Source organism: Thioalkalivibrio sp. K90mix, assembly GCF_000025545.1.
GTDB lineage: Bacteria > Pseudomonadota > Gammaproteobacteria > Ectothiorhodospirales > Ectothiorhodospiraceae > Thioalkalivibrio.
The window spans coordinates 482,638-539,046 of record NC_013889.1 but is presented as its reverse complement, the minus strand read 5'-3'; the positions used below and the strand labels follow the sequence as shown (position 1 = coordinate 539,046).

General features: G+C 67.7%; 54 protein-coding genes and 1 pseudogene (2 of these 55 cut by a window edge). 29 read left to right on the top strand and 26 right to left on the bottom strand.

Annotation, left to right across the window (positions count from 1 at the left end; translation table 11 throughout):
- A protein-coding gene (locus TK90_RS02555) for a DUF3524 domain-containing protein (RefSeq protein WP_012981929.1) crosses the window boundary here: on the top strand, positions 1-1,071 show its 3' portion. Its footprint begins 12 nt before the window's first position; 1,071 of the gene's 1,083 nt are visible here — the last part of the coding sequence; the start codon falls outside the window, past its left edge; the stop codon is at positions 1,069-1,071.
- 22 nt (positions 1,072-1,093) lie between these two features.
- Here TK90_RS02555 and TK90_RS02550 read toward each other — a convergent pair whose 3' ends face one another.
- From TK90_RS02550 to TK90_RS02535, 4 genes are all read right to left on the bottom strand, one after another.
- Positions 1,094-1,723 carry a triacylglycerol lipase gene (locus TK90_RS02550; protein WP_012981928.1) on the bottom strand — a complete coding sequence of 210 codons (630 nt, stop codon included), beginning with the start codon at positions 1,721-1,723 and terminating at the stop codon, positions 1,094-1,096.
- A gap of 21 nt (positions 1,724-1,744) precedes the next feature.
- Entirely contained in the window at positions 1,745-3,529 is a 1,785-nt protein-coding gene (gene aspS, locus TK90_RS02545) for an aspartate--tRNA ligase (protein WP_012981927.1), read from the bottom strand.
- 101 nt (positions 3,530-3,630) lie between these two features.
- A complete protein-coding gene (locus tag TK90_RS02540; RefSeq protein ID WP_012981926.1) occupies positions 3,631-4,281 on the bottom strand; it encodes a DUF502 domain-containing protein in 651 nt (216 codons plus the stop codon).
- 3 nt (positions 4,282-4,284) lie between these two features.
- Positions 4,285-4,569, bottom strand: coding sequence for an FmdB family zinc ribbon protein (locus TK90_RS02535; RefSeq protein ID WP_012981925.1), 285 nt, complete (start codon positions 4,567-4,569; stop codon positions 4,285-4,287).
- A gap of 180 nt (positions 4,570-4,749) precedes the next feature.
- Here TK90_RS02535 and TK90_RS02530 point away from each other — a divergent pair, with 180 nt between their 5' ends.
- Genes TK90_RS02530 through TK90_RS02520 form a run of 3 tightly spaced genes read left to right on the top strand, consistent with a single transcriptional unit; the run spans position 4,750 to position 7,391 of the window.
- Complete coding sequence (locus TK90_RS02530) at positions 4,750-5,127, top strand: DsrE family protein (protein WP_012981924.1); 378 nt, start codon at positions 4,750-4,752, stop codon at positions 5,125-5,127.
- 10 nt (positions 5,128-5,137) lie between these two features.
- Entirely contained in the window at positions 5,138-5,995 is an 858-nt protein-coding gene (locus TK90_RS02525) for an SDR family NAD(P)-dependent oxidoreductase (RefSeq protein ID WP_012981923.1), read from the top strand.
- Positions 5,996-6,011: 16 nt separating this feature from the next.
- Complete coding sequence (locus TK90_RS02520; protein ID WP_012981922.1) at positions 6,012-7,391, top strand: nucleoside recognition domain-containing protein; 1,380 nt, start codon at positions 6,012-6,014, stop codon at positions 7,389-7,391.
- Between the two features lie 21 nt (positions 7,392-7,412).
- On the opposite strand, the gene TK90_RS02515 is transcribed toward TK90_RS02520, so the two are convergent.
- The 4 genes from TK90_RS02515 to TK90_RS02500 form a co-directional block, all read right to left on the bottom strand.
- Complete coding sequence (locus tag TK90_RS02515; RefSeq protein WP_012981921.1) at positions 7,413-7,619, bottom strand: hypothetical protein; 207 nt, start codon at positions 7,617-7,619, stop codon at positions 7,413-7,415.
- Positions 7,620-7,649: 30 nt separating this feature from the next.
- Complete coding sequence (locus TK90_RS02510; protein WP_012981920.1) at positions 7,650-7,868, bottom strand: hypothetical protein; 219 nt, start codon at positions 7,866-7,868, stop codon at positions 7,650-7,652.
- Between the two features lie 113 nt (positions 7,869-7,981).
- Positions 7,982-11,290 carry an efflux RND transporter permease subunit gene (locus TK90_RS02505; RefSeq protein WP_012981919.1) on the bottom strand — a complete coding sequence of 1,103 codons (3,309 nt, stop codon included), beginning with the start codon at positions 11,288-11,290 and terminating at the stop codon, positions 7,982-7,984.
- On the bottom strand, positions 11,283-12,332 hold the full coding sequence (locus TK90_RS02500; RefSeq protein WP_012981918.1) for an efflux RND transporter periplasmic adaptor subunit: 1,050 nt from the start codon (positions 12,330-12,332) through the stop codon (positions 11,283-11,285). Before TK90_RS02500 ends, TK90_RS02505 begins: the two co-directional genes overlap by 8 nt.
- Positions 12,333-12,566: 234 nt before the next feature.
- On the opposite strand from TK90_RS02500, the gene TK90_RS02495 reads away from it, so the two are divergent.
- The 3 genes from TK90_RS02495 to TK90_RS02485 are packed head-to-tail and all read left to right on the top strand — an operon-like array spanning position 12,567 to position 16,558.
- Entirely contained in the window at positions 12,567-12,908 is a 342-nt protein-coding gene (locus TK90_RS02495; protein ID WP_012981917.1) for a phenylpyruvate tautomerase MIF-related protein, read from the top strand.
- Between the two features lie 58 nt (positions 12,909-12,966).
- Positions 12,967-14,679: a proline--tRNA ligase gene (locus tag TK90_RS02490; protein ID WP_012981916.1), complete on the top strand. Its 1,713-nt coding sequence runs from the start codon at positions 12,967-12,969 to the stop codon at positions 14,677-14,679.
- Positions 14,680-14,695: 16 nt separating this feature from the next.
- Complete coding sequence (locus TK90_RS02485; protein ID WP_012981915.1) at positions 14,696-16,558, top strand: SLC13 family permease; 1,863 nt, start codon at positions 14,696-14,698, stop codon at positions 16,556-16,558.
- A 32-nt stretch (positions 16,559-16,590) separates the two neighbouring features.
- Here the strand turns inward: TK90_RS02485 and dnaQ are convergent, their stop codons facing one another.
- Genes dnaQ through TK90_RS02470 form a run of 3 tightly spaced genes read right to left on the bottom strand, consistent with a single transcriptional unit; the run spans position 16,591 to position 18,533 of the window.
- Positions 16,591-17,307, bottom strand: a complete 717-nt coding sequence (gene dnaQ / locus TK90_RS02480) for a DNA polymerase III subunit epsilon (protein WP_012981914.1) — start codon at positions 17,305-17,307, stop codon at positions 16,591-16,593.
- Positions 17,308-17,317: 10 nt separating this feature from the next.
- On the bottom strand, positions 17,318-17,779 hold the full coding sequence (rnhA, locus tag TK90_RS02475; protein ID WP_012981913.1) for a ribonuclease HI: 462 nt from the start codon (positions 17,777-17,779) through the stop codon (positions 17,318-17,320).
- Complete coding sequence (locus tag TK90_RS02470; RefSeq protein WP_012981912.1) at positions 17,772-18,533, bottom strand: hypothetical protein; 762 nt, start codon at positions 18,531-18,533, stop codon at positions 17,772-17,774. Before TK90_RS02470 ends, rnhA begins: the two co-directional genes overlap by 8 nt.
- On the opposite strand from TK90_RS02470, the gene TK90_RS02465 reads away from it, so the two are divergent.
- The gene (locus TK90_RS02465) at positions 18,532-20,118 is read left to right on the top strand and encodes a LysM peptidoglycan-binding domain-containing protein (protein WP_041444170.1); all 1,587 of its coding nucleotides are present in this window, start codon (positions 18,532-18,534) and stop codon (positions 20,116-20,118) included. The two genes, TK90_RS02470 and TK90_RS02465, sit on opposite strands and share 2 nt — an antisense overlap.
- A 46-nt stretch (positions 20,119-20,164) precedes the next feature.
- Here the strand turns inward: TK90_RS02465 and hflX are convergent, their stop codons facing one another.
- The 7 genes from hflX to TK90_RS02430 all read right to left on the bottom strand — a co-directional run bounded on the left by hflX (position 20,165) and on the right by TK90_RS02430 (position 28,355).
- Entirely contained in the window at positions 20,165-21,490 is a 1,326-nt protein-coding gene (gene hflX, locus TK90_RS02460; RefSeq protein WP_012981910.1) for a ribosome rescue GTPase HflX, read from the bottom strand.
- A 24-nt stretch (positions 21,491-21,514) separates the two neighbouring features.
- Positions 21,515-21,769, bottom strand: coding sequence for an RNA chaperone Hfq (gene hfq, locus TK90_RS02455; protein ID WP_012981909.1), 255 nt, complete (start codon positions 21,767-21,769; stop codon positions 21,515-21,517).
- Positions 21,770-21,863: 94 nt separating this feature from the next.
- Positions 21,864-22,808, bottom strand: a complete 945-nt coding sequence (gene miaA, locus TK90_RS02450; protein WP_012981908.1) for a tRNA (adenosine(37)-N6)-dimethylallyltransferase MiaA — start codon at positions 22,806-22,808, stop codon at positions 21,864-21,866.
- A complete protein-coding gene (gene mutL, locus TK90_RS02445; RefSeq protein ID WP_012981907.1) occupies positions 22,808-24,688 on the bottom strand; it encodes a DNA mismatch repair endonuclease MutL in 1,881 nt (626 codons plus the stop codon). The genes miaA and mutL overlap by 1 nt, the downstream gene beginning before the upstream one ends.
- A 133-nt stretch (positions 24,689-24,821) precedes the next feature.
- On the bottom strand, positions 24,822-26,165 hold the full coding sequence (locus TK90_RS02440; protein ID WP_017925805.1) for an N-acetylmuramoyl-L-alanine amidase: 1,344 nt from the start codon (positions 26,163-26,165) through the stop codon (positions 24,822-24,824).
- Between the two features lie 211 nt (positions 26,166-26,376).
- A complete protein-coding gene (gene tsaE / locus TK90_RS02435) occupies positions 26,377-26,844 on the bottom strand; it encodes a tRNA (adenosine(37)-N6)-threonylcarbamoyltransferase complex ATPase subunit type 1 TsaE (protein WP_012981905.1) in 468 nt (155 codons plus the stop codon).
- On the bottom strand, positions 26,841-28,355 hold the full coding sequence (locus TK90_RS02430) for an NAD(P)H-hydrate dehydratase (protein ID WP_012981904.1): 1,515 nt from the start codon (positions 28,353-28,355) through the stop codon (positions 26,841-26,843). Before TK90_RS02430 ends, tsaE begins: the two co-directional genes overlap by 4 nt.
- Before the next feature lie 19 nt (positions 28,356-28,374).
- On the opposite strand from TK90_RS02430, the gene queG reads away from it, so the two are divergent.
- From queG to TK90_RS02415, 3 genes are all read left to right on the top strand, one after another.
- A complete protein-coding gene (gene queG / locus TK90_RS02425; protein WP_012981903.1) occupies positions 28,375-29,517 on the top strand; it encodes a tRNA epoxyqueuosine(34) reductase QueG in 1,143 nt (380 codons plus the stop codon).
- Positions 29,518-29,617: 100 nt separating this feature from the next.
- A complete protein-coding gene (locus TK90_RS02420) occupies positions 29,618-32,071 on the top strand; it encodes an EAL domain-containing protein (RefSeq protein ID WP_012981902.1) in 2,454 nt (817 codons plus the stop codon).
- Positions 32,072-32,175: 104 nt separating this feature from the next.
- A complete protein-coding gene (locus tag TK90_RS02415; protein ID WP_012981901.1) occupies positions 32,176-32,967 on the top strand; it encodes a ferredoxin--NADP reductase in 792 nt (263 codons plus the stop codon).
- Here TK90_RS02415 and TK90_RS02410 read toward each other — a convergent pair whose 3' ends face one another.
- Both TK90_RS02410 and TK90_RS02405 read right to left on the bottom strand, forming a co-directional pair.
- Entirely contained in the window at positions 32,968-33,573 is a 606-nt protein-coding gene (locus TK90_RS02410) for a DNA-J related domain-containing protein (protein WP_012981900.1), read from the bottom strand.
- On the bottom strand, positions 33,570-33,977 hold the full coding sequence (locus TK90_RS02405; RefSeq protein WP_371190823.1) for a YchJ family protein: 408 nt from the start codon (positions 33,975-33,977) through the stop codon (positions 33,570-33,572). Before TK90_RS02405 ends, TK90_RS02410 begins: the two co-directional genes overlap by 4 nt.
- Before the next feature lie 130 nt (positions 33,978-34,107).
- Here TK90_RS02405 and TK90_RS02400 point away from each other — a divergent pair, with 130 nt between their 5' ends.
- A complete protein-coding gene (locus TK90_RS02400; protein ID WP_012981898.1) occupies positions 34,108-34,953 on the top strand; it encodes an SDR family oxidoreductase in 846 nt (281 codons plus the stop codon).
- A 288-nt stretch (positions 34,954-35,241) separates the two neighbouring features.
- Here TK90_RS02400 and TK90_RS15485 read toward each other — a convergent pair.
- Positions 35,242-35,525: pseudogene (locus tag TK90_RS15485) on the bottom strand (hypothetical protein).
- Positions 35,526-35,958: 433 nt separating this feature from the next.
- Here TK90_RS15485 and TK90_RS02395 point away from each other — a divergent pair.
- Positions 35,959-38,736 (top strand): valine--tRNA ligase, encoded by a 2,778-nt coding sequence (locus tag TK90_RS02395; RefSeq protein ID WP_012981897.1) that lies wholly within the window; start codon positions 35,959-35,961, stop codon positions 38,734-38,736.
- Positions 38,737-38,772: 36 nt separating this feature from the next.
- Here TK90_RS02395 and TK90_RS02390 read toward each other — a convergent pair whose 3' ends face one another.
- Positions 38,773-39,447, bottom strand: coding sequence for a YdcF family protein (locus tag TK90_RS02390; RefSeq protein ID WP_012981896.1), 675 nt, complete (start codon positions 39,445-39,447; stop codon positions 38,773-38,775).
- Between the two features lie 254 nt (positions 39,448-39,701).
- On the opposite strand from TK90_RS02390, the gene TK90_RS02385 reads away from it, so the two are divergent.
- From TK90_RS02385 to TK90_RS02325, 13 genes are all read left to right on the top strand, one after another.
- The gene (locus TK90_RS02385; protein ID WP_012981895.1) at positions 39,702-39,974 is read left to right on the top strand and encodes a phosphopantetheine-binding protein; all 273 of its coding nucleotides are present in this window, start codon (positions 39,702-39,704) and stop codon (positions 39,972-39,974) included.
- A complete protein-coding gene (locus tag TK90_RS02380; RefSeq protein WP_012981894.1) occupies positions 39,971-40,585 on the top strand; it encodes a ketosynthase in 615 nt (204 codons plus the stop codon). Before TK90_RS02385 ends, TK90_RS02380 begins: the two co-directional genes overlap by 4 nt.
- Complete coding sequence (locus tag TK90_RS02375; RefSeq protein ID WP_012981893.1) at positions 40,582-41,922, top strand: AMP-binding protein; 1,341 nt, start codon at positions 40,582-40,584, stop codon at positions 41,920-41,922. Before TK90_RS02380 ends, TK90_RS02375 begins: the two co-directional genes overlap by 4 nt.
- Positions 41,923-41,925: 3 nt before the next feature.
- Positions 41,926-42,252, top strand: coding sequence for an ACP dehydratase (locus TK90_RS02370; RefSeq protein ID WP_012981892.1), 327 nt, complete (start codon positions 41,926-41,928; stop codon positions 42,250-42,252).
- Positions 42,249-43,148 (top strand): lipid A biosynthesis acyltransferase, encoded by a 900-nt coding sequence (locus TK90_RS02365; RefSeq protein ID WP_012981891.1) that lies wholly within the window; start codon positions 42,249-42,251, stop codon positions 43,146-43,148. The genes TK90_RS02370 and TK90_RS02365 overlap by 4 nt, the downstream gene beginning before the upstream one ends.
- Entirely contained in the window at positions 43,132-43,749 is a 618-nt protein-coding gene (locus TK90_RS02360) for a LolA-related protein (RefSeq protein ID WP_012981890.1), read from the top strand. Before TK90_RS02365 ends, TK90_RS02360 begins: the two co-directional genes overlap by 17 nt.
- Entirely contained in the window at positions 43,750-46,137 is a 2,388-nt protein-coding gene (locus tag TK90_RS02355) for an MMPL family transporter (protein WP_041444163.1), read from the top strand.
- A 39-nt stretch (positions 46,138-46,176) separates the two neighbouring features.
- Entirely contained in the window at positions 46,177-47,361 is a 1,185-nt protein-coding gene (locus tag TK90_RS02350) for a beta-ketoacyl-[acyl-carrier-protein] synthase family protein (protein ID WP_012981888.1), read from the top strand.
- Positions 47,358-48,134 carry a beta-ketoacyl synthase chain length factor gene (locus TK90_RS02345; RefSeq protein ID WP_012981887.1) on the top strand — a complete coding sequence of 259 codons (777 nt, stop codon included), beginning with the start codon at positions 47,358-47,360 and terminating at the stop codon, positions 48,132-48,134. The genes TK90_RS02350 and TK90_RS02345 overlap by 4 nt, the downstream gene beginning before the upstream one ends.
- A gap of 51 nt (positions 48,135-48,185) precedes the next feature.
- Positions 48,186-48,641, top strand: a complete 456-nt coding sequence (locus TK90_RS02340; protein WP_012981886.1) for a hypothetical protein — start codon at positions 48,186-48,188, stop codon at positions 48,639-48,641.
- On the top strand, positions 48,638-49,360 hold the full coding sequence (gene fabG, locus TK90_RS02335) for a 3-oxoacyl-ACP reductase FabG (protein ID WP_012981885.1): 723 nt from the start codon (positions 48,638-48,640) through the stop codon (positions 49,358-49,360). The genes TK90_RS02340 and fabG overlap by 4 nt, the downstream gene beginning before the upstream one ends.
- A 9-nt stretch (positions 49,361-49,369) precedes the next feature.
- Positions 49,370-50,110, top strand: coding sequence for a glycosyltransferase family 2 protein (locus tag TK90_RS02330; protein ID WP_012981884.1), 741 nt, complete (start codon positions 49,370-49,372; stop codon positions 50,108-50,110).
- Between the two features lie 109 nt (positions 50,111-50,219).
- Positions 50,220-50,615: a hypothetical protein gene (locus tag TK90_RS02325; RefSeq protein ID WP_012981883.1), complete on the top strand. Its 396-nt coding sequence runs from the start codon at positions 50,220-50,222 to the stop codon at positions 50,613-50,615.
- 114 nt (positions 50,616-50,729) lie between these two features.
- Here the strand turns inward: TK90_RS02325 and TK90_RS02320 are convergent, their stop codons facing one another.
- Positions 50,730-51,221: a YhcB family protein gene (locus TK90_RS02320; protein ID WP_026148147.1), complete on the bottom strand. Its 492-nt coding sequence runs from the start codon at positions 51,219-51,221 to the stop codon at positions 50,730-50,732.
- 196 nt (positions 51,222-51,417) lie between these two features.
- Here TK90_RS02320 and TK90_RS02315 point away from each other — a divergent pair, with 196 nt between their 5' ends.
- Entirely contained in the window at positions 51,418-52,023 is a 606-nt protein-coding gene (locus tag TK90_RS02315; protein WP_012981881.1) for a DUF2459 domain-containing protein, read from the top strand.
- A 29-nt stretch (positions 52,024-52,052) separates the two neighbouring features.
- Here TK90_RS02315 and dacB read toward each other — a convergent pair whose 3' ends face one another.
- The 3 genes from dacB to efp form a co-directional block, all read right to left on the bottom strand.
- Positions 52,053-53,519, bottom strand: a complete 1,467-nt coding sequence (dacB, locus tag TK90_RS02310; protein WP_012981880.1) for a D-alanyl-D-alanine carboxypeptidase/D-alanyl-D-alanine-endopeptidase — start codon at positions 53,517-53,519, stop codon at positions 52,053-52,055.
- Between the two features lie 120 nt (positions 53,520-53,639).
- On the bottom strand, positions 53,640-54,605 hold the full coding sequence (gene epmA, locus TK90_RS02305; RefSeq protein ID WP_012981879.1) for an EF-P lysine aminoacylase EpmA: 966 nt from the start codon (positions 54,603-54,605) through the stop codon (positions 53,640-53,642).
- A gap of 19 nt (positions 54,606-54,624) precedes the next feature.
- On the bottom strand, positions 54,625-55,188 hold the full coding sequence (efp, locus tag TK90_RS02300) for an elongation factor P (RefSeq protein WP_012981878.1): 564 nt from the start codon (positions 55,186-55,188) through the stop codon (positions 54,625-54,627).
- A 61-nt stretch (positions 55,189-55,249) separates the two neighbouring features.
- On the opposite strand from efp, the gene epmB reads away from it, so the two are divergent.
- Both epmB and TK90_RS02290 read left to right on the top strand, forming a co-directional pair.
- A complete protein-coding gene (epmB, locus tag TK90_RS02295; protein WP_041444160.1) occupies positions 55,250-56,314 on the top strand; it encodes an EF-P beta-lysylation protein EpmB in 1,065 nt (354 codons plus the stop codon).
- A gap of 93 nt (positions 56,315-56,407) precedes the next feature.
- Positions 56,408-56,409, top strand: a 2-nt sliver of a protein-coding gene (locus TK90_RS02290) for a hypothetical protein (RefSeq protein ID WP_012981876.1). 1,834 nt of this gene lie beyond the right edge of the window; a 2-nt sliver of its 1,836-nt coding sequence is all that appears in the window; only part of the start codon is in view: it crosses the right edge, with 2 bases visible at positions 56,408-56,409; its stop codon lies beyond the right edge, outside the window.

Below are 56,409 nucleotides of genomic sequence, written 5' to 3'. Positions count from 1 at the left end.
GCGCCCCGCATCCTGCTGCTGTCCGCCTACCGTGCGGACAGCCATGCCGCCTGGGCCGACTGGCTGACCCGGCAGTTCTCCGAGTTCGACTGGGAGCGCCGGGAACTGCCAGGCCGCCACTTCCGCTGGCGCATTCGGGGCAACCCAATCTCCTGGCTCGAGACCCTCGGCGACGCCCACCCCGATGCCATCATGGCGACCTCGATGGTCGACCTCGCCACGCTGCGCGGCCTCCACCCGGCGCTCGCGCAAACGCCCGCGCTGTACTACTTCCACGAGAACCAGTTCGCCTACCCGACCCAGGCCGGCCAGAACCCCTCGGTGGATCCGCAGATGGTGCAGCTCTACGGCGCCCTGGCGGCCGACCGCATCGCGTTCAACTCGCGCTACAACCGCGATACCTTTCTCGATGGCGTCGACCGCCTGCTCGCACGCATGCCGGACCAGGTACCCCCGGGTGTGCGCACGACGCTCGCCGAGCGCGGCGAGATCCTGCCCGTACCCATCCAGGCCATCACGAGCACCGACCACACAGAACGTGATCCGAACCTGATCCTGTGGAACCACCGCTGGGAATACGACAAGGCACCGGACGACTTCGCCGAAGCCATGCTGCAACTGGCCCGCAAGGGGATCGATTTCCGACTGGCCTTGCTCGGCCCTCGGCCCGTCAGTCCCCCGGAGTCCCTCGCCCGACTGCGCGCAGACCTGGCGGACCGCATCGTTGTGGACACCAAGTGCTCGCGCGAGGAATACGAAGAGTGGCTGTGCCGGGCGGGGATCGTGGTCAGCACCGCACGCCACGAGTTTCAGGGCCTTTCGCTACTGGAGGCCGCCCGCGCGGGCGTACTGCCGCTGGTGCCCGATGCCCTGGTATACCCCGAGCAGTATCCGACCAGCTGCCGCTACGCCACCGGTGATACCGAGTCATTGGCCGCCCGCCTGGGCGCATGGCTGAGCGGTGAGCGACCGCCCGTCCCTGATATTGGCGACTGGCATGCCGGCCGACTGGAGCCACAATGGCGGCGTCAGATCGAAGACCTGCTGGAGACCCGGCGGGGCGTCGACTGAGGGAGACGCTGAACGGGGCCGCTCAGGGAAGGAAGTCACCGCGATCAAGGAAGTGCAGCGTTTCCCGGGCCACCGTGGCATCGAACAGCATCCCCGTATGCGAGACCGGCAGCGTCAGGTGACGCGTGACATCCGGACCGCGCGTCTCGTCGACGGCAACGAAGCCATCATGCGGGGGCGGCATCTGCGCGAACAGCGGCGCCGGCCCCAGCGGACGGCTGCCCGCGATCATCCCGATCTCGCGCCCGCGCAGGATTGGGCTGCCGCCCAGCAGACCGCGGTCCAGCGCCGCCCCCAGCCACCAGCGACCGAGCCGGTTGCGCGCCAGACGCGCGGCCACCCGGCTGCCCGCCAGCGGCGAACCCAGCATCACGATGCGCCCGGGGCGCTGGACCGGGGCCACGGTGAACAGATGGCGCACGATAATGCCGCCGAGGCTGTGGGCCACCAGGTGCACCAGGTCGCCGGGGACTTCCTCGACGAAGGCGGCCAGGGCGCGTGCCGCCTGTTCCGGGGTCTGGTGGCGCGAGGCGTAGTGGAAGCGATGGACCTCCAGCCCGCCCGCGCGCAGCCGGCGTTCCAGCAGCGCCAGCTCCAGGCCCGGCATATGCCAGCCATGGACCGTGACCACGCTGGCGCGCATGCCGGCCATGGTGAACGACCGGCCCGTTGCCTACCCGGCCTGTTGCGTAGCGCTGGCGCGCAGGCGGATGCCCAACTCGCGCAGCTGCTTCTCGCCCACCGGCGCCGGGGCATCGGTCAGCAGGCAGGCGGCCGTCTGGGTCTTGGGGAAGGCCATCACGTCGCGGATGGAGTGGGCGCCGCTCATCAGCATCACCAGGCGATCCAGACCAAAGGCCAGGCCACCATGCGGCGGCGCGCCGAATTCCAGCGCATCCAGCAGGAAGCCGAATTTCTCGCGTGCCTCGTCTTCGCCGATCCCTAGGGCCTCGAACGCGGCCTGCTGCATCTCCGGATTGTGGATACGGATGGAGCCGCCGCCCACCTCGGTGCCGTTGAGCACCATGTCGTAGGCGCGGGACAGGGCTTCGCGCGGGTTGGCGCGCAGCGCGTCCGGGCTGTCCACCGCCGGGGCGGTGAACGGGTGATGAAGGGCGTACAGGCGCTTGTCCCCGTCGTCGTACTCGAACATGGGGAAGTCGACCACCCACAGCGGCTGCCAGCCCGCCTCGACCAGCTCGAGGTCGTGGCCGAGCTTCACGCGCAGCGCACCGATCGCCTCGTTGACCACCGAGGCCTTGTCCGCGCCGAAGAAGATCAGGTCGCCGGCGGCGGCCGCGGTCTTCTCGAGGATCTGCCGGGTCACGTCCTCCGGCAGGAACTTCAGGATCGGCGACTGCAGCCCACCCTCGAGATCCGCCGGGTCGTTAACCTTGATGTAGGCCAGGCCCTTCGCGCCGTAGCGGCCGACGTACTCGGTGTAGACGTCGATCTCCTTGCGCGTGAGCTTCGCCCCGCCCGGCACGCGCAGCGCGGCCACGCGACCCTCGGGGTCGTTCGCCGGGCCGTTGAAGACCTTGAATTCCACCGCCTGCATCACCTCGGTCAGCTCGGTGAACTCCAGCGGGATGCGCAGATCGGGCTTGTCGGAGCCAAAGCGGGCCATCGCCTCGGCGTAGGCCATGCGCGGGAACGGATCCGGCAGCTCCACGCCCTGCACCTCGCGGAACAGGTGGCGGATCAGGCCCTCGGTCACGTCCATCACGTCGGCCTCGTCGACGAAGGCCATCTCCATGTCCAGCTGGGTGAACTCCGGCTGGCGGTCGGCGCGCAGGTCCTCGTCGCGGAAGCAGCGGGTGATCTGGTAGTAGCGGTCCATGCCGGACATCATCAGCAGCTGCTTGAACAGCTGCGGCGACTGCGGCAGGGCGAAGAAGCTGCCGGGATGCGTGCGGCTGGGCACCAGGTAGTCGCGCGCGCCCTCCGGCGTGGCCTTGGTCAGCATCGGGGTCTCGAGATCGAGGAACTCGCGCGTCTCGAGGAAGCGGCGCATGGCGGCCGTCACCTGCGCGCGCAGGCGCAGGCGCTGTTGCATCACCGGGCGACGCAGGTCCATGTAGCGATAGCGCAGGCGGGTGTCCTCGCCGACGTCCTCGTCGTCCAGCGGGAACGGCGGGGTCTTCGCGGCGTTCAGGACCTCCAGCTCCAGGCCCAGGATCTCCACCGCACCGGTGGTCAGATCGGGGTTCTCGGTGCCCTCGGGGCGCCGGCGAACGCGGCCGGTCATACGGATCACGTACTCGCTGCGCAGCTGTTCGGCACGCGCGAAGACCTCTTCACGGTCGGGGTCGAACACCACCTGGACCAGGCCCGCGTGGTCGCGCAGGTCGACGAAGATCACGCCACCGTGGTCACGCCGGCGGTTCACCCAGCCGCAAAGGGTCACCTCCGAGTCGAGTTCGTTCTCGGTGACACGTCCACACAGATGAGTTCGCATTACGCTGTTCCAGCCGAAGGGCACGCCCACGGAGGGCCTGCACGGTTAGTCGGGAAAACGGGGCAAACCTCGCGCCTGCGCCCGCGAAAAGGCCGGAAATCTTACGATTTGCCCTGCTCTCGCGCAACCGGAGCCGGCGCCTCGGTGGGGCTCGACAGCGGCGTGACCACGCCCATGGACATCACGAACTTGAGCCCGTCTTCCACCGTCATGTCGAGCTCGATCGCCTCCTCGCGCGGGACCAGCAGCACAAAGCCCGAGGTGGGGTTGGGCGTGGTGGGGACGAACACAGTGATCACGTCGCGCTCGGTGCGATCCTGCACCTCGCCGGCACCCGTGCCGGTCAGAAAACCCACAGACCACAGTCCCCGTCGCGGGTACTCGATCAACACCACCTTGCGAAAGGCCTGTCCGCCATCGGCCAGCACCGTCTCGGTGAGCTTCTTGACCGCCCCGTAGATCGAGCTCACCAGCGGGATGCGGTGCACGATGGACTCGCCCAGCGAGACCAGCTTGCGGCCGACGATATTGGCCACGATCACGCCGGTCACAAACACGACCACGATGGCGATCACGATCCCGGCACCAGGGATCGAAAAACCAAGCACGGCCTCCGGCCGCCAGGCCGGCGGCAGGAGGAGGATGGTGAAGTCCAGCAGGTCGACCAGCAGCTTGATGATGAAGCCAGTGACGATCAGCGGCAGCCAGACCAGCAGCCCTGCAATCAGGTAGCGGCGCAGGGAGACCAGCATCGATCAGGTGCCGGTCGCCGCCGCTTTGGGAGTCGCCTCGGACTTGCCGGAAGCCGCCGAATCGCTCTTGCCGGCCCCGCCGCCATCCTTCAGGTTGCGCTTGCCGTCCTTCTTGAAGTCGGTCTCGTACCAGCCGCCCCCCGCCAGGCGAAAGCCCGCGGCGGAGACCTGCTTGGTCAGGGCCTCGGCGCCACACTCGGGGCAGGTGGTGGCCGGCGGATCGGATATCTTCTGCAGGATCTCGGAGATCTCGCCACAATCCTTGCACTGATACTCGTAAATGGGCATGCGTGTATTCCTCAGGCTTCGCGTCCGCACAACGGCCGCAACAAAACGGTTCGAGGCGTATTATGCGGGCGTTTCACGCGAATAAAAGGCTTTCCCCGGCGACAATCCGTGTTTGCGCCGCGCGAGCGCAGCGCCGATCATTCGCCCCATACCCGAATGCACTGCCCGCAAGGACCCGTCATGGCCGAAAAGATCGTGATCATGCTGCTGAACCTGGACCTGGACCGCCCCGGCACGCTGGGGGCCCCGTTCTTCCAGGCCACCGTCGCCGCCGCGATGGATCTGGAAGTCGAGATGTACTTTGCCGCCGGCACGACCCGTCTGCTGCGCCAGGGGGTAGCGGAGAAGATCTACCCGGGCGAGGCGCGCGAGAAGTCGGTCTACAGCTTCATGCAGGATGCCCATGAGGCCGGTTGCCGCTTCTATGCCTGTGCGGGCGCGATGGACGAAAACGGCTTGACCCTGGACAACGCGATCCCCGAGCTGGACGGCATGCGCGGCGGGGGTGCCTTTATCGGCGAGGTCGTCGAGGACGACGTGGCCACACTGACCTACTGAGCCGGAATCGGTGAGCGAGTCCCAGCCCCGTGCCGTACTGATTACCGGCTGCTCCAGCGGCATCGGGCTGCACGCCGCGCGCGCGCTGCGCGCGCGCGGCTATCGCGTCTTCGCCACCGCCCGCCGCGGCGAGGATGTCTCGCGCCTGAAGAACGAGGGCTTCGAGGCCCTGCAGCTGGACCTGGACGACTCCGCCAGCATTCATAGCGCGGTCAACGAGATCCTGCATCGTACCGATGGCCACCTGTACGGCCTGTTCAACAACGGGGCCTACGGCCAGCCCGGCGCGGTCGAGGACCTGAACCGGGCCACCCTGCGCGCACAGCTGGAGACCAACGTGCTGGGCTGGCTGGAACTGACCAACGCCGTGCTGCCGGCGATGCGCCGCGCCGGCGAGGGCCGCATCATCCAGAACTCGTCGGTGCTCGGCTTCGCCGCGCTGCGCCTGCGCGGAGCCTACGTGACCTCCAAGTTCGCGATCGAGGGCCTGAGCGACACCCTGCGCCAGGAGCTGCACGGTACCGGCATCCATGTGGCGCTCGTCGAGCCCGGCCCGATCCGCAGCGCCTTCCGCGCCAACGCCCTGAAGGCCTTCCGCCGTCACATCCACCGCGAACACAGCCCCTGGGCCGAGACCTACCGCGCCGCCGAGGCCCGCATGGCCAACGCCGAGGCCGACGCGCCATTCACCCTCGGGCCGGAGGCGGTCACCCGCTGCGTGGTGCATGCCCTGGAGGCCCGCCGCCCGCGCGTGCGCTACCGCATCACCTTCCCGACCAAACTGTTCGCCTTCCTCGGGTGGCTGCTCCCGGCTCGGGCGATGGATGCCGTGCTGCGCGGTGTATCACGCGGGGAGAACCGCGGATGATGGCAGACTACCGCGCATGAATCTGATCTTTCTCGCGCTGATCGTGATCGCCGTGGCCACCGCCGCGATCCGCGAGATCCAGTCCACCGACCCCGACGAACAGCCGATGCAGGCTTTGTCCGAGGGCGCGATCGACGCGGCCGGCTCGGCGGTGGAGCTGGCGCTGGGGCTGGTCGGGGTGATGGCGCTGTTCCTCGGCCTGATGAAGATCGCCGAGGCCGGCGGCCTGCTGACCGTGCTGGCACGGCTGCTGCGCCCGCTGATGGTGCGTCTGTTCCCGTCGGTCCCGCCGGAGCACCCGGCGATGGGCGCGATGATCCTGAACTTCTCCGCCAACATCCTCGGGCTGGGCAATGCCGCGACCCCGTTCGGCATCCGCGCGATGCAGGAGCTGGACAAGCTGAACCCCCATCCGGGCACTGCGACCAACGCGATGGCGCTGTTCCTGGCGATCAACACCTCCAGCATCACATTGCTGCCGACCGGGGTGATCGCCCTGCGTGCCTCGCTCGGCTCCGAGGCGCCGGCCGCGATCCTTCCGACCACCCTGTTCGCGACCCTGTTCGCGACCATCGCCGGCATCACCAGTGCGCTGATCCTGCAGCGCTATTTCCGCAGCCCGCCACCCACCCGCGCGCCCGACGCCGACTCGCCGTCCACCGATGAGACCAGCGAACGGGAGGGAACGATGCGCGAGGACGGCCAGGAGGGAGCCCCCGAGCCCTCGGCCCAGCGCCGCACGCAGGATGACCGTCCGAGCGAGCAGCAGCCGATGAACATCGAAGTCCCCAGCGAGGGCTACCCGGCCTGGGTCTCGGTCCTGGTCCTGCTGGGGGTGCTCGCGATCATCCCGCTGACGATCGTGTACGGCCAGGCGATTGCCCCCTGGATTATTCCCGGGCTGGTGGTCGGCTTCCTGTCCTACGGCGTGATCCGCGGCGTGCCGGTCTACGAGGTGTTCGTCGAGGGGGCGAAGGAGGGTTTCAACGTCGCCCTGCGCATCATTCCCTATCTGGTCGCGATCCTGGTCGCGGTGGGGATGCTGCGCGAGAGCGGCGCGCTGGGGATGTTTGTCGGCCTGGTCGGGCCGCTGACCACGCCTTTCGGCCTGCCGGCCGAGGCCCTGCCGATGGCCCTGCTGCGACCCCTGTCCGGCTCCGGCGCCTACGGCATCATGGCCGGGATCATGCAGGACCCGGCCACCGGCCCGGACACCCATGTGGGCATCCTGGTGTCGACCCTGCAGGGCTCGACCGAGACCACCTTCTACGTGCTCGCCGTCTACTTCGGCGCGATCGGCGTCAAGCGCGTGCGCCACACCCTGGCCGCCGCGCTGAGCGCCGACGCCGTCGCGGTGATCGCAGCCGTGACCATCGTGGCCATCCTGTACCTGTAACGGGTCTCCCGCGTGGCGCGGTCAGTTGGGCGGTCCACCGGGATTGATGTCCTTGTCCTTCACGATGAAGTAGACGCCGATAGCCGCCAGTGCCATCCACAGGACCAGGGCCACCACGCCCAGGATCTCCCACAGGGTGACAAAGAAGAACAGCATCAGCGCGGCCGCGCCGAGGAAGATATTGCCGATTACGAAGTTCGAGGGACGGCGGGATCCGTTGTCGGACATCAGGGGGCTCCGGGCCTGCGCGGCAGGCGATTACTGCTTCTTGTAGGGGGCGAAGTCGAACTGTCCGGCGGTCATGTCGTCCCAGAGGTCGCTCTGCAGCACGGCCAGCAGCTTGAACAGCTTGCGCAGCTCCGGGTCGTCCATGAAGCGCTGGTCTTCGCTGGCCTTTAGCACTTCGACCAGCGTCGCGCATTGCTCGCGGCTGATCCCGAGGACGTTCAGGCCCTCTTCTCCCATCTCGACATCCATCGGGTAACTCCGGTTTGGTCAAAGCGGCGATTGTAGCGGCTCGCGCGCCGGCAGCGAAAACGCCGGGTCCGGACTCCGGCATTGCACCCGCGGGCGCAATGCCGAGTTTGGCGTTACGCCGCTTGGGCGCGGATCAGCTCGACCCGGTTGCGCACGTACAGGTAGTACAGCACCGGGATGATCACCAGCGTCAGCAGGGTGGAGACGAACACGCCAAAGATCAGCGAGATCGCCAGGCCCGAGAAGATCGGGTCATCCAGGATGAACCCGGCGCCGACCATCGCCGCCAGTCCGGTCAGGATGATCGGCTTGGCGCGCACGGCCCCGGCATGCACCACCGCCTCGATCACGTCCACGCCGCGGCGGATCTCGTCGTTGATGAAGTCCACCAGCAGGATCGAGTTGCGCACGATGATCCCGGCCAGCGCGATCATCCCGATCATCGAGGTCGCGGTGAACTTGGCGTCCATAAAGAACGCATCCATGAATGCATGTCCCGGCATCACCCCGATCACGGTCAGCGGGATCGGGGCCATGATGATGAGCGGCACCATGTACGAGCGGAACTGCGCAACCACCAGCAGGTAGATCAGGATCAGGCCCACCGAGTAGGCAATACCCATGTCGCGGAAGGTCTCGTAGGTCACCTGCCACTCGCCGTCCCACTTCAGGGAGAAGTTGTACGGGTTGTCCGGCTGGCTGATGAACAGCTGCTCCAGGGGCTCGCCGTAGGCCACCGGCTGGTCGCGCAGGCCGAAGAACATGTCGAACATGCCGTACAGCGGGCTGTCCAGCCCGCCGGCCAGGTCGCCCATCACGTAGACCACCGGCAGCAGGTTCTTGTGATGGATCGAGTGCTCGAGGCTCGAGTCCACTACGTTGACGACCTCGGACAGCGGCACCAGCGTGCCGTCACGCGAGCGCACCTTGAGCCCCAGCACCGGATCCAGGCTGCCCTTCTCGGCCTGGTCGAACTCGAGACGCACGGGGACCGCATACTTCACGTTGGCGCCAAAGAGATAGGTCACGTCCTCGCCGGACAGCGCGGTCTCGATCGCCTGCACCACCGCCTGCTGCGAGACACCCAGGCGCGCAGCCCGCTCGCGGTCGACCTGCAGGATCTTCTTCGGCCCCGGATATTCCACCGAGTCATCGATATCGGTGATGCCCTCGGTGCTCTCGAACCGCTCGCGCACCTGCCTTGCGACCTCGATCTGGCCGTTATAGTCCGGGCCGTAGATCTCGGCCACGATCGGCGACATCACCGGCGGCCCCGGCGGGACCTCGACCACCTTCACCGCGGCCTCGTGGCGATCGGCGATCGCGTTGATCGCCTCGCGCACGCCCAGGGCGATGTCATGGCTCTTGCGCGAACGGTCGGAGGCGTGGGTCAGGTTGACCTGGATATCACCGACATGGCTGCCCTCGCGCAGGTAGTACTGCCGCACCAGACCGTTGAAGTTGATCGGCGCGGCCGTCCCCGCGTAGGTCTGCACGTTGTCGACCTCGGGCACGGTCTTCAGGTAATCCGCCATCTCGGACAGCACCATCGAGGTGCGTTCCAGGCTGGTGCCCTCGGGCATGTCCAGCACCACCTGGAACTCCGACTTGTCGTCGAACGGCAGCATCTTCATGACCACCAGCTGGAAGTAGGCCAGCGACACCGAGCCGAGGATCAGCAGCAGGGTGCCGACCCACAGGGCCAGGCGATTGCCCTTCTTGCGCCCGGAGGTGCCGAGAAACGGCCGTAGCAGGGTGTTGAAGATCTTCATCAGCCCGGCCGAGGCGCTCTCGCCCTCTGCACCGTGGCCACCACCGCCCGTCGGGGCGACGTGCGCGTGCTGTTCGGCCTGCCGGCGCAGGACCTTGTAGGTCAGCCAGGGCGTAACCACGTAGGCCACGGCCAGCGAGATGATCATCCCCATCGAGGCGTTGATGGGGATCGGGCTCATGTACGGCCCCATCAGGCCGGTGACGAAGGCCATCGGCAACAGCGCCGCGATCACGGTGAACGTCGCAAGGATCGTCGGTCCGCCGACCTCGTCCACGGCATAGGGAATCGCCTCGAGCAGCTTCTTGCGGCCCTGGACCATGTGCCGGTGGATGTTCTCCACCACCACGATCGCATCATCCACCAGAATCCCGATGGAGAAGATCAGCGCAAACAGCGACACCCGGTTGAGCGTAAAGCCGTAGGCCCAGGAGGCGAACAGCGTAATCGCCAGGGTAATCACCACGGCCACGCCGACGATGAAGGCCTCGCGCCAGCCGAGTGCGATCCAGACCAGAATGACCACCGAGGCGGTCGCCAGAATGAGCTTCTGGATCAGGGTGTTGGCCTTGTCGTCGGCGGTCGCGCCGTAGTTGCGGGTGATGGTGGTCTCGATGCCGTCCGGGATATAGGTCCCGCGCAACTGCTCCAGCCGCTCGATCAGGGCATCGGCGATATCCGGGGCATTGGTGCCCGGCTGCTTGGCAATCGCGACCGTGACCGCGGGATGACTCTCACCGACGCGCGCGCGATCCCCGGCCGCCGCGCCATGCGCGAAGCGCACATGTTCGGTCGCATAGGCCGGCCCCTGAACAACCTCGGCGACGTCCTCCAGATAGATCGGTCGCCCGTCGTGCATCCCGACCACCAGCCCGGCGAACGCCTCGGGCTCGGTGATGAAGTCGCCGGCCTGGACCAGGATCTCCTGATCGTCCTCGTACAGGCGTCCGGCATCGCGCGAGAAATTGGACGCCTGGAGGCTGTCGCGCAGATCGTCCACCGACAGATTGTAGGCCGCCAGGGTCTCCGGCTTGAAGCGCACGTGGACCACATGATCCGGGCCGCCGACGGTATAGATGTCCCGTGTGCCGGGCACGCGCTTGAGCTCGGACTCCAGCGCATGCGCTACCCGCAGGAGGTCGTGCCCGCCGCGATTCTCGTCCTCGGTCCACAGGGTGACGTTGACGATCGGGACATCATCGATGCCCATCGGCTTGATGATCGGCTCGCCCACCCCCAGCCCCGGCGGCAGCCAGTCCTGATTGGAGAACACCTGGTTGTACAGGCGTACCAGCGCCGCCGTGCGATCCTCGCCGACTTCGAACTGGATCGTGATCTGCGCCATGTTGGGGCGCGACGTGGAATAGATGTCGTCGATGCCCTCGATCTCCGAGAGCACCTGCTCGGCGGGCGTCGCCACCAGCTGCGCCACCTCCTGTGCGCTCGCCCCGGGGAACGGGATGAACACGTCGGCCATCGTCACGTTGATCTGTGGCTCTTCCTCGCGCGGGGTCACGAGGATCGCGAACAGCCCCAGCAGCAGCCCCAGAAGGGCCAGCAGCGGTGTGATCTGGGTCGTCAGAAAGGCCTGGGCGATGCGCCCGGAGATCCCCATGCGGCCGGATGCCGCCTCCGTGCTCGCTTCACTCATCGGCGCCCACCTGCTGGTGTTCCTTCAGGTAGATCGCTGCGTGTACCGGGTCCAGCGCCACGCGCTCGCCCTCGCCCAGGCCACCGAGGATCTCGATGTAGCCGTCGTATGTGCGCCCCACACGGACCTGACGAAAGCGCACGCGGTCCTCGTCATCGATCACGTAGACCGCGGTGACCTCGCTGCGATACACGACGGCCTCGCGCGGCACGGTCAGGCGTTCGACCTCGTTCAGGAAGAACGCGGTTTTCACGAACATGCCGGGAAACAGGCCCAGATCCTCCTGCTCCGGCAGGTTCACGCGGATACGGAAGGTCGAGCTGGCCGGATCGGCATAGGGGAAAATAGTCAGGCTCTCGGCCGCGAGGCGCCGGTCGTCATTCAGCAGCACCTCGGCCTCGCGGCGCTCGCGCACCGCATGGATCAGCCGCTGCGGCACGTCCACCTCCACTCGCAGCCGATCCAGGCTGATACCGGACAGCAGGGGCGAGCCCGGGCTGACCGATTCACCCACCTCGACATGGCGTTCAGTGACAATCCCGGAGTACGGGGCAAACACCTCGGTATAGCCGAGCTGCTCGCGGGCCTCCTCGACCCGCCCCTCGGCGGAGCGCAGACGCGCCCGGGCTGACTGCAGCTCGGCCTCGGCCCGTTCGAACTCCGAGCGCGAGACGACGCCCCGGTCGAAGACATCCTGGATGCGGTTGAACTCCGAGCGGGCCTCGTTGAAGCGGGCGCGCGCCTCGGCCAGATCCCCTTCGGCCTGACTCACCCGCGCCTGCTGCTCGGAGTCGCTGACCCGCAGCAGCAGCTCGTCGGCCTCGACGAAATCATCGACATCGACATAGATCTCGCGGATACGCCCGGAGGTCTGCGCCGAGATCGTGGAACGCTGCACAGCCTCGACCCGGCCATCCAGGATGCGTTCCTGAGCGAGGGTCTGGCGTTCCGCAGTCGCGGTCTCGAACGGGAAGTCCGCCTGGGCAGAGAACGGCAACAGCAACAGACCCCAGAGGGCCGGGCGCATCCACTTGAGTGTCATCGGCTTCGATTCCTTGCGTGCTGTCGGGCCCGCCGGACCCACATATATTAGAGTTTTCTAATTTATACGCCGATTGCGCGCCGACAGCAACGGCGGCGCATAAGACGCATCGGAAATCCCCTAGCGCGAGTATAGACACCTCCCGCACCACCGCATCAGCCGACCGCAATGCGCTGCACGAGCCGCCCACTGGCCGTATCATGTGGCGCCTCAGTCAATCGAAGGGGAGCCGAGATGCCGCTTCTGCGAGTCGAGACCAACGCCGCCCTGCCCGACGATCCCGCGGGGCTGTGCCAACGCCTGTCCGCGCAGGTGGCCGACTGGCTGGGCAAGCCCGAGGGGTACGTGATGGTCGCCTGCACGCACAACCCGGCGATGTGCTTCGCCGGCAGCACCGACCCGCTCGCCTACTGCGAGCTGAAGAGCATCGGCCTGCCCGAGGGGCTGACCCGCGAGCTGTCACGCAAGCTCTGCGACGCCCTGCAGGCCGAACTGGGTCTGGACCCGGCCCGGGTCTATATCGAATTCGCCGACGCCCCGCGCCACTTCTGGGGCACCAACAGCACGACGTTCTGAATTCTCGCGGCCCGGTGGGCCGTCACTTCTCTCACGCACTTGATAACGGACTGCCCCGATGCGCGTCTCGCAATTCCCGCTGAACACCCTGAAGGAAACCCCGGCCGACGCCGAGATCGTCTCCCACCAGCTGATGCTGCGCGCCGGCTATGTCCGGCGCCTGGCCGCCGGGCTGTACACCTGGCTTCCACTGGGGCTGCGCGTACTGCGCCGGGTGGAGAACATTGTGCGCGAGGAGATGAACCGGGCCGGTGCGCTGGAGGTACTGATGCCGGCCGTGCAGCCGGCCGAGCTGTGGCAGGAATCCGGTCGCTGGGACTTCTACGGAGCCGAGCTGCTGCGCCTGAAGGATCGCCACGAACGCGACTTCTGCTTCGGCCCGACTCACGAGGAGGTCATCACCGATCTCGTGCGCCGCGAGATCCGCAGCTATCGCCAGCTACCGGTGAACTACTACCAGATCCAGACCAAGTTCCGGGACGAGCGCCGCCCGCGTTTCGGCATCATGCGCGCCCGCGAATTCCTGATGAAGGACGCCTACTCCTTCCACCTCGACGCCGATTCGCTGAGCCGGACCTACCAGCAGATGCACGATGCCTACTGCCGTATCTTCGAGCGCTGCGGCCTCGATTTCCGCGCGGTGGAGGCCGACACCGGCGCGATCGGCGGCAATGCCTCGCACGAGTTCCACGTCCTCGCCAGTTCCGGCGAAGACGCCATCGCCTTCTCCCCGGGTGGCTATGCGGCCAACGTCGAGCTGGCCATGTGCCCGCAGCCGGCGCAGGCCCCGCCACCCAGCGGTGAAATGGAAAAGATCGCTACCCCCGGGGTGCATACGATCGAGGACCTGGCGAACTTCCTCGACATCCCGACCGCGCAGACCGTCAAGACCCTGGTGGTCGCCGCCTCCGAGGCGGTCGATGCCGACCTGGTCGCCCTCATCCTGCGCGGTGACCATGAACTCAATGCCGTGAAGGCGGAAAAGCATCCGTGGATCGCCGAGCCGCTGCGCATGGCCGAGGCGGCCGAAATCCGGGCGGCCTTCGGTGCCGATCCCGGTTCGCTGGGGCCGGTCGGCAGCCCGATCCCGGTCCTGGCCGACCATTCGGTGCTCGGCATGTCCGACATGGTGGTCGGGGCCAACGAGAACGGCCATCACCTGAAACAGGTGAACTGGGAGCGTGATCTGCCGCGGCCGGAGAGCAGCGACCTGCGCAACATCACCGAGGGCGAACCCGCCCCGGACGGCTCCGGCCCGATCGAGATTCGCCGCGGCATCGAGGTCGGCCACATCTTCCAGCTCGGCGACAAGTACAGCCAGGCACTGGGCGCCCGCGTACTGGACGAGGACGGCCGCGAACAGGTGGTGACCATGGGCTGCTACGGTATCGGCGTCTCGCGCGTGGTGGCCGCCGCGATCGAACAGAACTCCGACGAGCGCGGCATCTGCTGGCCCACCGCCATTGCGCCCTTCGACATCGCCCTGTGCCCGATCGGCGCGAAGAAGTCCCAGCGCGTGCGCGAGGCCGCGGAAAAACTGCACGACGAACTCGAGGCCGCCGGCTTCCAGGTCCTGCTGGACGATCGCGAACAGCGCCCCGGGGTGATGTTCGCCGACATGGAGCTGATCGGCATCCCGCACCGCCTGGTCATCGGCGAGCGCGGTCTGGACGCCGGCGAACTCGAGTACCAGGCGCGCACCGCCAGCGAGGCCGAACACCTGCCGATGGACGGCCTGCTCGACGCCCTGCGCGAACGTCTGCAGGGCTGAACCCGGGGCGACCCAGATGGAGGAGGTCGCCTTTACCCTGGAGATGGGGATCGTGTTCGGCCTGCTGGGGCTGACGATCCTGCTGTTCGTCACCGAGGTCGTCCGGATCGACCTCGCGGCGCTCGGCGTGCTGTTCCTGCTCGGCATGGTGGCACTGATCCCCGGTGTGGCCCCGATCGTCGAGGGCGAAGCGCTGTTCTCGGGCTTCGCCTCCAATGCGGTGATCGCGATCATCGCGGTGATGATCATTGGCACGGGGCTGGACCGTTCCGGCATCATGAACCGCCTGGCGGATCTGATCCTGCGCTTCGGCGGGGGCACCGAACGCCGGGTGATGGCCACGACCTCCGGTGCGGTGGGCATCGTCACCAGCTTCATGCAGAACATCGGCGCGGCCGCACTGTTCATGCCGGTGATCAACCGCATTGGGGCCGCCGCGCGCATCCCGCGCTCGCGCCTGCTGATGCCGATGGGCTTCGCCGCGATCGTCGGCGGCACCCTGACGCTGGTCGCCTCCAGTCCGCTGATCCTGCTCAACGACCTGATGCCCGCACACCTGGACGACTTCGGGCTGTTCGACGTAACCCCGATCGGGCTGGCCCTGCTGGCGACCCTGATTGCCTATTTTGCGATCCTCGGGCACTGGGTCCTGCCGGCGCGCGTACCACGCGACGAGGATCCGGACGAGAGCCGGGTGCAGACCACCTCGGCCTGGTTCCGCGATGTCTACGGCATGGATTTCGGTGTACGCGAGGCGCGCCTGGGTGACGACAGCGCGCTGACCGGGATGCGCGTCGGCGACTTCGAGGCCGCCTTCGGGGTGCATGTGGTCGGGGTGACCACTGGCGACGAGACCCGCATCGAGCCCAACCGCGACATCGAGCTGGAGCGCGGTGCGCATCTGGCCATCCTCGGCCCGGTCACCACCATCGAAAACACCTGTGATCACACCGGCACGATCCTCAAGGACGAACTGGACGTGTTCGCCCGCGCCCTGTCGGCCCGCCACGGCGGGATTGCCGAAGTGATCATTCCACCCGGCTCCGACCTGATCGGACAGACCGTGCGCGACAGGGGCATGCGCCGCACCTACGGCATCTCGGTATTGCGTATCCAGCGCGGAGACGACCTGATCATCGACGAGGTCCCGGACACCCCGCTCAAGGCCGGCGACACCCTGGTGGTGCATACCCCGTGGGAGAACCTGCAGGCGCTGGAGGACGACCGCGACTTCGTCGTCGTCACCAGCCGCTACCCGCGCCGGCGGCGGGAGGAACCCGCGACTCACCGGCCGCTGGCCGCGCTCGGCTCGCTGGCACTGGGTCTGGGACTGGTGCTGTTCACCGACCTGCCACTGGCACTGGCGTTGCTGGGCGGCGCGCTGGGGATGGTCTTCACCGGCGTGATCGCCATGGACGAGGCCTACCGCGGTATCAGCTGGAAGACGGTATTCCTGCTCGCCTCGCTGATCCCGCTGGGCCTCGCGGTGGAAAATTCCGGGGCCGGCGAGTGGATCGCGACCAATGGCATGGCGCAACTGGAGGATATGCCGGTCTGGGTACTGCAGATCGCGGTGTTTCTGCTGACCACCTTCTTCACGCTGGTGATGTCGAACGTGGGCGCCACCGTGCTGCTGGTCCCGCTGGCCGTCAGCTTCGCCAGTGTCGCCCAGGGAGCCGGCATCGACGCCGACCCTCGGGTATTCGCGCTGATCGTCGCCATCGCCGCTTCCAATTCCTTCCTGCTGCCCACCCACCAGGTGAACGCCCTGATCATGGACCCGGGTGGCTACCGCGTGGCCGACTACCTGCGCGCCGGTTCGCTGATGACCGTGCTGTTCATGGCCGTCTCGCTGGTGGTCATCAACCTGCTTTTTTAGGAAAGCCTGAGGAGCCGGCCAGCCCCGGGGCGTCAGGACGTCGTCGCACGCCAGCGGCAGACGCCGCCCGCCGCTTCGTCCAGCGTACGCAGCAGGGCCTCGTGCGCGGCCTGTTCGTCGGCATCCGGCTCGATCACGGGCAGCGGCTTGCCGGAGCGCTGCGCCCGCGCCGGGGCACCGGCCTCGGCTCCAGCATCCCCCCCGGCGTCCAACCCCAGGGCGACCTGCCCGCCGGTCATCGCCAGGTAGACGTCCGCCAGCAGCTCGGCATCCAGCAGCGCACCATGCAGCGTACGCCCGGAGGCATCGATCTCGTAGCGCTTGCACAGCGCATCCAGCGAGTTGCGCGTGCCCGGATGCATACGTCGCGCCATCACCAGCGAATCCAGCACGGTGCAGACCTCCACCAGTTCCGTGACCGGCGCGGCCTCGCCCAGCAGACGCAGCTCGTGATTGATAAAGCCGACATCGAACGGCGCGTTGTGGATGATCAGCTCGGCCCCGCGCACGAACTCGATGAACTCACCGACGACATCGGCAAACCGCGGCTTGTCGGCGAGAAACTCGTTGGTGATCCCGTGGACCTCGATCGCCCCGGCATCGATCTCCCGGTCCGGCTGCAGGTACTCGTGCAGCTTGCGCCCGGTCGGGCGACGATTGTCCAGCTCCAGACAGCCGATCTCGATGACACGATGCCCCTCGGACGGCTCCAGGCCGGTGGTCTCGGTGTCCAGCACGATCTGTCGCATGATGACGGCCTCAGTTCTCGATGGGTTGACCGGCCAGCAGGGCGTCGATGCCGGCATTCGCCAGCTCGTCGGCACGCTCGTTCTCCGGGTGTCCGCTGTGACCACGCACCCAGTACCACTCGATGTCGTGGCGCGCGGCCTCGGCGTCCAGCGCCTCCCACAGGTCGCGATTCTTCACCGGCGAACCGCTGGCGGATTTCCAGTTGCGGCGTTTCCAGCCGGGCAGCCATTCGGTCAGGCCCTGCTTGACGTACTTCGAATCCGTGACCAGTTCCACCTTGCAGGGCCGCTTGAGCGTCTCCAGGGCGCGGATCGCGGCCGTCAGTTCCATACGATTGTTGGTGGTCTCGGCCTCGGCCCCGTACAGCTCGCGCTCGGTCCCCCGGTAACGCAGGATCGCCCCCCAGCCACCGGGGCCCGGGTTACCGCGACAGGCGCCGTCGGTATAGATGTACACACGCTCGTCAGTCATACGTCCGGCGCACTCGGGAATAAGGGGAGCGCGAGGATACCAGTCCCGGACGCAGCCGGGGACTGGGGGTGGCGAAGCGGTACTGCGGGGTCGGACGCAAGGGTAGATCCACCCGTTTGTGGGCAACGGTCAGGATCACGCTGGCCAGCGGGGGCAGCCCCCGGCGAGTCCAGGCGTCCACCGGGGCCAGCCGCTGCTGCCAGGCCTCGGACAGACCGGGAGGCAGCAGACTGAGACTCCACTGCTCCAGCACCTCCAGGTCGGCGGACTCCATGAACTCGCGGTACTGGCGCCGCCGGAGCCCCTCGGGCAGCGGCGAGACGCGTACCCCGCCCTGATCGCCCAGCTGCAGGCGGTTGCCCTCGAGCATGAAGACCATGCCCTCCGGCTCCAGCACCCGGGCGGCCTCGGCGACCACTGCGGCCGGCAGGTCACTGTAGGCACAGGGATGGGCCAGCACGATGCGGCGCGCACAGTCCGATTCCAGCGGCCAGAATTCCGGCTCCATCAACAGGCCCGGCCGCGTGGAGTCCATGCGCACGATCGGGCCGCCCAGGGTATCGGAATCCTCGAGCATCGGGACCGGGGAGAGCTCGATCGCGACCTCCCCGGGGGTGGCTGCTGCGTGCTGTCGAATCCGTTGCAAAAGCCGCTCGCGAACCCGCCGACCCTGCGGCTTCTCGTACCAGTGAGAAAGCCAACGCAGAAAAGGGTCTTGGTGATACTCGGAGTGTGGTTTATCCTTCAGCGCCATGATGATCCGACCCCGCTCCCGACTGCCGCTTGGCATTATCCTGGGCCTGGCGACCCTGCTGGCCTCTGCCTGTAGCCTACACGACTCCGAACGCGCACTGGATACCTCCCAGGTCGACAAGCCTGTGGTGGAGGGGCCGACCCAGGCCGACGTCCAGGCCGCCATGGAGCGCCAGGCCCGCGAGGCCGCCGACCAGGCCGCGGAGACCGACGACCTGTGGGAACGCACCCGCCTGGGGTTCGGCTTTACCGATGACCTGCACCACGAGCGCGTGGAACAATACATCGAGCATTACCGCGCCAACCCGCGCATCATCCAGCTCTCCACCGAGCGCGCCGAGCCGTTTGCGTACTTCATCCTCTCGGAGATCGAACAGCGCGACATGCCGACCGAGCTGCTGTTGCTGCCGATCGTGGAGAGTGGCTTTGCCGCCGAAGCGACCTCCAGCGGTCGTGCCGCCGGCATCTGGCAGTTCATCCCGGCGACCGGCGACCATTTCGACCTGACGCGCGACCACTGGTACGACGGGCGCCGCGATGTCTACCAGTCCACCCTCGCCGCGCTGGACTACCTGGAGGCCCTGTATCAGCGCTTCGATGACTGGTACCTGGCCCTGGCCGCCTACAACTTCGGCCAGGGCAACGTGACGCGGGCAATGGAGCGCAACGCGGCGCGTGGGGAGCCGACCGACTACTGGAGCCTCGAGCTCTCGGCCGAGGCGACCGCCTACGTGCCCCGTCTCCTGGCCCTGCGCGAGCTGTTTCTGGAGCCCGACGAACACGGGACACAGATTACCCCGATCGCCAATGAACCGGCGCTGGAGCGGATCGAGCCCGGTCGCCAGGCCGATCTCGCCTTGATCGCCGAGATGATCGGGCTCGAGGCGGATGACCTGAAGCGCCTGAATCCGGGCTATCAGCGCCACGCCACCCATCCGTCGCATGCCCAGCACCTGTTCATCCCGCACGATGCGGCCGAGACCCTGGAAGTCGCGCTGGCCGAACACGGCGACGATCCGCTGATCCGCTTCCGCGAATACACCGTGGCCCGGGGTGACAACCTCGGCTCCATCGCCCAGCGGGCCGGCACCCGCGTGGCCGTACTGCGCGAAATGAACGGTCTCAATGGCGACAACATCCGCGCCGGACAGACACTGAAACTGCCGGTGACCGGACAGGAAGACGCCGAGATCCAGGTCGCGGCCGCGGCCGAGTCGGGCGAACTCGACACCTACGAGATCCAGGAAGGCGACAGCCTGTGGACGATCAGCGAGCGTACGGGCATGACCATCAGCGAGCTGCGCGCGGCGAACGAACTGGAGCGCGATGCCATCCTGCGTCCGGGCGATACGTTGCAGGTCACCCAGGCGGGTTCAGGAAGTTCTTCGGATAACGGCCGCAGCGTCGCCTACGAGGTGCAGCCCGGGGATTCCCTGTCCAGCATCGCCCGCCAATTCCAGGTCTCGGTCAGTGACCTGCGCCGCTGGAACTCGCTCAATGGCGACGGCATCCGTGCGGGGGAAACCCTGACGCTCTACGTGGCCGAGGCCGACGAAGAGGCCATTGCGCGGGCCCGCGACGCCTGACTCGCCGGCGCGCGCGGCCCCTGATGCCGCGAGCCCGCCCGGGTACCTACTGCCCCACCGCGGTCGATGAGGGCTCGTCGAACACGATCTCGATCTGCTCCGGATTCAGGCCGGCATCACTCACCAGTTGCTGGAAGCGCCGTTGCGGCAGGCTCAGGCGCAACTGGATCTGACCGTCAGCGGTGGTCTGCTCCGCCTCCACGGCCTTCTCCTCGTAGAGCTGGGCGCGCAACCGGCCGGCACTGGCCGGCAGTTCCACCCAGCCCCGCATCATCGACTCGGTAAAGGTCTCGGCCAGGTGCTCTTCCAGCGTGGCGATACCCTCGCCCGTATACGCGGACACCCAGAAGACATCATCGCCGGAACCGAAGCGGGCCTCGGCGGCATCCGGGGTCGACTCCAGCCGGTCAATTTTGTTGTAGACCCGCCAGCACGGGACATCCTGCGCACCGATCTCCTCCAGCACCGCCTCGACCTGGCGGATGCGCGCCTCGCGCTCGGGGTCGGCGGCGTCGATCACGTGCAGCAGCAGCGCGGCCTCGCGGGTCTCGGTCAGGGTCGCTTTAAAGGCCGCCACCAGTTCGTGCGGCAGGTCGCGCACGAAGCCGACGGTGTCCGCCAGGATCAACGACTGGTGCGGGGCCAGGTCCAGCCGCCGCAGGGTCGGGTCCAGGGTCGCGAACAGCTGATCCGCCTCGTACACGTCGGAGTGGGTCAGGCGGTTGAACAGCGTGGACTTGCCGGCGTTGGTATAGCCCACCAGGGACACGGTCGGGATCTCGTTGCGCAGGCGCGCCTGACGGCCCTGCTCGCGGGTGCGCTCGACCTTCTCCAGGCGCCGTTCGATGTGCTTGATACGCGCGGCCAGCAAGCGGCGGTCGGTTTCGAGCTGGGTTTCCCCCGGCCCGCGCAGGCCAATGCCGCCCTTCTGCCGTTCCAGGTGAGTCCAGCCACGCACCAGTCGCGTGGCCATGTGACGCAACTGGGCCAGCTCGACCTGCAGCTTGCCCTCGTGTGAACGCGCACGCTGGGCGAAGATGTCGAGGATCAGCCCCGCACGGTCCAGCACCCGGCACTGCAGGTGACGTTCGAGGTTGCGTTCCTGGCTGGGCGAGAGGGCATGGTTGAAGATCACCACGTCAGCGCCATGGGCCTCGACCGCAGCACGAATCTCGTCGGCCTTGCCGGCACCTACGAATAGGCGGGGATGCGGGCGGTCGCGTGAACCCCGCACGAGTTCCAACACATCCGCGCCGGCGGAGCGGACCAGCTCGTCGAATTCCTGGACCTGGGCCTCGATGTCGGGGTTTTCGCCGATGGCCAGCGCCACCAGCACGGCGCGATCGCCGGCGCTATCGGGACGCTCAAACAAAAAAGACGAACCTCCCGCGCATGCTCAAGCCTCCGCCTCGGCGGTGGCGGCCTCTTCGCCCTCGGTATTCATGCGCACCTGGCGGGACGGGACAATGGTCGAGATCGCATGCTTGTACACCATCTGCGAAACGGTGCTTCGCAGCAGCACCACGAACTGATCGAAGGACTCGATCTGCCCCTGCAGCTTGATGCCGTTGACCAGATAGATCGAGACCGGCACTCGGTCCCGACGCAGCGCGTTCAGGAAGGGTTCCTGCAGCATTTGCCCTTTGGCCATCAGTGCGTTCCTTGGTTGTTATTCTTCAGCTCGCCACACGCCAAAAGCTCCTCCACCAAGCCCTGGCGGCGCCCTCTCAGAGAGTAGCACATCGCTACTGGAAGTCTGCGCGGCGAATCACGTTCAACACTTCCGACCGATCGACCGTGGACGCGTTCAATCGCGCATGCAGGGGGAATCGCCGCAGGCCGGTCAGCTGGCGCTTGGCCAGTTGCCGGGTGGCCGCGATCGCCCGCTCGCGGAACTGCGCGAAGTCGAGCTCTCCCGCCAGCCACTGCCAGCCCTGACGGTAGCCCACCGCACGCTGGGAAGGATGCTCCGCCGTCAGCTCGGGACGCTGCTGCAGGGCCATCAGTTCATCGACGAACCCGACCTCCAGCATCGCGTCGAAGCGCCGGGCGATCCGTTCGCGCAGGACGTCGCGATCCTCCGGCCACAAGGCCAGTGACACCCAGCCCTCCGGCACGCGGGCCGCCGCACCCTGCTGAAAGCTGGACAGCGGCCGCCCGGTCGCCTCGAAGACCTCCAGCGCCCGCAGGATGCGCTGCGGGTCGTTCGGGTGGATACGCGCCGCGGCCTCGGGATCCACCCCGGCGAGTTCGCGATGCAGGGCCTGCCCGCCCTCCACGTCCAGGCGCGCGCGCACTTGTTCACGCACTACATTCGGTACCTCGGGGATCTCGTCGAAACCATCCAGCAGGGCACGCAGGTACAGCAGGGTACCGCCCACCATCAAAGCCGTCCGGCCACGGGCGTGGATCCCGGCGATTGCCTCCCGGGCGTCGCGCGCGAAGTCGGCGGCACTGTAGGTGTCCTCCGGGTCACGGATATCCAGCAGGTGATGCGGCACGCGGGCGCGCTCCTCTGCAGTGGGCTTCGCGGTGCCGATATCCATGCCGCGATAGACCAGCGCGGAGTCGACGCTGACGATCTCGCCCTCCAGCGCCTCGGCGAGCGCCAGCGACAACGCGGTCTTGCCCGAGGCCGTCGGTCCAGCCAGGATCACCACCGGCGGGCGGCCGAGTCCGAATGTGCCCATCAACGCCCTCGAAGAAACAAGCGATCCAGCGCGTGGTGATCGAGCTCCACCCAGGTCGGGCGACCGTGGTTGCACTGGCCGGAGCGTTCAGTCGCCTCCATGTCGCGCAGCAGCTGGTTCATCTCCGGGAGTGTCAGACGGCGCCCGGCGCGCACCGAACCGTGGCAGGCCATGGTGCCGAGTACCGCATTCATCTCGCCCTCGGCGCGGTGGCTGTAGCCGACGGCCGCGAGGTCCGCGAGCACATCACGCACCAACTGAGCCGTGTCCCGCCCGCGCAGCAGCGCCGGGGCCGCGCGCAAGGCCAGCGTCTCGGGCCCCGCGCGATCCAGCTCGAACCCCAGGGCACCCAGCACACCGGCATGTTCCTCGGCCAGCGCGGCCTCGGCAGGCGTCACGTCCAGTGTTTCCGGCACCAGCAAAGGCTGTGAGGTAATACCCTGCGAGCCCCATTCGCGCTTGAGGCGCTCGTAGGTAATGCGCTCGTGCGCCGCATGCATGTCGACCACGATCAGGCCGCTTGCATTCTCCGCCAGGATGAAGGTCTCCGCGACCTGCCCCAGCGCAAAACCCAGCGGTGGCATACCTTCCGCATCATCGCTTTCACTCGCACCGCCCGCCGCCTCGAACGACCGGGGTGCGGGCTCGGCGACCGCGGCTGGCCCGCGGAATTCGGCCCAGGCCGCCGCATAATCCGATGATGTGCCAGAGGCATACTCGCGGCGATCACCCGACCCGGCTGCAGGCGACCGGGCTTCGGCCCGGTACTCGGGCGCCCCCAGCCCGCTCAGGGCGCGCTCGCGCGGGAACGCCGGAATCGCCCGCTCCTGCGGCGCCGGAGCGGACCCGGTATCGGCTGGCAAATACCCGGGCATCCCGCCGTCCCCGGGACGCACATCGGCCAGCGCCTTGTGCAGGGCATGAAAGATGAAGTCGTGCACCATCCGCGACTCGCGGAAGCGCACCTCCTGCTTGGTGGGATGGGCGTTCACGTCCACCTGCACCGGGTCCAGTTCGAGCTCCAGCACGAACATCGGGTGACGCCCGTGGTAGAGCACATCCTGATAGGCCTTGCGCACGGCCGCCGCCAGCACGCGGTCGCGAATCGCGCGGCCATTGACGAAGAAAAACTGCTGGTCGGGCTGTGCCCGCGACTGGGTCGGCGCGCCCAGCCAGCCCGAGAGTTTGAGGCCGGCACGCTGCTCGCCCACCGGCGTCGCCGCGCCCATAAAGGCCTCGCCCAGCAGGGCACGCACGCGCTGGGCGGGGTCCGCTGCGGCGGGCAGGTCCAGCACCACACGATCGTTGTGGCGCAGGGTGAAGGCGACCTCCGGGCAGGCTGCCGCCTGGGTGCGGATGACGGTCTCGCAGTGATTGAACTCGGTACGCTCGGTGCGCACGAACTTGCGCCGCGCGGGGACATTGAAGAACAGGTCCCGCACCTCGACCGTCGTGCCCACCGGGTGCGCAGCCGGCGCCGCCTCGCGAAAGACATCCGAGCCATCACCGGTCAGGCGCCAGCCATTGCGCTCACCCTCCACCGCCGAGGTCATGGACAGGCGGGAGACGGACGCAATCGACGGCAGCGCCTCGCCGCGAAAGCCGAGGGTGTGCAAGGCCTCCAGGTCCTCCATCGAGCGGATCTTGCTGGTCGCATGGCGTGACAGTGCCAGCGGGAGCTCGTCGCGATGGATGCCGCAGCCATTGTCACTGATCTGGATCAGGCGGATGCCGCCCTGCTCCAGTCGTACCTCGATACGGGTCGACCCCGCGTCCAGGGCATTCTCCACCAGCTCCTTGACCACCGATGCCGGGCGCTCGACCACCTCGCCCGCCGCGATCTGGTTGATCAGTTGCTCGGAGAGTTTCTCGATGGACACGCGCAAATCCGTGGGCCGGGACAGGGGCCCACAAGCCTAGGGAAACACGGACCGATTTGCACGTTCGCGGGGCCTGCCGGCCTCGCCAGTGGCGGGCCGGGGCCTGAAACCGTGACCGCCTGCCAGGATGGGTTCAGGAATCGCGCGGGATGCGCAGGACCTGGCCGGCGTAGATGCGATCGTCACTGACGTTATTCGCCGAACGCAGGTCGGCCAGCGACAGGCTATAGCGGTCGGCAATCCCCGACAGGGTCTCGCCGGGGCGAATGATGTGCTGGTCCGGCTGGCCATCGGCGATCAGCGTGCCCGGGCGGGCATGCGTCGAAAAATAGGACCTCAGCCCGGTCAGCAGCGCATCCGCCAGCGAGTTCTGGAAGTCGCTGCTGCGCAGCTTGCGTTCCTCGGACGGGTTGGAGATGAACGCGGCCTCGACCAGGATGGACGGGACATCGGGCGAGCGCAGCACCGCGAAGTTGGCCCGCTCGACCTCCGGCTTGCGCACCTTGCCCACCCGGTGCAGCTCGGAAATCATGCGCTCGGCCAGGGTGTTGCTCGCCTCGAGACTGCCGCTCTGAGCCAGATCCAGCAGCACGTTGGTCAGGGAGTCATCCTTGCCGTTGATCGGCACACCGCCCAGCCGCAGGTCGGCCTGGTTCTCGCGCTGCGCCAGGAAGCGGGCGGCCTCGCTGGAGGCCCCGCGTTCGGAGAGCATATATACCGAGGAACCCTGCACGTTGCGGTTGGCGATGGCGTCGGCGTGAATCGACACAAACACGTCGGCGTCCGCCTCGCGCGCACGCTCGATACGCTCGCGCAGGGGCAGGAAGTAATCGCCGGTACGAATCATCACCGCCTTCATGCCGCGCTCGTTGTCGACACGCTCGGCCAGCCGCTTGGATATTTGCAGGACCACGTCCTTCTCGCGGGTCCCGGCGGGGCCGATCGCGCCCGGGTCATGCCCGCCATGACCGGCGTCGATGGCAACCACCACATCACGCAGATCCTCCTGCGAGCGGCCACGGCGAGGTTCGCCGTTGTCGCGGGATTCCTCCCGGGCCGACTGCGTGGGGGCACCCTCACGGCTGGTCAGATCGAGCACCAGACGATGCGGCGAATCCTGGGCCGGCATCAGCTTGAAGCTGCGCGGCTCGATCGGCTTGCGCAGGTCGAACACCACGCGCAGATCGCCGCCGTCGCGCGGGGCGTGGCGGATCGACTCGACGACCGAACGCGGGTTGGAACTGAGCTTCAGCTCGTCCACCGCGCGGGCGTTCTTGATATCCACCACCAGACGATCGGGCGACTCGAGCTTGAACATCGAGTATTCGACATCGCCGTCCATGTCGAAGACCAGGCGCGTGGTGTCGCCATCCACGGACATGCGCACCCGCTCGACACCCGTGCGCGCGAGCGCGGGCAGCGGCAGCCCGACCAGCCCCAGGGCAGTCAGGGCGCGCAGCACCTGGCGGCGGCGCATATCCGGAATCGAGCTTTGGCCCACGGCGAATCCCTTTTAATTCAGGGGGTCTGCCTACATTGTGGACGCTTTTTCTGGAAAAGCAATAGCAAAATTCGTTCTTTATGAGCGAGATATCGCGGTTTTTGCGTGTGACATTGCAACTCATCCTTCGCGCACCACGAACCGGAACCCCACTCGATATTGGGATTTTTATCGGTTTTTCATTGAGTTAATAAACCCGAAAGGCTTTGTCAACGAGCGCCCGATAATCGGCAGCGGCCGGCCCGGACACATACAGCATGCGCCCGTCCGGTTCGTGCGCTTCCAGCCGCACCCGCAGATCCGGCTCCGGCAGCCAGCCGGCCCCGCGCTCCGGCCACTCCACCAGCCAGAGCGCCTGCTCACCAAAGGCCTCGCGCACCCCCAGGTACTCCAGCTCCTCCGGATCCGCCAGGCGATACAGGTCGAAGTGCAATACGCCGCGCCCCTGGAGTTCGTAGGGCTCCACCAGCGTGTAGGTGGGGCTGCGCACGTTGCCCGCATGCCCCAGCGCCTGCAGGAGGCCACGCGCCCAGGTGGTCTTGCCCGCCCCGAGATCCCCTTCCAGGTAGACGATCCGCAGGCCTTCCATCCCAGCCAGCACCGCGCCGGCCCGTTCCGTGGCCGCGGCGTCCGGCAACCGGATCCCGGCGTTCACGTCCCCGCCTCCCCGGCGGCGGCGGGCAGCGCATCCGCCAGTTCGCCCGCCAGCAGCCCGCGCCAGCTGCCCAGCCGCGCGCGCAGAACCTGGCCCGCGGCACAATGCCAGGCCGCCCCGATCTCGGCCGCGGCACGCGCCTCCAATCTCTGAGCGCGCAGCGCGACGATAATCCCCGTGAGCACGTCTCCGCTCCCGGGGATCGCCATGCCGGCATGGCCTCCGGTCACACAGGTCAGTGGTTCGCCACCACCATCGGCGACCAGCGTCCCACCCCCCTTGAGCAGCGACACTCCGCCGAAGCGCTGCGCCAGCTCAAGCACCGCCGCCGGTCGATCCGACTCGACCTCCGTCGTCGGGCGATTCAGCAGGCGACCGGCCTCGCCCGGATGCGGCGTCAGGACCCAGGAATCCATCTGCCGAGGTGTCGCGGCCAGCAGATTGAGGGCATCGGCATCCACCACCAAGGGCACCCCGGCGTCGGCGACCGCATGCCACAGGCGGCGACCCCACTCCCCGGTACCCAAGCCCGGCCCTGCCGCGATCACATCCACCTGGCGGGCCAGGCGCAACAGATCCGAGGGCTCGGGGACCGCCCTCACCATGATCTCGGGCCGGTCGGCATTCGCCCAGGCCGCATGATCCTCGTGCGTGGCCAGTGTGACCCGTCCGGCCCCGGCCCGCAGGGCCGCCAGCGCTGTCAGCCGGGCCGCCCCGGAGAACTCCGGTGCGCCCCCGACCACCAGCACATGTCCGGCGTCGCCCTTGTGCGCCCCCGGCCGACGGGCCGGCAGCCGATCCCGCCAGCCCTCGGGGCCCAAATGCCGGGCCCGCGGCATCACGCCCCGGGCAATCGGCTCGGGCAGATCCAGCCGCGCCACCTCCACGGTGCCCGCGTAGTCCACGCCCGCGCCGGTGTGCAGCCCCAGCTTGTCGGCAATCATGGTCACGGTATGCCGGGCGCGCACCGCGGGTCCCGGCACCGCGCCGGTGTCGGCATTGACGCCCGAGGGGATGTCCGCGGACAGCACGGGCCGCCCCGAGGCATTCAGGCGCTCGACTACCTCGCCGTAGGCGTCATGCAAGGGGCGCTCCAGCCCGATACCGAACAGACAGTCGACCCACAGCTCGGCATCCAGCGGGTCGAAGGCCTCGAGCGGCGCCATCACACCCCCGTGCTCGACCCAGCGCCGACATGCCTGACGTCCATCCGACTCCGGCCGCGCCCGCGACGGGCCACCGTGGAGCCGCACATCCAGGCCGGCCTGCGCCGCCAGGCGCGCCAGCACATAACCGTCGCCCCCGTTGTTGCCGGGGCCGCAGAGGATGCCGAGCCGACGCACATCGGGCCAGTGAGCCCTGACGGCCGCCAGCAGAGCGGCACCGGCCCGCTCCATCAATTCTCCGGGCGCGATCTCCGGCAGGGCCGTGCCGGCCGCATCCAGGGCCCGCATGCCCTCGCTGTCGTAGAGCGCGCTGGTCAGGGGGATCCCCCCGGGTCCATCATTCACGTTTCTTGCCTCGATCGTAATGATTGCCGAAATCGTGCCTGAGCCCCTCGATCCACGCCAATGTGCCGCGCTGGCCGAACAGATTCGGGCCTGGGGCCGCGAGCTGGGCTTCCAGGCCCTGCGCATCGCGCCCGCCACGGTCCCGGAGGCAGATCGCCAGCACCTGGATCGCTGGCTCGAGAAGGGCTCGCACGGCGAGATGGGCTGGATGGCCGAACGCGCCGCACTGCGCCACGATCCCGCACAACTGATGGCGGGTGTACAGCGCGTAATCAGCGTGCGCATGGACTATTTCCCGCCGCGCACACGTCGCCCCGCGATCCAGCTGGCCGAACGGGACCGCGCCTATGTCTCCCGTTACGCCCTCGGCCGCGACTACCACAAGCTGATCCGCAAGCGCCTGACCGAGCTCGGTCGGCGCATCGAATCCGAGGCAGGACCGCACGGCTATCGCGCGTTTACTGACAGCGCCCCGATCCTGGAAAAGGCCCTGGCCGCGCGCGCCGGGCTCGGCTGGATCGGCAAGAACACCAATCTGCTCGCCCGCGAGAGCGGCTCCTGGTTCTTCCTGGGCGAGCTGTTCACGGACCTGCCGCTCCCGGTGGACGACCCGGTCGGCGAACACTGCGGGGCGTGTACCGCCTGCCTCGACATCTGCCCGACGCAGGCCTTTCGCGGGCCCTACGACCTGGACGCCCGGCGCTGCATCTCCTACCTGACCATCGAACTGAAGGGGTCGATCCCCGAAGATCTGCGCCCCTTGATCGGCAACCGCATCTACGGTTGCGACGACTGCCAGCTGGTCTGCCCGTGGAATCGCTTTGCCGAAGTCTCCGCGGAACCCGACTTCGTCGCCCGCCACGGGCTGGATGCCGCCAGCCTGGTGGAGCTGTTCGGCTGGGACGAGACCATCTTCCTGCACCGTACCAAGGGCATGGCCATCCGCCGCATCGGTCACGAGCAGTGGTTGCGCAACCTGGCGGTCGCCCTGGGCAATGGCCCGCCCTCCGCGGAGGCCGAGGCGGCCCTTCGCGCCCGCGCCGACCACCCCTCCCCCCTGGTACGCGAACACGTCGGCTGGGCACTCGAACGGTTGCGCAGCCCCTCGCCATCGCCGGCCGTGGATCACCTCTCCCGCCTCACCCAGGCGCCCGGACAATAACCAGCGACCAACGCTTGCCAGCACCCGCGCGACAGGTGACACTCGGGAGCGGATCCATGTTGCGACCCCCGCACCCTACGAAAGGATTCATCCTGTCGCCATGCCCGATCACCCGGACAGCACCCGCTTTCAGCGCCTGTTTGAACAGGCACCGGAGGCGCAGCTGGTGCTCAATCGAGCGGGCCATGTCGTCGCGGCAAACCAGGCCGCATCACGCCTGCTCGGCTACGCCCAGGACGAACTGACCGGCGGCATCCACATCACCACGATCGACCTCGAGGCCACGCAAGCCGACGTCGACCGTGCGCACGGCCAGCCCGACGAGCGCCTGCCGGCCCGCTTTGAAACGCGCTACCGCCGCCGCGACGGGGCGGAATTCCCGGCCGAGATCAATATCAACGCGATTCACACCGGGGAGGATATCGAGGTCCTGGCCACGGTCCGCGACATCACCCGGCAACAGCAGTCCGAGCAGGCCCTGCACGAACTGGAAACCCAGCTCTCGGCCACGATCCGTCACGCGCCGCTGCTCCTGTTCGGGCTGGGGCCCGATGGCGTTTTCACCCTGTCCGAGGGGGCTGCCCTGCACAGCCTGGGACTGCAACCCGGCGAGGTCGTCGGACAGGACGCACGCCTGTTGTACGCCGACCATCCGGCCATCCTGTCCGCGATCGACCGCGCGCTCGAGGGAGAACAATTCCAAAGCGAGGTCAAGGTCGGCGACAGCCACTTCGCCATCTCCTGGATGCCGATGGAGGTCGCCCAGTCATTTCAGCCAGGCGTGCTCGGTGTCGCCTGGGACATCACATCGCTGCGCGCGGCCGAGGCCAGCACCGCCTCGGAACGCGACCGGCTCCTGACCACGCTGCACTCCATCAGCGACGGCGTGCTGACCGCGGACACCACCGGGCGCCTGACCTATCTCAACCCGTCGGCGCGCGACCTGCTGGGCGTGGACGCCACGGCGGTCCAGGGCCAGCGCCTCGACGAGTTGCTGGAGCTCGAGGACACGCATACCGGCCACCGGGTTATGAATCCGGTCACGCAGTGCCTGGAAACGGGCATGACGCTGGAGTCGCCGGAGCGCGTGCTGCGCCGTCCGGACGGGGCCGCACGCGTGGTCCGTCTGCTGGTCTCGCCTCTGCGGCGACCGGACCACCACAGCGAGGGGGTCGTGGTCGTGCTGCACGACCACACCGAGCTGTGGCGCATGACCCAGCAACTGAACCACCAGGCTACCCACGACGAGCTCACCGGCCTGTGCAACCGCCGCGAGTTCGAACGCCGCCTGGACGAGGCCCTGCGCACCCTGGAGGAGGGCGACACACCCCACGCGCTGTTCTACATGGACCTGGACCAGTTCAAGATCATCAACGACACCTGCGGCCACCAGGCCGGGGACGCGCTGCTGCGCGAACTGGCCGATCTGCTGCCCGCCCATATCCGCGACAGCGACACCCTTGCGCGGCTCGGCGGCGACGAATTCGGGCTGCTGCTGAGGCACTGTCCAGTGGAACGCGCGGAGGCGATTGGCAACAAGCTGCTGGCCACGGCCCAGGGCCTGCGCTTCTCCTGGGAGGGCCGCCGCTTCGATGTCGGCATGAGCATCGGCCTGGTCCCGATCGAGGGCCCCGGCCAGAATCTTCCGGAGGTCCTCAGCCAGGCGGATTCCGCCTGCTACGTGGCCAAGGATCTCGGGCGCAACCGCCTCTATACCTGGAAGCCCTCCGACCAGATCCTGCGCCGGCGCCATGGCGAGATGGAATGGGTCGGCCGTCTGCGTGCGGCGCTGGAGGAGGCCCGGTTTGTCGCCTATGCCCAGCCAGTCAAGCCCCTGAACGGCGCCGATCTGCCACTGGACCATGTCGAGATCCTGCTGCGTCTGCACGGGGAAGACGGAACCCTGATCACCCCGGGTGCCTTCATCCCGGCCGCCGAGCGCTACCACCTGATGCCCGAGATCGATCGCCATGTGGTCGAACTCGTGTTTCGCCAGCTGGCCGATCACCGGGACCGGAACCCGCATCATGCCCCAGTCGTGGTGTCGATCAACCTGTCCGGACAATCGCTGGCGCAGGACGGGATGCTCGAGTTCATCACCAGCCGCATGAGCCAGTTCCGCATTCAGGCGCAGCAGATCATCTTCGAGGTTACCGAGACCGCCGCGATCAGCCATCACGACCGCGCGCAGGGGCTGATCCGGGCGCTGCGCTACATGGGTTGCCGCTTCTCCCTGGACGACTTCGGCAGCGGGCTGTCCTCGTTCGGCTACTTGAAGAACCTGCCGGTCGACTTCCTCAAGGTGGACGGCAGCTTCGTGCGCGACATCGCAACCAACGCCGTCGACGCGGCGATGGTCACCGCAATCCACCGCGTCGGCCATGTGCTCGGGCTGCGCACCATCGCCGAGTGCGTGGAATCCGAGGAGACGATGCACCACCTGCGCGAGATCGGACTCGACTTTGTCCAGGGCTACCACCTGGCAAAGCCGATCCCTTTGACCGATCACCTCGCAGCGCTTGCCAGCCAGGGAAACACCGATAACCAGGCTTGAATCCCGGCCTGACGCCTCAACCCTTCTGTTATCCAACGCTTTCGCCTTGCCTGTTGCAAGCTGTTAGCGTGCAGCCATTCTCAATCGATCAACCGTGGGAACCCATGCCGTATTCGGAAGAACAGATCACCTCGACCCATCGCTGGTCGGACAAGACCTTCAGCTTCAAGACCACGCGCCCGGAAGGCCTGCAGTTCAAGAACGGGCAGTTCGTGACGCTGGGGCTGCGCCCCGAGGGCAAGCTGATCCCGCGCGCCTATTCGATCGTCTCCGAGCCCGAGGCCGAGGAACTGGAGTTTCTGAGCATCCACGTGCCCGACGGCGCGTTGACCAGCCGCCTGGCCCAGGCCGGGCCGGGCGATTCAGTCTGGATCAACACCAAGGTCACGGGCTCGCTGACCTTCGACTACGTGCAGCCCGGACGCACCCTGTACATGCTGGCCACCGGCACGGGGCTGGCGCCGTTCATCTCGCTGATCCGCAGCCCGGAACTGTTCGAACACTTCGAAAACGCGGTGCTGGTGCACAGCGTGCGTACCGTCGAGGAGCTGGCCTATCGCCAGGAAATCGAGTCACGCATCAGCGACCGGCTGCGCTACGTACCGACGGTCACCCGCGAGAACCACGACTTTGCCTGCCCGATCGCGCAGCAGCCGTATGACAACAACCAGCGCGGGGCCGACATGTTCCGCTCCGGCGAACTGTTCCAGATCCTCAACCTGCCCCCGGCGGATCCGGAGCACGACCGCGTGATGCTCTGCGGCAACCCGGCGATGAACCGCGAAATGAGCGAATGGCTGGTCGAACATGGCTGGACCCAGACGAACTACAAGGGGGTCGGCAACTTCACCGTGGAGCAGGCCTTCGTGACCACGATGTCCGACTCGGACGACTGACTACCCCTGCGCCAGCAGTACCCAGCGGGCCGCATTGATCCGCTGCAGGGTGGCCGTGTCACCGCCCCGGTCGGGGTGGTGACGCTGGGCCAGGCGCCGATACTGCTGGCGGATCGCCGCCGCATCGACCGGATCTTCCAGCCCCAGCACCTCGAGCGCCTGTTCGCGCTGCTGATCCCGCGCCAGATGCGACCAGAACTCGCCCAGCAGCGCCTCCACCGCGGCCGCATCCATCCTCTCCAGCCGCATCAGGTCCAGGTAGTAGGCCCGCAACGGATCACCCCGCGCCGGCAGGCCTGATCCCGCATCCACCACCGGTAACGGCTCGACCCCGATATCCAGACAATGGATGCGCAGCCACTCGCCCTGCCCCGCGAGCTGGTCGCGCAGCCGGTACAGGCAGTGGAACAGCACAAAGTGGGTCTGGAACAGGCTCAACGGCTCCTGCAGGCGCGCCGCCGCGAACGGTTCCACGTCCAGATCACGCAGCTGCGCAATCAGCCCGTGCTCCGTACATCCGCGCGGATATTCGCGCACCGCCTCCAACACCCGCTCCAGCAATGCCGCATCCACCGGTGAACCGGCTGGCCGATTCCCATCGATCATGCGCCCGGAAACTCCCCGTCGACATAGACCCAGCGCCCGTCCTCGCGGTGGAAACGGCTGCGCTCGTGCAGGCGCACCCCCTGCCCGCGCACCCGCGAGCGGGCGACGAACTCGACCCAACCCTCCTGATCCTCCGGCCCGCCGGCCCCGGTCGCGCGGATCGCCAGACCCAGCCAGCGCTGGTCCGGCTCGAGCATCAGGGATTCCGGTCGCGTCGCGGCGGCCCAGGTGGCCAGCAGATAGTCCTCGCGCCCCTCCACGAAGGCGGCATAGCGCGAGCGCATCAGCGCCTCCGCCGTCGGAGCCGCCGCCGCGCCGTCCAGATACGGCCCGCAGCAGACCGCCCGGTTCCGCCCGGACCCGCAAGCACACGCATCCCCCTTCCTGCGCCCGGCCTTGCCCAAGTGATACCCCCTCATCGAAGCCCCCGTCAGCATGCCCGAGCCATCGCCCCGGGTCGAACCCCCAATTCGGGGCTGGTCTTTCACCTGTGGAAACGTTAGGTTGCGAAAGTACCCAACAAAACGCTGATTCATGGCCAACATCCTGATCCTGGGCTGCGGCGATCTCGGCTGCGGCGTCGGAGAACAGCTCGCCGCAGCCGGCCACACGGTCTGGGGCCTGCGCCGCCAGCCGGAACGCATCCCGGAACCGATCCAGCCGCTGGCCGGCGACTTCGCCCGCGCGGACGCCCTGCCGCCGCTGCCCCCGGCACTGGACACCGTCTATTTCATCGCCACCCCGGGCGAGTTCACCGAGGCCGCGTACCGCCACGCCTATGTCGACGGCCTGTGCAACACCCTGGCCGCGCTGGAACAGGCCCGCCAGCACCCGCGCCGCATCGTGTTCGTCTCCAGCACCTCGGTCTTCGGCGCCGACGACGGGCGCTGGGTGGACGAGACCAGCCCGGCCGAGCCCACCCGCTTCTCCGGGCGTTGCCTGCTGGAGGCCGAGCAATTGCTGGCCGACAGCCCGTTTGCCGGCGTGGTCGTGCGCTTTGGCGGCATCTACGGGCCGGGGCGCGAATACCACCTGCGCAAGGTGCGCGAGGGCGTGCGCGGTCAGCACGAGGCACCGGTCTGGACCAACCGCATCCACCGCGAGGACTGCGTGGGCCTGCTGACCCACCTCTTCCACCTGGACGAGCCCGAGCCCCTCTATCTGGGCGTCGATGACGAACCGGCCCTTCGCCACGAACTGCTCGGCTGGCTGGCGCAGGAGATGGAGCTCGATCCACCGGGGACGCCGCCGATGCCGGCCGGCGAGGTCTGCGGCAAGCACTGCCGCAACGCGCGGCTGCGTGCCAGCGGGTATCGCCTGCGCTATCCCGACTACCGCACCGGCTATCGCGCACTGCTCGACCAGCTCGCCACCACCTGAGCCACGCTCTCACGCTCTCACGCTCTCAGGCTGGGCGTGCTCGGGCCCCGATGTTTAGGTGGTTACGCCTAACCGTCTGCCCTGCTGTGGCTGGCCCTGGTTCGTCGTTGGGTGTTTACGGTGGCTTCGGTCCGCATACTGCCTGGCGCTGACTCGCCAGCGCGCCGCGAGGTACTTTCTTGCTTGCCCAAGAAAGTACCCAAAGAAGGGCACCCGGATTTCGCCCGGGAACCTCGCTCCGGACGCGCTGGGCCGGCGGCGCTGAACTCGCTACGCCTGCGGCTCCGCTCAGACATCCAGCGCCTTCTTCCGGCCCATCACGCCCTCCGCGAGGGGCTCCATACGGGAGGAGAAGGTCAAAACAGGCGGTATCCAGACACCAGCAGCCAGCCCGCACCCCGTAGGGTGCGGTTGAGCGCAGCGAAACGCACCGTTCCCCGCGCCGTGCGAAACCCTGATGCGATTCGCTCCGCTCATCCGCATCCTACGCCCCCCGGCACCCGCTCTGCGGGTGCGGGGCGCAACGGCCGCAGGCCGAGCGTGCCGAAGATGTCCGAAAATCTAGCCATCATCCACGAGCTATATCGCTGGGATAGCCGTTGTTTTGACCTACCTCCCCGTTGTCGTCGCGCCGAGTGGAGAGGCTTTTCGCGGGAGAAAAGGCGCTGGATGTCTGAGCGGCGCCGAAGGCGCAGCGAGTTCAGCGCCGCCCGCGAAAAGCCTCGGAGCGAGGGAAACCCCGGCCCGCACAGCGGGCCGGGGTCGCGGCAGTCGGGCGTGTTTCTTGGGTACTTCTTTGCACGAGCAAAGAAGTACCTCGCGGTGCGCTCGCGAAAGAGCGCGTGGCAGGCGGCCAGACGAAGCCACCGTAAACACCAGATGCCGAACCAAGGCCAGCCTCCACGGCAGACAGCCGGCCCACGCTGCATGCGCCGGGCGGCCAGCGCGCCGCGCCGTTATAATGCGCGGCTTTCCCTACACTCCGACCCGAGCGCGCCCGCGATCATGGACAAGAGCTTCGACCCCAAGAGCATCGAGCAGACCCAGTACGAACGCTGGGAGGCCGCGAACATCTTCGCGCCGCCGGAGTCGGGCGAGGCCAACTACTGCATCCTGCTGCCGCCGCCGAACGTCACCGGCACCCTGCACATGGGGCATGCGTTCCAGCACACCCTGATGGACACCCTGATCCGCTACCGGCGCATGCATGGCGACCGCACGCTGTGGCAGGGCGGCACCGACCATGCGGGGATCGCCACCCAGATGGTGGTCGAGCGCCAGTTGGCCGCGGAGGGCAAGAGCCGCCACGACCTCGGGCGCGAGGACTTCCTGAAGGCCGTATGGGAGTGGAAACACGAATCCGGCGGCACCATCACCCGACAGATGCGCCGGCTGGGCGATTCGGTGGACTGGTCGCGCGAGCGCTTCACCATGGACGACGGGCTGTCCGAGGCGGTGCGCGAGGTCTTCGTGCGCCTGCATGACGAGGGCCTGATCTACCGCGGCAAGCGCCTGGTCAACTGGGATCCGGTGCTGCACACCGCGCTGTCCGACCTCGAGGTCCTGTCGGAGGAAGAGTCCGGCCACCTGTGGCACTTCCGCTACCCGCTGGCGGACGGCTCCGGGCACCTGACCGTGGCCACCACGCGCCCGGAGACCATGCTGGGCGACACCGCCGTCGCGGTGCACCCGGAGGACGAGCGCTACCGCCACCTGATCGGCAAGACGATCCGGCTGCCGCTGGTCGGGCGCGAGATCCCGATCATCGCCGACGACTACGTCGAGGCCGAGTTCGGCTCCGGCTGCGTGAAGATCACCCCGGCGCACGACTTCAACGACTACGCGATGGGTCAGCGCCACGACCTGCCGGTGATCAACATCCTGACCATCGACGCCTGCCTGAACGAAAACGTACCCGAGGCCTATCAGGGCCTGGACCGCTATGAGGCGCGCAAGCGGGTGGTCGCGGACCTCGAGGCCGAAGGCCTGCTGGAGAAGATCGACGACCACAAGCTGATGGTCCCGCGCGGCGACCGCTCCGGCACCGTGGTCGAGCCCTACCTGACCGACCAGTGGTATGTGAAGGCCGGCCCGCTGGCCGAGCCGGCGATCAAGGCAGTGGAGGACGGCCGCATCCGCTTCGTGCCGGAGAACTGGTCCAAGACCTACTTCGAGTGGATGCGCAACATCGAGGACTGGTGCATCTCGCGCCAGATCTGGTGGGGCCACCGCATCCCGGCCTGGTACGACGCCGATGGCAACGTGTACGTCGGGCGTTCCGAGGACGAGGTGCGCGAGAAGCACGGCCTGGGCGCCGAGGTGGCGCTGGAACAGGACGAGGACGTGCTGGACACCTGGTTCTCCTCCGCACTGTGGCCGTTCTCCACCCTCGGCTGGCCCGAGAAGACGCCGGAACTGCGCGACTTCTACCCGACCAGCGTGCTGGTCACCGGCTTCGACATCATCTTCTTCTGGGTCGCCCGCATGATCATGATGGGCGAGCACTTCATGGGGGATGTGCCCTTCCGCGAGGTCTACGTCACCGGCCTGATCCGCGACTCGGAAGGCCAGAAGATGTCCAAGTCCAAGGGCAACGTGATCGACCCGATTGACCTGATCGACGGCATCAGCGCCGACGACCTGGTCGCCAAGCGCACCCAGGGCCTGATGCAGCCGCAGATGGCGAAGAAGATCGAGAAGTCCACGCGCAAGGCCTTCCCCGACGGCTTCCCCGCCTTCGGCACCGATGCCCTGCGCTTTACCCTGGCGGCGCTGGCCACCACCGGGCGCGACATCAAGTTCGACCTCGGGCGCATCGAGGGCTACCGCAACTTCTGCAACAAGCTGTGGAACGCCTCGCGCTTCGTGCTGATGAACGTCGAGGGCCACGACTGTTCGGCCGCCGCCGACACCGCGGAGCACCGCACCCTGGCCGATCGCTGGATCCTCGACCGCCTGGCCACCACCGCCGCGACCGCCACCCAGCAGCTCGACGCCTACCGCTTCGACCTCGCCGCGCAGACGCTGTACGAGTTCACCTGGCACGACTACTGCGACTGGTACCTGGAGCTGACCAAGCCGGTGCTGAACGACGAGGCCACCCCGGACGCGGTCAAGCGCGCGACGCGCCACACCCTGGTTACCGTGCTCGAGGCGCTGCTGCGCCTGCTGCACCCGGTGATGCCGTTCATCACCGAGTCGATCTGGACCAATGTGAAGCCGCACGCCGGAATCGGCGACGACGTCGAGTTCCTGGTGCAGTGCCGCTGGCCGGCACAGGACGGCTTCCCGCGTGATGCCACCGCCACCGCCGAGCTCGACTGGGTCAAGGACTTCATCACCGGGCTGCGCCGCATCCGCGCGGAGATGGACATCGCCCCGGGCAAGCCGCTGCCGGTGCTGGTGAAGAACTGGAGCGAGGCCGACCAGGAGCGCTACACGCGCCACCGCGGCCTGCTGGAATTCCTCGCGAAACCCGAGAGCGTCACCTGGCTGGATGCCGCCGACGAGGCCCCGGAATCCGCGATGGCCCTGGTCGACGACATGCAGCTGCTGATCCCGCTGGCCGGGCTGATCGACAAGGACGCCGAGCTGGCGCGCCTGGACAAGGAGATCGGCAAACTCGACAAGAACCTCGAACAGAGCGAAAAGCGCTTGTCCAACGAGAGCTTCGTCGACCGCGCCCCGGCCGAGGTCGTGCAGAAGGAACGCGACCGCGTCGCCGAGATGCACGCCACCCGCGACCAGCTCGACGCCCAGCGCGAACGCATCCGCGCGATGTAGCGGCGGCGGTCACCGCACGGTCACCGCATTGGAGGCCTAGCTGATCCGGTCGAGCATCCCCTGATGACGGATTAACCGGGCAAACAGTCGTCCGGTGTGATACCAGTGCAGCATCCAGATTTCCCGCGCCAGACGCACCTGTGGCACCCGGGGCGAGCGCTCGGCAGGGCAGGGACAGACCTCGAGACCCACCCCGCGCGCGATGGCCACCGCACGGGGCAGGTGAAAGCGACTGGTCACGAGCACACAGCGCGGCAGGCGGCCGCCGGTACGCTGGACGAGCAGGTCGCGGGCGTTTTGCAGATTCTCCAGGGTGTGCCGCGAGTCCTCTTCACAAAAGATGCGAGAGGCCGGGATGCCGCGCTGACGCAGAAAGGCCGCACCCGCGGCCGACTCGCTGGGGCCTTCGGGCGATGTGTATCCGCCCAGCAGCAGAACGCGGGCCTCCGGGTCGCGCCGCAGCAGGCGCAGGGTTCGCAACAGGCGCAGCCGGTAACCCGGTCCAGGGCAACCCTCTTGTAACTGCTGCCCCAGGACAATGACCCAGGGTGCTCGGCCCGGACAGTCCAGGCTCCGGACCCACAGATGCATACGCCCCCACAACGCGAGCCAGCTAAGTCCCGCCGTCAGCACAATGACCAGATTGGACAGCCCGAAGGTCAGCAGCCCGTCCGGCCCGACGCGCCGCAGTCCTACCCGACCGCCGATCACGACTCGCCCCCCATACTTGCCCCCTGGCGATTCGCTGGCGGTCGACTGGCTGCCCCCCGTGAGAGCACCCACTCTGCCGCCCCGCCCGCAAAACCGCGTATTCCCTGCATTTGGAGGGTACCACGCCCCCCTGGGGTTGCGTATCATCGGCCCCGGGCCGGGAGGTGCACGGCGCGCCCAGCACCTCCCCAGGGGAACAATCAGCGTTTCCCCGGGAAACGCTTTCGGATTCCGTCGCTATTTAGGGGAGAGACGTGGCAGCACAAACCGCAATGGAACAGGAAGTCGCCAGGCTGATCGTCGACAGCCTGAATCTCGAAGAGGTCAGCCCCGAGGACATCGAGCCGGAGGCCCCCTTGTTCCGCGAGGGCCTTGGGCTGGACTCGATCGATGCGCTGGAACTGGCACTGGCCATCTCGCGGGCCTATGGCGTGCAGATCCGCTCCGATGACGAGAACAATCGCCAGATCTTCGCATCCTTGCGGGCCCTGACCGCCCATATCGAGGCGCACCGAGCCACGTCGTGAGTACCCGTCTCGCCGCCGCGGTAGCCCTGGGCTACCCGGTGGCCGTGATCGCGGGCATTTTCCTGGAGCTGCCGCGACTGCCGCTGGCCTGGCTGGCGCTGCTCATCCTGGTCCTCGCCTGGCCGGTCCTGCCCGTGCTCGGCCGAGCGGTGATGGCCCTGGTGCTGGCCGTGCTAGTGTTGCTTCTGGGTGCCGAGCCGGCCGGGAAATGGCTGATCTACGCAGTACCGGTGCTTATTCAGGGGGCCCTGGCATGGCTGTTTGCCCGCTCCCTGCGTCCGGGCTCCACCCCCCTGATCACCCGGTATGCGCTGGCCATGGGCGCCTCCGACAGCACGCCGGTGCATCGCTATACGCGGCGGCTGACCGCCGTCTGGGCCCTGCTGTGCGGTGGACTCGCCCTGCTGTCGGCGATACTGGCGGTGGCGGTGCCCACCACCACCTGGGCCTTGTTCGCAAATGGGATCAACTATCTGTTCCTGGCGGCGCTGTTCATGCTGGAATATCCATTACGGCGCTGGCTCCTGCGCGATGAACCCCGGGCGGGTTTCCTGCCCTACCTCGCCGCACTGGCGCGCGCCGACCACCGCCAAATCCTGAGACAACGATGAGGGACTCGAACACACTAGCGTTGATTGCCGACCACCCAACGCCACTGGCCTGGGTGGCGGGCCGCCGTGTCTCGCGGGCTGCATTTCTGGCGGATGTCCGCACCCTCGCCCGACGAATCCCGGCCGGCGGAGCCCACTTCAACCTTTGCGAGGATCGCTATCGCTTTGCGGTCGCGTTTGCCGCGATCCTGCTACGCGGCGGTGCCAGCATCCTTCCCCCGAACCGTGCCCGCACCACCCTGAGCGAGATCGCCGAACGTCATCCGGGCGCGCACGCCCTGGTGGACGAGCGGGACCTCAGTATCACCCTCCCCGTCATCCCGGTCACCGTGGACGGGACAGAGCACGCCCACAATGCGGGCGCGACCCCGGAGATCCCGTCGGATCAGATGGCGGTACACGCCTATACCTCGGGCAGCACCGGACAGCCCACCGCTCACAGCAGGAGCTGGAACAGCCTTCATGTCGTGACCGCACAGGCCCTGCGCCGCTTCGGGCTGGATACCGACGGAGGAACACTGGTGGGGACGGTCCCCGCGCAGCACATGTACGGCCTGGAATCCACGGTGCTGTATGCCCTGCTCGGCCCCTGCACACTGCTGGCCGAACGCCCGTTCTTCCCGGACGATATCCGCCAGGCCATGGCCGAGCATGCCCCGGCGAACCTGGTCACTACCCCATTTCACCTGGACGCCTGCCTGCGGGCGGGCCTGATCTGGCCCAGGGCGGCGCGCATCCTCAGCGCCACTGCCCCACTGGAACAAGACCGGGCACAGGCCGCGGAAACACTGTTTGGCGCGACCGTCCGCGAGATCTACGGCTGCACCGAGGCCGGGGCCATTGCCAGCCGCGAGACGGCCCGGGAGCCTCTGTGGACGGTCTATGACGGGATTGCGCTGACGGCCCAGGGCAGCGACCGGGTGGCGGTACAGGGACCCCAGCACCCGGCACCAGTCCCCCTGCCCGACCGCATCGAGTGGGAAGATGCCCAGCGCTTCCGCATGCGCGGACGCCTGGCGGATCAGCTCAATATCGCCGGCAAACGAGCCTCACTGGCCGAGCTGAACCGGCGCCTGAACGCCATTCCCGGCGTAGAGGACGGCGTGTTCATCCCGCCCGATTCCGGACAGGACAGCGGGACCGCGCGTTTGGCTGCGATCGTGGTCGCCCCGGAGCGCTCCGAGGCCGAGATTCTGGCGGCCCTGGCCGAAACCACGGACCCGCTGTTCCTTCCGCGTCCCCTGGTGATGGTGGAAGCCCTCCCCCGCAGCGCGACGGGCAAACTCCCGCGCCAGGTCCTGCTGGACTTGCTGGACCAGCACGGGCAGTGCGCCTGAGCAATGGCACCAATCATTGCCACACGCCGCATCCCGGCCAACCACCCCTCACTGCCCGGGCATTTCCCCGGTCAGCCGGTCGTACCGGGCGTGGTCATCCTGGACACGGTGGACGCCGTCGCGCGCGCAAGCGGCCTGGGGCCGGTGGCCGCCCTGCCACGGGCGAAATTTCTGGCGCCGTTGCTTCCGGAGGTCGATTTCCGGGTGGAGATTGATCCCCCTGGTACCAGCGGCCTGCGCGCATTCCGCGTTATCCGCGACGGTGCGGAGACATCCGAACCCCTGTGTAGCGGACAACTGAAGCTGCACGACGCCGGACAAACGGCGTGAGCCGGGGGTGGTTCAGCCAGGGGGAGCGAGGGTCCCCCCTGGCGCTGCGCATCATCCTGTGGGTTGCCTTGCATCTCGGGCGGCCGGCCGGTCGCACACTGCTCTACCCGATAACCGCCTACTTTCTTCTGTTTGCCCCGAAATCCCGGGGTTACAGCCGGGACTACCTGCGCCGCGTGCTCGGACGCGAGCCGCGCCTGCGCGAGATTGCCCGGCACTTCCACAGCTTCGCAGCCGTGATCCTGGACCGCGTCTTCCTGCTGTCCGGCAAAGACGCGTGCCTGGATCTTCATGTTCACAATCGCGAGATCTTCCTTGAGCACGTCGAAAGCGGCCACGGGGCCCTGCTGCTCGGGGCACACCTGGGCAGCTTCGAGGCCCTGCGGGTACTCGCGGTCGGAAAAAACGACTTTCCCGTTCGCGTGCTGATGTACCGCAATCACAACCAGCGCATCACCCAGTTGCTGGAGGCGCTCAACCCCGAGGTCGCCGCGTCGGTCATTCCCCTGGGCGACACCGAGACCCTGCTGCACGCGCGCGACTGTCTGGAACAGGGGGGGATTGTGGCCACCCTGGCCGATCGCGTGGCCGAAAGTGACAAGATGGTGGAATGCCGTTTCCTCGGGGGCCGGGCCTTTTTTCCCCAGGGCCCGTTGCTGCTGGCCGCAGTGCTCAAGGTCCCGGTCATTCTGTGCTTCGGCCTCTATCGCGGCGGCAATCGCTACGATATCGTCTTTGAGCGCTTTGCCGACGTCATCGAGGCCCCCCGCGGCCGACGCGAAGAGGCCCTGGCCGAATGGGTGCAACGCTACGCCGATCGCCTCGAGACGCGCGTGCGCGAGGCCCCGTACAACTGGTTCAACTTCTATGATTTCTGGAATGACTCGTCCCGCTAAGCCTTGCTGCCGGCAACTGCTCGGGGTCCGGGCGCTGGCCCTGGCGGTACTCCTGCTGGCCTGCCCGCTATTTGCCAAGGCGGAGACCTCCGGCGACACACTGGACCAGATCCTGGAAGCACTGGCCGACAATCCGCCATCACGTATCGACTTTCGCGAAACCCGCCAGGACCCCCTGCTCGAATTCCCCGAGACTCGGACCGGCACGCTGGTGTTCGAGCCGCCAGACATCCTGGAGCGCCGTATGGATGGCGACGGCGGCGAACGCGTGCGTATCGAGGGACGCCAGGTGATCGTGGAACGCCGAGGCTCCAGCCGCGAGGTGGACCTGGACGAGCAGCCGGGCCTGGCCGCGTTTGCCGCCTTGTTCCGCTCCCTTGCCAAGGGGGAACGCGAGGGACTGGAAGAACACTTCGAAGTCGACACCGAAGGCGACCTGGAGGCCTGGAAGCTGGAACTCGCCCCGCGTGACCGCGCCCTTCGTCGCATGATCCTCGGACTTGAGCTCCAGGGCGAGGGCGGTGCCCTCCTGCGGCTGGATACCGAGGAGTCCGGAGGTCGCCACAGCCGCATGCAGCTCGATCCGCAAGACGGCGACTGATTGGTGCCGAATCGCTTCCCCCTGTCACCGGGACCGGCGCTCTGGCTGATCGGGCTGCTGGTGGCAGCCAGCATCCTGCTGTGGCGGGGCGAACTGGTCACTGACCTTCAGGGCTTCACCCCGGAGCCGGTCACCGAGACCGGGGTGGCGCTGGACCCCGGGGGCGGCCCGGCCGGACAGATCCTGCTGCTGGGCCTCGAGGGCGGGAACAGCCAGGCACGCGCGGATGCCAGCGACCATCTGGTCCAGGCGCTGCGCGACCACCCCGCGGTCGCGGAGATCCGTAACGGGCGTCTCGACCCGGATGACCCCGCCCTGGATTTCCTGCTTGAGCACCGCTATCTCCTGAGCCCCGAGGTTACCCCGGAGCGCTTCTCTGTCGACACCCTGCGCGACCAGCTCGAGGAACGTCGGGAGGACCTCGGTAGTGCCGCCCCGCTGATGCCCCGGGAACTGATCGGCCGCGACCCCACGGGCGAATCACTGGTGGTGCTCGAACAGTTGGGACAGGCTGGTGGCGGGGGCGAACGCGACCGCCATGGCGTCTGGGTCGACCCCGAGCGCGAGCGGGCCCTGCTGGTCTTGCACAGCGCGGCTGAAGGCATGGATCTGGACGGTCAGGAAGCGCTCCTGAAGGCGCTGGACGAGGCCTTCGCCGAGTACGCGGACGACCTGGGTCTGCTCGTCGCGGGGCCCGCCGTGATTGCGGTCGAAGCGCGCGGGCGCATCCGGGGCGAGATCACCGCCTTCAGCCTGGCCGCCAGCCTGGCCCTGGCCACACTCCTGCTGGTCGTGTTCCGCCACCCCCACCCCGTCTGGCTCGCGGCCGTTCCACTGGCGACCGGCATTCTGTCCGGCGCCGCGGTGGTGACAATGGTATTCGGTCACCTGCACGGGATCGCACTGGCGTTCGGCATTACCGTGCTGGGCATCGCGCTCGACTACCCATTGCACCTGTTCGCGCACAGCCGGCCGCCCCCGCGTGACGGGATGCGCGGCGTGGCACGCGAGCTGTGGCCGGCGATTGGCCTGGGCGCCGGGAGCACGGTACTGGTCTACGCGCTAATGGCGATCACGGGGTTTTCCGGCATGGCCCAGCTCGGGCTGTTCGTGCTGACCGGAGTTGGCGTGGCCGCGATCACCACGCGCTGGGTACTGCCTCGCCTGATGCCACAGGCGTTGCAGCGTGACGGGGTACCACCGGCCCGCCTCCCGGTACCGGCCGCTCTGACGCAGCCTCCGGTGGCGGCGCGCTGGATCCTGGCCGCCTCCGTGCTGGGGGCGCTGGTGGTTATCGCCAGCACCGACCCGTTCCCCTGGGAGGGCAACCTGGGCGCCCTGCACCCGGTCCCGCAGGAGCACATCGACCGCGACCGCGAACTGCGCCACGCCCTGGGACTGCCAGATATCCGCCATGCCCTGCTGATTACCGCTCCGGACCCCGAGCGGGCGCTACAGGCCATCGAAGCGCTGAACCCGGGCCTTGAAGATCTGCGCGACCAGGGGACGCTGACGGACTACGACCATGCGGCCCAGGTCCTGCCGAGCCAGACCTTGCAGCGCATACGCCAGGAGGCCCTGCCCGCCGCGGACACCCTGCGCGCGCGACTGGACACCGCGGTCGACGGGCTGGGTTTCCGCGCGGATGCCTTCGAGCCCTTTCTGGAGGATGTGGCCCGGACCCGCGACCTGGAGCCGCTCACACCGGAGACGCTTCCGGAAGGACCGCTGCGCCAGACGACAGGGACTCTGCTGATGCCGGACGTGGACCGCGGCGACTGGCTGGCCTGGGTGCGGCTCAGCGGCGTGGAGGATGCAACCGCGGTGAGACAATGGCTGCAGCGGGAACCGCTGGCAGACCTGCCCGGCCTGGCCGATGTGGGCGTGCAGCACGTGGATTTTCTGCGCGCCTCGGAGGACCTGGTCAGCGGATTCCGCGATCAGGCGCTGGAGCGGCTGGCCCTCGGCGTGGTGGCCGTCGCCCTGTTACTGCTGCTGGTCACGCGCGCGCCCGGGCGCAGCCTGCGCATCCTGACCGCGGTAGGGAGCGGGCTGGTCCTGACCGTGGCTGCGCTGATCCTGCTCGGGGTTTCCCTGTCGCTTTTCCATCTGATTGCGCTGCTGCTGATCGTCGGACTGTGTCTGGACTACGCGGTGTTTTTCAGTCGTCCGCTGAGAGACCTGCAGGCGCGGCAGGACACGGCCACTTCGGTCAGCATCTGCGCGTTGTCCACCGTGGCCGTGTTTGGCCTGCTGGCCCTTTCCAGTCTGCCGGTGCTGCGGGCCATGGGGCTCACGGTAGTGCTGGGCGTGGTATTTTCCTTTCTCGCAGCCGCGCTTCTGGCGCAGCCCCCCCAGTCGCGACGTACAGTACCCGCAAATCACTGAGCCCAGCCGCTACAAGTCCCGCCAACCGCAGCCCGCCGAATGAATCCACTGGTCATCTCCGCCCACACCCTGACCTCCGCCACCGGAACCGGCCGCCAGGCCAATGCCGACGCCCTGCACAAAGCGCATAGCGGGCTGCGCGCCTGCGACCTGGACTCCGTGCAGCTGGACACCCACATCGGGCGTGTGACGGGTGTGGAGGAGATCGTGCTGACGGATCACCTGGCCACGTTCCAGTGCCGCAACCACCAGTTGGCCGAGCTGGGGCTGCGCCAGGATGGCTTCATCGAGGCCGTCGAGACCGCGCGCGAACGTTACGGTGCCGGACGTATCGCAGTCCTGATGGGCACCAGCACCTCGGGGATCGCCGCAACGGAGCAGGCCTACCGCCGCCGCGAACCGGCTACCGGGGACCTGCCACCGGACTACGACTACCAGCACACCCAGAACATGTTCTCGCTGGCCGATTTCGTCAGTACCCGGCTCGGCCTGCGGGGCCCGGCGATGGTGGTCTCCACGGCGTGCTCGTCCAGCGCCAAGGTCTTTGCCGATGCCGAACGCTTTATTGCGGCGGGGCTCTGCGATGCGGCGGTGGTCGGCGGTGTGGACAGCCTCTGCGGGATGACCCTGCACGGCTTCAATGCGCTGCAACTCGTGGCACCGGAACCCTGCCGCCCGCTGCATGCCGAGCGCGCCGGCATCTCCATCGGCGAGGCCGCCGGTTTCTTCCTGCTGGAGAGGCCCGACAGCGGTGCGGCCGGTCCCCGGCTGATCGGCCACGGCGAATCCAGCGATGCCCACCACATGTCGGCCCCGCATCCGGAGGGACTCGGCGCCGCGAGCGCCATGGAGCAGGCCCTCACGCGGGCACAGCGGTCCGCCGGGGCCATCGACTATGTGCTCATGCATGCCACCGCGACCCCGGCCAACGACCGCTCCGAGGCACGCGCCCTGGCGCGCCTGTTTGGTGCAGACAGCCGCGCCACCGGCACCAAGGGCCTGACCGGCCACACCCTCGGGGCGGCCGGGGCCGTCGGGGTCGCGCAGGCACTGGCCAGCCTGGAGCGGGGCTTCGTACCCGCCACGGCAGGACTGGACCATCCGGACCCCGAGCTTGAACTGGACGCCCGAGGGGTCGCCGAGGAACGCGAGATCCGCCATGTACTCGTAAATGCCTTCGGCTTCGGCGGCAACAACTGCAGCCTGCTGCTGGAGGCCGCATGAAGGTTGGTATTGCGGGCGTTGGCCTGCTGGGCCCGGGCCTGGCCGATTTCGCCTCGGCGCGCCCCGTCCTCGCCGGACAGGAGCCCTATGAGCGGGCGCCGGTGACCATCCCGCCGACCACCCTGCTGCCGGCCAACGAGCGCCGCCGCACGACGGACACGATTCGCCTGGCGCTGAAGGCCGCAGAGGAGGCCACAGCCGACTGCGACCGCAGCCAGCTGCGCTCGGTGTTCGCCTCGTCCTCCGGGGACATGGACATCATCGACCGCATCTGCGAGGCGCTGACACAGGCGGAGCCCATGGTCTCGCCGGTGCAGTTCCACAATTCGGTACACAACGCACCGGCCGGCAACTGGTCGATCGCGACGGGAAATCCAGCCCCGGCAACGGCCATCTCCGGTTTCGATGCGACGCTGGCGGCAGGACTGCTGGAGGCCGCCACGCTACTGCAGGCTGACGGTGGCGAAGTCCTGCTGGCTGCTTACGACGTCGCTTCCATGGCCACGTTCCGGCGTGTACGGCCCATCACCGAGCCGTTCGCCGTCGGCCTGCGCCTGGGCCCCGCCGTTGCCGGGCGGCCCACCCTCGAACTGGCCTTGGGCGAAGGAGGCGATCCAACCCCCTGCCGCCAGGATTCGCTGGAGGCCCTGCGCGGCACCAACCCCGCAGCCCGTGCCCTGCCCCTGCTGGAGGTCCTCGCGCGCGGCGAAGGCGGTCATGTTACGCTTGCCGCGCCGCTGGGGCGATCGCTGGAGATCCGCGTCACGCCCTGATCTTTCCGCGGTTCGCCTCACTCTCTGCGACGGATCAGGACGATCCCACACATGAAGGCCGCCAGCCCCCAACTGAACCACGAGGCGATCTGCCGCCTGCTGCCGCATGCAGGCGCAATGTGCCTGCTGGAGGCGGTGGTCGAATGGGACGAACAGGCGATCCGTTGCCGCGCCATCAGCCACCGCGCCCCTGATAACCCCTTGCGCAACACCACCGGGCTCCCGGCCCTGTCGGCGCTGGAGTACGGCGCCCAGGCGATGGCCGTGCATGGCGCCCTGCTGGCCGACGCCGGACCACCCAGGGCCGGTTTCCTGGCCGCGGTCCGCAACCTGCGCGTGCACCGGACGGAGCTGGACGACCTGAACGCGGACCTCGACATCACGGCCCGCAGCGTGATGTCAGATCGCAACAGCTCCATCTATGATCTCGAGGTATCGGCCGAGGGTGAGCCCGTCCTGTCCGCGCGCGCGACCGTGATCCTGCAAACCGAGGATGATCCGACATGAGCCATCGCGCACTGATCACCGGCGCCAGCGGCGCCATCGGCCAGGCCATCGCGCGGGCGCTGGCCGATAGCGGCTGCGAGGTCCTGCTGCATGCACACCGCAACCCGGGCCCCGCCTGGGACCTGGCCGAACAGATCCACTCCGAGGGGGGGCAGGCGGATGTCCTGGTCTTCGACATCACCGACGCCGCTGCCGCGCGGGCACAGCTGGAGCCCGTTGCGGCTGCGCAGCCGGTGCAGATCCTGGTGCACAACGCAGGCGTGCACGATGACGCGCCGCTGGCCGGCATGAGCCCGGAACAATGGGCCCGGCCGATCGATGTCGCGCTCAACGGGTTCTACAACGTCGCCCAGCCGCTGCTGTTGCCCATGATTACAACCCGCTGGGGGCGCGTGATTGCGATCTCCTCGGTGGCCGGCGTGGTCGGCAACCGCGGCCAGGCCAACTACGCCGCGGCCAAGTCCGGACTGCACGGGGCCATCCGCTCGCTGGCCCAGGAGGTCGGGTCGCGCGGCATCACGGCCAACGCGGTCGCGCCGGGAATCATCGAGACCGCGATGAGCGAGTCGAGCTTCGATGCCGAGACGATCAGGCGCATGGTGCCCGCGCAGCGCGCCGGACGCCCCGAAGAGGTCGCCGGGCTGGTGGCGTATCTGGCCTCCGAGCAGGCCGGCTATGTCTCCGGCCAGGTGATCGGCATCAATGGCGCACTGGCCTGACCCGAACCGATGGCGGTCGTCCACGCGCTGATACCGGCCCATAACGAGGCCCCCACGATCGCCGCCGTCGTCGCGGCCACGCAACCTCATGTCGACCGGGTGATCGTGGTCGACGACGGCTCGCAGGACGGCACTGCCGACCGGATCGGGGTACAGCCCGGGATAGTGGAACTCCTGCGACTACCCCGCAATCGCGGCAAGGCGAATGCGCTGTGGACGGGCATGCAGCACGCCCTGGAACAAGGGGCGGATGCCGTGATCACACTGGATGCGGATGGCCAGCACGATGCCACGGAGATCCCGAACCTGATCGCCGCCTGGCGCGCCCACCCCCACCATCTGGTAATCGGGGCCCGGCTCAAGGGCCGGGAAACGACACCGCCTCTGCGCCTGTTCGGCAACCGCACCGCCGACTTCTGGATTGGCTGGGCCTCGGGACAGCCGCTGCGCGATTCGCAGTCCGGCTTTCGTCTGTATCCGGCTGACCTGTTAAGACGTCTGGAACTGCCTCATGGCGAACGCCGCAGCTTCGTATTCGAGAGCGAGGCCCTGATCGAGGCCGAGCGCCTGGGCTTCCCGGTCACCCTGGTGCCCGTGCGCTGCATCTACCCGGATCAGCACCGCGCAAGCCATTTCCGAGCCGCGACAGACACCCTGCGGATTATCCAGATGGTCGCCCTGCGCCTACTTGCACGCGGCCTGCATCCACTCGGTCTGCTGCGGCACCTGGGACTGCTTCGCAGACCTTGAGAATCGCGGCAAGAGTCGGATTCATATATCTTTTTTACGGGCCCGATCATGGCAATTCACCGCCACGATGCCTACACTGTGAACCATCATCCCCCATAAGGACGCCTCCATGCCTGCAAGACTCCTGCTGATCCTGTTCGTGGCCAGCGTGCTCGTGCTGGCAGGCTGTCGCGGTACTGCACCGGTACATAATGTCAGCGACACCACAGTCACCGACGTGCACGGCGAACGCCCGAGCGCGGAGCAGATGCAAAAGGCGATCCGCAACGCCGGTGCGGCACTTGGCTGGCAGATGAGCGAGACCGAATCCGGCCTGCTCGAAGGTCGGCTGTCGCTGCGCGACCATATTGCAGTGGTCGAAATCCCCTACAGCGACGGGGCGTACAGCATCCGCTACAAGGACAGCTCGAACCTCAACTACGAAGATGGCCGCATCCACCCGAACTACAACAACTGGGTACAGAATCTGGACAACCAGATCCGCGCGGAAATCTCGGCGCTCTAATCCCGTTACTCCCCTATAGCCACCCCGACAAACAGAAAGGCCGGGCATTTGCCCGGCCTTTCTCTGGTCTGCTCATCCGATTACGCACCGGCAGCAGAAGGAGGGTTCGCCCGCCTAATCGGCCCGCGGACGCGACGGCGACTGCTCGGCGTCGGAGGACTCGCGGTAGTCGCTCTCGTAGCGCCGGTCGGGTACATCACCCTCCGGCTCCGAGTCGCGTTCGCGGTGACTGCGGCCCTCGCCCGGACTGCCGCCGTAATCACGATTCGGCACGTTCGACAACAGGCGCCCCGCGCGATCCTCCAGGCGGTCCCGGGTCGGCTTGTCTGCCAGCTCCTCCGCACTCTGGGCGAGGTGGTGGTAGAGGTCGCGATAGGAACCGGCCATGGTCGCGAACAGGGTGGCGGTACGATCGAAGTGGTCGTTGACCTGACCGCGATAGCGCGTCAGTTCCTGCATGCGCCGATCCAGCTCTTCCTCCAGCTCGCGGATCAGTTTGCGTTCGTCACTGGTGACGCGCCCAACCCAGAAACCCACCAGGCCGGCTACCACGATCGCCAGAATCCCGAGGGCCGTCCACAGCCCGACTGCCGTTTGATCTTCCACTGTCACCTTCCGCGAGGAAACACGGTCGCCATTGTGCCGCAGGGCCGTCGCGAACGCACTCGTCGTCACCATTCCCGGCCATGCTAATCTCGCTCAACGCGAACCAAGTCAATGGAACCCGCCCGAGCGGGTGACGGACAACGATTCGATCGCCCGTCGCGATCGTCGACACACATAGCCAAAGGCCCCCTGAACCATGCGCCCAAGGCAGACCACACGCTGGCCATCCCTGATCCTGGTCATCGGCCTGGCCGGGCTCCTGTCCGGTTGCGCCCCGACCACCCTCAAGGCCCCGGCGGAACCCGAAGACCCGGTGACCGTGGCCGTGCTCGACCATGGCCGCCACTCCAGCCTGGTGCTGCCGACCGAGCCGCCCGGGCACTGGCTGCGCTATTCCTATGGCGACTGGTCGTTCTATGTCGAACGCAATACCGGACCGGGTGCGATGCTGGCGGCCGTCTTCGCCTCGACCCGCGCAGCACTGGGGCGCCAGGAACTTGAGGGCGCCGATCTCAACGCCGCCGTGCGCACGAGTCTGCGGGTCCCGCTGGAGGACATCCACCACATCGAGGTCCCCGCCACGCGGGCGCAGGCGCTGATCGAAAAGCTCGAGGCCATATGGGAAGAAGGAGCCGACGAGCGCGTCGACTCGGCGGCCTGGGGCATGAGCTTCGTCCACCACCCGGATGCCTACACTCTGCGCCACAACTCGAACCACGTGGTCGCCCAGTGGCTGGAGAGCCTGGACGTCGAGGTATCGAAGAAACCGGTGCTCTCGAACTGGCAGGTCGAAACCCGCTAAACCAGGGAAACCCTGAGATCGGTGTTTCCCTAGAGCCCGTGCGCCCACTCCAGGACCGCGTCCTGGAGATTGCGCCCATGCCCGATGTGCGCACGCGGCCCATTCACCAGCACCGTGACGATCACGTCATCGCCGCTGGAGGTGCGGACATAGCCCGCCACCGCCGAGACCTCGTTGATGTGCCCGGTCTTCAGGTGCATCTGCCCGCGCAGGTCGCCGTTGCGGAAACGGTTGCGCAGGGTCCCGTCCAGCCCCGACAGGGCCAGCGACGACTGGAACTCGGGCCGATGCGGGTGCTTCCAGCCCGCCTCGAGGATCTCGCCGAGCTGGCGCGCGGTCATGCGGGCATCGCGGCTGAGGCCCGAACCGTTGTCGACCACCATACCGCCGACATCCACGCCCAGATCGCGCAGTGAGTGGACCAGGGCCTCGCGCCCCTTGTCCATCGTCGCGGGCGGGCCGTTCTTGCGCGCCCCCAGGGTCAGCAGCAAGTGATCGCTCATGACATTCGAGCTCCACTTGTTGGACACCCGGATCAGATCGGACAGGGGGCGCGAGCGATGGCGCACAATCGGCTCGTCATGCAGCACGGGCAACACGCCGGTACGCACCCTGCCCGTCAGTTCGCCGCCCCATTGATCCCAGGCCATGCGAAACATCTCGGCATGGTTGGCCTCCGGCGTGAGCACCGAGCGCAGCATCTCGTAGTTGCCACAATTCACCGGGTACTGACCGGAAAAGGTCACCCGCTGGGCGTTCTGATCGACATTGAACTGGATACCCCGCTGCCACTCGCCACACCCCCCTCGGGTCGGCTGCAGACGGTTGACGACCTCGAGCCCGGGCAACGGCGGATCGACCACTACATCGATGCCGTTGCCGCGGCGCTCGGGACGCACATGGAAGCGCTGGGAGTTGGAATTCACGTGCAGGGCATACGGCAACTGGTTGTACGCCCGCAATGGCTGGCGGTTGAAGTCTCCAGGGTCCCCATTCGGGAGCTGGAAGTGGCTGGCATCCAGAATCACATCCCCCTCGATGCGCTTGAGCCCGGTTCGGCGCAGCTCGCCGATCATGCGCCAGTACTCCTCGGTCACCATGCCCGGGTCGCCAGTCCCGCGGATCACCAGGTCCCCACGCAGCACACCGTCCTGGACCGGGCGGGTGGCCCAGATCTCGGTCGTCCAGGTGTAATTGGGGCCGAGTTCGTGCAGGGCCGCCAGCGAGGTGGCCAGCTTGACCGTGGAGGCCGGGTTATACGGGGTATCGGCATTCAGCCGGGCCAGCACGGCCCCGTCCGGGACGCGTTGCACCCAGAGGCCCACCGAGTCGGGGGGCAACCCCTGAGCCTGGATCGCGCGCTGCAGTGGCGCGGGCAGGTGCTCGAACTGCGCCTGCGCCGGCGGCAGAACCAGCAACAGTGCGGCACACAGCGTCCAGGGGGACAAGGCCCGGCGGAACGTCCGTCGGGCGAACCAGAAAAAACACTTGCGCATCGAAGCTACCATCCCGAAGCAGACACCGGATCGACGCCACAATAGTCACCCGCAACGTGGGGGCTGACAAGCCCCGGATCGGTGCAACGCCGGCCATCCCGGACAAACCGGTGAAACGCCTCAGGCGGACTCGAACGGGAAGTCGATTACCTGCTCGATACGCTCCACCCCCAACAGCCGCATCAGCAGACGATCGACCCCCAGTGCCACTCCGGCGCACTCGGGCAGCCCCGACGCCAGCGCGGCGTCCAGATGGGCATCGGGCCGGGGCAGGACCTGGCCGCGCTGCCTGCGCAGCGCCTGGTCGCGATCGCGACGTTCGCGAAACTGGGCGAGGTCGCTCAGCTCGTGGTAGCCATTGGCCAGCTCCAGTGCGCCCCAGTACACCTCGAAGCGCGCCGCGAGCCGGGCATCCTGTTCACAGGGGCGCGCCAGCACCGCCTGGCTCTCCGGATAGTCATGCACCACGGTGAGCCGGTCGTCCGGAAACGCCGGGGCAATCGCCAGGCTGATCAGGAGATCCAGCCAGGCATCTCGATCCAGTGCCCCCTGGATGTCCAGCCCCTGCCGTGCCGCGACGGCCTGCAGTTCGTCGGCATCCGCCACCAGCGGGTCGATACCCAGATGTGCCTGAAACAACGCCTGATACGAGATCTCGCGCAGGCGGGCCGGACGCCTCCAGCTCGCATCCAGTGCCGCCTGGTTCATGATCAGGGCCACCACCTCGCGCGCCAGACGATGATGATCCATCCCGTGGCGGTACCACTCCAGCAGCGTGAATTCGGGGTTGTGACGGGGCCCCGCTTCGCCACCCCGAAAGACGCGCGCGATCTGGTAGATGTCCGGCGCACCATCCGCCAGCAGGCGCTTCATCGGGTATTCCGGCGAGGTCTGCAGATAGCCGCTGGCGCCGTCCGGGCTCGTCGCGGTCCAGCTCTCGACCATAGGATCCAGCGGCGCCCCGTGGCTCAGGATCGGGGTTTCTACTTCGAGCACATTGCGGGCGGCAAAGAAGCCACGCAGGCCAGTCAGCAGCCGTGCACGGGCCTCCCGGGCCGCCGCGGCGCCCGGTCGCCAGTCGGTCATGCCGAAAATCCCGCGATGATCAGACGCGCGAGACGTACTCGCCGGAGCGGGTGTCGACCTTGACCGTCTCGCCCTCCTCGACGAACAGCGGGACCTTGACCACGGCACCGCTCTCGAGCGTTGCGGGCTTGGTGCCGCCCTGGGCGGTATCACCGCGCACGCCCGGATCGCACTGGGTGATCTTCATCTCGACAAAGGCCGGGGGCACCACCGACAGCGGTTCGCCGTTCCACAGGGTTACGGTGCAGACGTCCTGCTCCTTCAGCCACTGGCCACAGCCACCCAGCGCGGCCTCGCCGACGGCGTACTGTTCGAAGGTATCCGGCACCATGAAGTGCCAGAACTCGCCATCGTTGTAGAGATACTGCATCTCGGTATCCATGACATCGGCCGCCTCGACCGATTCACCGGACTTGAAGGTCTTTTCCAGCACCCGCCCCGTGCGCAGGTTGCGCAGCTTGACGCGGTTGAAGGCCTGGCCCTTGCCCGGCTTGACGAATTCGTTCTCGACGATGGCCTGCGGGTCGCCATCCAGCAGGAGTTTGAGACCGGCCTTGAATTCGTTGGTACTGTAGGTTGCCATTGCGCGTCAGTCCTCAAGCGATTGCGTGGCGCGGACATGACCGCCCACTAACGAGTCCGCCATGCCCACAAAGCCCATCATGATAACGCGCACGCCGCGGGGAACCCAGCCGAGCGACCGAACCCACGCGGGGGACACCACCCCGCTCTGGCAGCAGGCGCTCGCCCGCGCGATCCGCGACCCCGTAACTCTGGCCCGTGAACTGGAGCTGGATCCGGCTCACCTGCCCGGCCTGCACGCGGGCCATACCCTGTTTCGAGTGCGCGTCCCGAGGAGCTACCTCGCACGCATGCGCAAGGCGGACCCGCAAGACCCGCTGCTGCTGCAGGTCCTCCCGCAGCAGCAGGAGAGCGAGGAACACCCGGGCTTCGTGGCGGATCCGGTGGGCGACCACGACGCCCTGGCCGCCCCGGGTCTCGTGCACAAGTACCACGGTCGTGTGCTGCTGCTGACGACCGGGGCCTGCGCGGTGCACTGTCGCTACTGTTTCCGCCGCGAGTTCCCGTATGCCGAGCACAACGCATCCCAGGACGACTGGGCGCCAGCGATCGCCTACATCCACGCGGACACCTCCATCCGCGAGGTGATCCTGAGCGGTGGCGACCCCCTGTCGCTTTCAGACCGCCGCCTCGCCGATCTGGTCCGGCGCCTGGAGGCCATCCCCCACCTCGAGCGCCTGCGCATCCACACGCGGCTGCCGGTCGTCCTGCCGGAGCGTGTGGACGAGCAACTCCTGAGCTGGCTGGGCAAGGGGCGCCTGCATCATGTACTGGTCCTGCACGCCAACCATCCCAGGGAGTTTGCCGACCCGGCCGCCCCCGCCCTTGCGCGTCTGCAGGCGCGGGGCATCACACTGCTGAACCAGGCGGTACTGCTGGCCGGGATCAACGATGACCCGGACACCCTGTGCGAGCTCCAGGAGGCCGGCTTTCGCCACGGGGTCCTGCCCTATTACCTCCACTTGCTTGACCGCACCCGCGGCACCGCCCATTTCGAGGTCACGGAACACCGCGCGCTGGAGCTGCACCAGGCCCTGCATGCCCGGCTGCCCGGTTACCTGGTGCCCCGACTGGTCCGCGAGATCCCGGGCGAGCCCGGCAAGACGCCCCGTTGGGCCGGGCTGTGAAGACGCGCACAGAGGTCTCGAGTAACCCCCCTCGGGAGGTGCTACAGTGAACGGATGCCCGGCCACCAACGGTGCGACCCCCAGACCCCCTCAAT

Bases quoted from the DNA above. Each gene is read 5' to 3' on its own strand.
- TK90_RS02340 (WP_012981886.1), top strand. From the start codon at position 48,186: ATGAAGGCCGCCAGCCCCCAACTGAACCACGAGGCGATCTGCCGCCTG.
- TK90_RS02540 (WP_012981926.1), bottom strand. From the start codon at position 4,281: ATGCTGGTCTCCCTGCGCCGCTACCTGATTGCAGGGCTGCTGGTCTGG.
- hfq (WP_012981909.1), bottom strand. From the start codon at position 21,769: ATGGCCAAAGGGCAAATGCTGCAGGAACCCTTCCTGAACGCGCTGCGT.
- TK90_RS02410 (WP_012981900.1), bottom strand. From the start codon at position 33,573: ATGATCGATGGGAATCGGCCAGCCGGTTCACCGGTGGATGCGGCATTG.
- TK90_RS02360 (WP_012981890.1), top strand. From the start codon at position 43,132: ATGACTCGTCCCGCTAAGCCTTGCTGCCGGCAACTGCTCGGGGTCCGG.
- TK90_RS02375 (WP_012981893.1), top strand. From the start codon at position 40,582: ATGAGGGACTCGAACACACTAGCGTTGATTGCCGACCACCCAACGCCA.
- TK90_RS02370 (WP_012981892.1), top strand. From the start codon at position 41,926: ATGGCACCAATCATTGCCACACGCCGCATCCCGGCCAACCACCCCTCA.
- TK90_RS02490 (WP_012981916.1), top strand. From the start codon at position 12,967: ATGCGCGTCTCGCAATTCCCGCTGAACACCCTGAAGGAAACCCCGGCC.
- TK90_RS02325 (WP_012981883.1), top strand. From the start codon at position 50,220: ATGCCTGCAAGACTCCTGCTGATCCTGTTCGTGGCCAGCGTGCTCGTG.
- efp (WP_012981878.1), bottom strand. From the start codon at position 55,188: ATGGCAACCTACAGTACCAACGAATTCAAGGCCGGTCTCAAACTCCTG.
- epmA (WP_012981879.1), bottom strand. From the start codon at position 54,605: ATGACCGACTGGCGACCGGGCGCCGCGGCGGCCCGGGAGGCCCGTGCA.
- TK90_RS02515 (WP_012981921.1), bottom strand. From the start codon at position 7,619: ATGTCCGACAACGGATCCCGCCGTCCCTCGAACTTCGTAATCGGCAAT.
- TK90_RS02500 (WP_012981918.1), bottom strand. From the start codon at position 12,332: ATGACACTCAAGTGGATGCGCCCGGCCCTCTGGGGTCTGTTGCTGTTG.
- TK90_RS02505 (WP_012981919.1), bottom strand. From the start codon at position 11,290: ATGAGTGAAGCGAGCACGGAGGCGGCATCCGGCCGCATGGGGATCTCC.
- TK90_RS02400 (WP_012981898.1), top strand. From the start codon at position 34,108: ATGGCCAACATCCTGATCCTGGGCTGCGGCGATCTCGGCTGCGGCGTC.
- TK90_RS02510 (WP_012981920.1), bottom strand. From the start codon at position 7,868: ATGGATGTCGAGATGGGAGAAGAGGGCCTGAACGTCCTCGGGATCAGC.
- TK90_RS02530 (WP_012981924.1), top strand. From the start codon at position 4,750: ATGGCCGAAAAGATCGTGATCATGCTGCTGAACCTGGACCTGGACCGC.
- TK90_RS02550 (WP_012981928.1), bottom strand. From the start codon at position 1,723: ATGGCCGGCATGCGCGCCAGCGTGGTCACGGTCCATGGCTGGCATATG.
- TK90_RS02330 (WP_012981884.1), top strand. From the start codon at position 49,370: ATGGCGGTCGTCCACGCGCTGATACCGGCCCATAACGAGGCCCCCACG.
- epmB (WP_041444160.1), top strand. From the start codon at position 55,250: ATGCCCACAAAGCCCATCATGATAACGCGCACGCCGCGGGGAACCCAG.
- queG (WP_012981903.1), top strand. From the start codon at position 28,375: ATGATTGCCGAAATCGTGCCTGAGCCCCTCGATCCACGCCAATGTGCC.
- dnaQ (WP_012981914.1), bottom strand. From the start codon at position 17,307: ATGCGACAGATCGTGCTGGACACCGAGACCACCGGCCTGGAGCCGTCC.
- TK90_RS02465 (WP_041444170.1), top strand. From the start codon at position 18,532: ATGATGATCCGACCCCGCTCCCGACTGCCGCTTGGCATTATCCTGGGC.
- TK90_RS02315 (WP_012981881.1), top strand. From the start codon at position 51,418: ATGCGCCCAAGGCAGACCACACGCTGGCCATCCCTGATCCTGGTCATC.
- TK90_RS02535 (WP_012981925.1), bottom strand. From the start codon at position 4,569: ATGCCCATTTACGAGTATCAGTGCAAGGATTGTGGCGAGATCTCCGAG.
- TK90_RS02520 (WP_012981922.1), top strand. From the start codon at position 6,012: ATGAATCTGATCTTTCTCGCGCTGATCGTGATCGCCGTGGCCACCGCC.
- TK90_RS02485 (WP_012981915.1), top strand. From the start codon at position 14,696: ATGGAGGAGGTCGCCTTTACCCTGGAGATGGGGATCGTGTTCGGCCTG.
- TK90_RS02470 (WP_012981912.1), bottom strand. From the start codon at position 18,533: ATGGCGCTGAAGGATAAACCACACTCCGAGTATCACCAAGACCCTTTT.
- rnhA (WP_012981913.1), bottom strand. From the start codon at position 17,779: ATGACTGACGAGCGTGTGTACATCTATACCGACGGCGCCTGTCGCGGT.
- aspS (WP_012981927.1), bottom strand. From the start codon at position 3,529: ATGCGAACTCATCTGTGTGGACGTGTCACCGAGAACGAACTCGACTCG.
- TK90_RS02350 (WP_012981888.1), top strand. From the start codon at position 46,177: ATGAATCCACTGGTCATCTCCGCCCACACCCTGACCTCCGCCACCGGA.
- TK90_RS02420 (WP_012981902.1), top strand. From the start codon at position 29,618: ATGCCCGATCACCCGGACAGCACCCGCTTTCAGCGCCTGTTTGAACAG.
- TK90_RS02440 (WP_017925805.1), bottom strand. From the start codon at position 26,165: ATGCGCCGCCGCCAGGTGCTGCGCGCCCTGACTGCCCTGGGGCTGGTC.
- TK90_RS02415 (WP_012981901.1), top strand. From the start codon at position 32,176: ATGCCGTATTCGGAAGAACAGATCACCTCGACCCATCGCTGGTCGGAC.
- miaA (WP_012981908.1), bottom strand. From the start codon at position 22,808: ATGGGCACATTCGGACTCGGCCGCCCGCCGGTGGTGATCCTGGCTGGA.
- fabG (WP_012981885.1), top strand. From the start codon at position 48,638: ATGAGCCATCGCGCACTGATCACCGGCGCCAGCGGCGCCATCGGCCAG.
- TK90_RS02495 (WP_012981917.1), top strand. From the start codon at position 12,567: ATGCCGCTTCTGCGAGTCGAGACCAACGCCGCCCTGCCCGACGATCCC.
- dacB (WP_012981880.1), bottom strand. From the start codon at position 53,519: ATGCGCAAGTGTTTTTTCTGGTTCGCCCGACGGACGTTCCGCCGGGCC.
- TK90_RS02395 (WP_012981897.1), top strand. From the start codon at position 35,959: ATGGACAAGAGCTTCGACCCCAAGAGCATCGAGCAGACCCAGTACGAA.
- TK90_RS02345 (WP_012981887.1), top strand. From the start codon at position 47,358: ATGAAGGTTGGTATTGCGGGCGTTGGCCTGCTGGGCCCGGGCCTGGCC.